A 57,046-nucleotide genomic window follows, 5' to 3' on the forward strand; every position below is an offset into this window, starting at 1 on the left:
CGGTCAGGATCGGCCCGCTCAGCGTCGCCGGATCGCCGGACGGATCGAGCGCCGGTACGACGATGTGCGCGGTCATGATCGACTGGATGCCGGCCCGGATCGCGGCCTGGAACGGCGGCAGGTCGATCCGGGTCCACTCCTCGCGGGTGTGGCCGATCACCGGGATGCCGGTATGGCTGTCGGTCGCGGTGTCGCCGTGGCCGGGGAAGTGCTTCGCGGTCGAGACGACGCGGCCGTCGCGCTGGTAGCCCTTCACCTGCGCGGCGACGAGCTCGGCGACCAGCGTCGGGTCGGAGGAGATCGAGCGGACACCGATCACCGGGTTCAGCGGGTTCACGTTGACGTCGGCGTCCGGCGCGAAGTCGGTGGTGATGCCGATGGCCTTCAGCTCACGTCCGGCGATCGCGCCGGCTGAACGCGCGTACGCCGCCGAGCGGGTCGCGCCGAGCGCCATACCGCCGGGGAACTGGGTCGCCGGCGGTCCGACCCGGACAACCGAGCCGTGCTCCTGGTCGGTGCCGATCTGCAGCGGGATGCCGGTGGCGGCGATCGACGCCTCTTGCAGGCCGTTCGACAGGCGCGCGATCTGCTGCGGGTCTTTCGTCGAGTCGGTCCAGGTGAAGTAGATGATGCCGCCGAGGTTGAACTTGGCGACCACCTCGGCCGGCGTGGCCACGCCGTACAGGCTGGTGTTGCGGGCGTCGGCGGTGCCGGCGGTCGGGCCGTACGCGTAGCAGACGAACAGCTGGCCGACCTTCTGCTCGAGCGTCATCCGGCGCATCATGTCGCGGACCCAGCGGTCCGGGGTGGCATCGGCGCTCGTGGTGGCAGCGACCGTCGATCCGGCGACGGTCGCCGCCGCGAGGCCGAGGGTCTGGCGGCGGGTCAGTTCCATGGGGGTCACCAACTCTGTGCGGGCGGGCAGGGGCGATCGCCAAGGTAATTGAATTACAGACACTCCCCCGCGACGCGAAAGTTACCCACGCGCGCACGGCGGGTCAAGGGTCGGTGACGCACGGCGGTCTCTAGGACCGGCCGTCCCGAGGCGGGAGAACCCTGCGACCGGCGATACGGGCGACTCGTGATGGACGACGATCTCCGTCAGGCAGACGGGTGCCGCGAGAGCCAGCACCGCACCGGACCACGGCACATACGTCACCAAGAGGTGCGGCTCCGACTCCACCACCCCACCTCCCAGCGGCATCGCCCGCCGCAAACCCGCGCCCCGCAACCCACGTCCCAGCGCCTTCCCCACAGCTTCCTTCGCCGTCCACAGTTGAAGGAAGGCGATCAATTCATCAGGTTGCCGATTCGTCCACGCCAGCTCCTCCGCGGTGAACCACCGCCTGGCCAGCGCCTGCACCTCGCGGGGATACGCCTCCTCGAGATCCACGCCGAGCGGCCCGCCGTACGACGCGACCACGGCGACCAGCTGATGGGTGTGGCTGACGCTCACCGCCAACCCCGGGACGAGCGGCTGACCGTCCGGGCTGTGGCTGAGTCGGGGTGCGCGGACGAGCGTGCCCGCCAACTCGAGCAGCAGTGTGTGGGCCGCCGCACGCGGCTCGGCGCCGGCCGGCGCCACCCAGACATGTACCGGAGCTACCACCGAAAGAAGGTAACCCGATGAAGGACGAGACCTCGCCCACCGGACGTCGCCCCGGAGGGCCTTGTCGACAAAGTGACAGAAGCGCACGAGCCGACCAACTGGTCCTCTTGAGCGGTCCAGAACTGGATCTGTAGGGCGGACCGGTAGGTCTCTAGCGTGAGTGTCATGACCACCGCGTGCGAGATCCCCACCGTGCAGGTTGCTGCTGCCGACCGTCTGCTGACCAGCCAGTTCGTGCGGCTGTTGGCGATGGTCTTCGGTTCCGGCCTGAGCATGTATCTGCTCACCTCGGTGGTCCCGCTCTACCTGGCCGCGAACGGGTCCGGCGGCGTCGGCGCGGGGCTGTCGACTGCCGCGATGATGTTCTCCGCGGTGGCCGTGGAGCTGATGGTGCCGCGGATGCTGGCCCGCTGGGGATACCGGGTCGTCCTCGGCCTCGGGCTCGTGCTCCTCGGCGCACCGTCGCTGGTACTGCTGACCTCCGCGGCGCTGCCGGTCGTGCTCGCCGTCTGCATCGTCCGCGGAGCCGGCCTCGCGATCCTGGTCGTCGGAGCAGTCGCGTTGGTCGCCGACCTGACCCCGTCCACCCGTCGCGGCGAGGCGCTCGGCGTGTACGGCGTGGCTGTCGGCGTACCCGCGGTGATCGGCCTCCCGCTCGGCGTCTATCTGACCAACGTGGTCGGCTTCGGCGCACTGTTCGTGCTTGCCGCGATCGCTTCGCTCGCCGGGCTGGTCGTCCTGGTCGGTCTGCCCGCGAACGTGAACGCTTCCGAAGAAGAGCAGCATGTGAAGGTGCTCGGCGGCGTACGGCGTAGCGGTCTGCTGACCCCGACCCTGATCTTCGCCGCGGTGACTGTTGCCGCAGGCATCAGCGTCACCTTCCTGCCGCTGGCCGTTGCCGGAGACAAGCAGTCGCTGGTCGCCACAGCCCTTCTGCTGCAGGCGATCGCGGCACCTGTCTCCCGTTGGCTCGCGGGCCGGTACGGCGACCGCATCGGCCCGGCGAAGCTGCTCGCACCCGCGCTGATCCTCGCCGCGGTCGGTGCCGGATCGCTCGTCTTCCTGCTCAGCGCCGTCGCGATCCTCGTCGGGTCGACCTGCTTCGGCATCGGCTTCGGCGCCGCGCAGAATCTCACCCTGACCCTGATGTACAACCGCGTCGACCGCTCCCGCTACGGGCAGGTCAGCGCCCTGTGGAACCTCGCGTACGACGGCGGTTGGGGTGCCGGCGCGATGATCTTCGGCGCCGTCGTCGGTGGCGTGGGCTTCTCAGTTGCGTTCGCCTTGACCGCAGCAGTCGTCGCGGTTGCCGTCGTACCGGCGCTCAAAGCTTCCGCAGTCTGACCCAGCGGACGGCGTGGTCGGGGCCCTTGCGAAGGACCAACGTGGCGCGGGAGCGGGTGGGAAGGATGTTCTCGCGCAGGTTCGGGCCGTTGATGCCGTCCCAGAGCGACTCGGCCTTCTGGATCGCTTCCTCGCGGCTCAGCTCGCCGTACCGGACGAAGTACGACTCGGGGTTGCGGAACGCCGTCTCCCACAGTTTGAGGAAGCGCGCCACGTACCAGGAGCGGACATCGTCGGCCGCGGCGTCGACGTACACCGAGAAGTCGAAGAAGTCGCTGACCGCGAGGCCGCTCTTCCCGTCCGCGTGCCGAGGCGCCGGCTGCAGGACGTTCAGCCCCTCGAGCAGCAGGATGTCCGGCTGCTCGACAGTCGTCCGTACGCCGGGCATGCGGTCGTAATGCAGGTGCGAGTAGACCGGCGCCTCGACCGCGTCCATACCCGACTTCACCTCGACCACGAAGCGGAGCAAGGCCTTGCGGTCGTACGACTCCGGGAAACCCTTGCGCTGCATCAGGTTCCGGCGCTCGAGCTCGGCGTTCGGCCAGAGGAAGCCGTCCGTGGTGACGAGCGCGACCCGCGGGTGCTCGGGCCAGCGGGCCAGGAGTTCGCGCAGCAGACGGGCGGTCGTGGACTTGCCGACGGCAACCGATCCGCCGATGCCGATCACGAACGGCGTGCGGGTCGCGGCCGGTTTGCCGAGGAAGCTCTCGGTGTCGGCGTGCAATGCGCGGGCGTGCCGGACGTACAGCGACAGGATCCGCGACAGCGGCAGGTACACCTCGCGGACCTCGTCCATGTCGATCTCGTCACCGAGGCCGCGCAGCCGCTCGACCTCGTCCGCCGTCAGCGGGGAGACCGTGGTCTCGGCCAGTTGCGCCCAGGTGGCCCGGTCGAGCTCGGTATAGGGAGTCACCTCCCGCGACGGCTGCAGCATGTGGCCCATTCTTCCCACCGGCACGGATCGCACCCACATCGGGCAGACGTGGCCTTTGTCTCAGCCGCGGCCTAACGTCGAAACTTTCGGTCACCTGTCCGGACGAGTTGATCCCGTTCTTCCATCACGTTGCCTATGGCTACGTTCTGCGCAATGGCAGCACGGTGCTGCAGCACATCCGCTGCAGGCACTTCCAGGGGTGCGTCGAGGTGGAGGCGCCGAGCGGTTCTTGCCGTGGTGCGGGACAACGGCACGGCCCACCGCTAAGCTGGTCCGAAAGTTTCGAGCCAGGGGGCGTGGTGAGCGAGCGACCGACGATTGCGAAGATCGCGGAACAGGCCGGCGTGTCGGTGCCGACCGTCTCCAAGGTGCTGAACGGACGCGCGGATGTGGCCGAGGCGACCCGGGCCCGGATCGAGAGCCTGATCCAGGAGCACGGGTACCGGCGGCGCAGCCCGGGGACGGCGGCCAGCCCGATGATCGACCTGGTGTTCAACCAGCTCGGCGGCGAATGGGCGATGGAGCTGATCCGCGGCGTCGAGGAGGTCGCCCGCGCCGAGGGTGTCGAGCTCGTCCTGTCGGAGTGCGGCGGGGCGCTGCGGCCGCGGCAGCAGTGGATCGAATCGGTGCTGAATCGCCGGCCGCTCGGCGTGATCATGGTGTTCTCGGACCTCGACGCGGACCAGCGCGCGCAGCTGGAGGCGCGGCGGATCCCGTTCGTCGTCGTCGATCCGGTCGGCGACGTGGGGGACGACGTACCGTCGATCGGCTCGGCGAACTGGAACGGCGGCCGGATGGCCACGACCCATCTCCGCACGCTCGGCCACACCCGGATCGCGATGATCGGCGGCCCGATCGAGACGCTCTGCTCGCGGCAACGCGTGGACGGCTACACCGATGCGCTGCGATCGGCCGGACTCGAGGTCGATCCGTCGCTGATCCGGTACGGCGATTTCGAGGTCGGCGGAGCGCACCGCGAGGCGCTCGTCCTGCTGCGTCTGCCCGACCGCCCCACCGCGATCTTCGCCGGCAGCGACATGCAGGCGCTCGGCGTCTACCAGGCCGCCCGCGAGCTCGGCCTGGACGTCCCGCGCGACCTGTCCGTCGTCGGGTACGACGATCTCCCGGTCGCCCAGTTCGTCACGCCCGCGCTCACCACCGTCCACCAACCGCTCCACCAGATGGCCGAGCTCGCAGCCCGCGTGGTCCTCGACCTCTCCCGCGGCCGCACCCCCGCTGCCCTCCGCCTCGATCTCGCTGTAGACATGAGAGTCCGCAACTCGACAGCAGAACCGCGGGGTTAGGCTGGCCCGCATGATCGTCGGCGTGGGTATCGATGTGGTCGACGTGGATCGGTTCATGCGGACGCTGGAGCGGACGCCGAGTTTGCGGGAGCGGGTGTTCACACCGCTCGAGGCGGTGAAGCCGCCGGCCTCGCTGGCGGCTCGGTTCGCGGCCAAGGAGGCGTTGGCCAAGGCGCTCGGCGCTCCCGGCGGCATGCACTGGCACGACGCCGAAGTACAGACCGACGAGACCGGCCGGCCGTGGCTGGAGATCACCGGGACCGTGGCGGCGCAGGCGTCGCGGCTCGGCGTACAGAACCTGCACCTGTCGCTCAGCCACGACGCGGGCATCGCCTCGGCCGTGGTGATCCTGGAGGGCTGACCATGCGCAGCGCGCACACCGTCGAGCAGGTCCGCGCCGCGGAGGCCGACCTGATGGCCCGTGTCCCCGAAGGCACCCTGATGCAGCGCGCCGCCACCGGCCTGGCGGTTGCCATCAGCAACTTCCTCGGCGGCACGTACGGCGCACGCGTCGTACTGCTGATCGGCTCCGGCGACAACGGCGGCGACGCCCTGTACGCCGGTGCGCGGCTCGCACGCCGCGGCGCCCAGGTCACGGCCGTCCTCCTCTCGGACAAAGCACACCGGGCCGGCGCCGAAGCCCTCCGCACAGCCGGCGGCCGCCTCGTCACGTCAACCCCTCTCACCGGCCCGAGCGCCGACCCGTCCGCCACTGCCGACCCGTCCGCCACCACCGCCCCGACCGCCGTTGCTGACCTCATCCGGTCCGCTGACGTCGTTGTGGACGGGATTGTTGGGATAGGCGGTCGACCCGGGCTACGGCCGAAAGCTCTCGCGGTGGTGCAGCTCGCCGAGCGGTTCGGCGTACCGATCGTTGCCGTTGACACCCCATCCGGCGTCGATGTCGACACCGGCGAGACCCCGGAACCGCACGTCAACGCCGCTCTCACCATCACCTTCGGCACCCACAAGATCTGCCACTTCATAGACCCCGCCGCCACCGCCTGCGGCCCGGTCCACCTCATCGACATCGGCCTCGACCTCCCACCTGCTGAGGTCGAGTCCCTGCAGACCTCCGACATCGCTCGGCTCTACCCCGTCCCCCACGGCGAGTCCGACAAGTACTCCCGCGGCGTACTCGGCCTGATGGTCGGCTCCACGCAGTACCCCGGCGCCGCTGTCATCGCCACGTCCGGCGCCCTGGGCGGTCCCGTCGGCATGGTCCGGTACGTCGGTCCCGACGCCGTCGCGGAAGCTGTTCGCGCCGCCCATCCCGAGATCGTCGCAGGCGAAGGCCGCGTGCAGGCCTGGGCGATCGGCTCGGGGCTGGGCGACGAGCTGGACATCCCGCGGATCCGCGAACTGCTCGACGCCGAGGAGCCCGTAGTACTCGACGCCGACGGCCTGAAGGCACTCGACGACTCGGGCGACCACTTCGACGTACTTGCGACCCCCCACGCCGGCGAACTGGCCCGCCTCCTCGACGTGGACCGCGCCACGGTCGAAGCCGAGCGCCTCAAACACGCCCGCCTGGCCGCCGAACGCTACGACGTAACCGTCCTCCTCAAAGGCTCCACCACCGTCATCGCATCCCCCGACGGCCAGGTCCGCGTCAACACCAACGCCACTCCCTGGCTGGCCACGGCCGGTGCCGGTGACGTCCTGGCCGGCCTCTGCGGCTCCCTTCTCGCCGCCGGCTTGACCCCACTCGACGCCGGCAGCGTCGGCGCCTACCTCCACGCCGCCGCCGCCAACCTCGCGTCCTCCTCAGGCCCGATCACCGCAATGTCGGTCGCCGCCGCCCTCCCCGAAGCCACCCGTTATCTTCTGGGCGGCTGATTCGGGGTGCGCTATCGTCCGCAAGCATGTTCAGCGTGCGAGGCAGGACTGGCCATCTGGCGTGGTACCGGACCGACGAGGCGGCGGCTGAGGTTGCCTTTCTGCACGGGTTCTCCGACTCCGCACAGTGCTGGGAGCCGCTGATCGGAGCGATGCCCGGGATCCGGGCGCTGGCGATCGACGCGCGCGGGCACGGCGAGTCCGGGCTTCCGGAGGAACCCGTCAGCTACACCGCACATCGCGACGATGCCGCGCTCGTGCTGTCGAGCCAGCCATCGGCCGGCGCAGTGATCGTGGTCGGACACTCGATGGGCGCGATGGCGGCCGCCTACCTAGCCGCGGCGAGGCCCGACCTCGTCCGCGCGGTCGTCCTGGAAGACCCACCAACCGGACCGCCGTCTGTCCAGCAATCGCCGCGCGGAGAGCGGCAGGAGCGGGCGATGGTTATGCCGGGGTGGCTTGCGGAGGTGCGGGCGCTTGAGGTGCCGGCGCGGATTGCGCGGGGGCGAGCGGCGGATCCGGACTGGCCCGAGGATGAGCTCGAACCCTGGGCCGTGTCGAAGGGGCAAGTCAATCCGGATCTGTTCGAGCTGCCGTATCGCGACCCGCGGCCGCTGACCGACTTGCTCGCCGCGATCACCTGCCCGGTACTGCTGATCCATGGCGACACCGAACGCGGCGGACTCATCTCCACGGAGTACGCGGAGCGCTGCGCCCGAGCCGCAGGCGGCGAGTTCCAGGCAGTACACATCGCCGGCGCAGGCCATTCGGTCCGCCGCGACAAGCGCCCGCAGTACGTCGCCGAACTCACCTCGTTCCTTCGCCAGCACAGCTGAACTGCCTTTGTGAAGCCAATCACAAAGTCGCGGCTGGTCCGGTATTGCTGAAAGGATCGGGGCATGGCCAGCGACCGTGGGCGGCGAGGGGCGGCCGTCCGTGCGTGGCTGGATCGGATGAACGAGACGTGGGTCCCGCCGACCGCGAACGACCTGGCGAGTCCTCTGCGTTTCCTCTACTGGCTGACTCGCTCGCAGGGCCGGCGGATCGCGTTGGGCGCGGTGCTAGGCACCTGTTGGACAGTCGGCTTGACCGTGCCGCCGTGGGTCCTGTCCCGCGCTGTTGACGACGGACTTGTCGCACGCGATCCCTCCGCCCTCGTCGGCTGGGCTCTGCTCCTGCTGGCGGTCAGCGTGCTGAACGCGCTGCTGGGGATCGCGCGGCATCGGACGATGACCAAGATCCGGATGGACGCGTCGTTCCGGTCGGTCCGCGCGACGGTCTGGCACACGAGCCGCCTGGGTGCCTCGTTGGCGAAGCGGGTGAGCGCCGGAGAGGTCGTGACCGTCGGCATCGCCGATGTGTACACGGTCGCGATGGCACTGACCGTCACTGGCCCCGGTGTCGGCGCGGTCATCGCGTACGCCGTCGTCGCGGTCGTCCTGTTCACCATCAACCCCTTGCTGGCTGCCGTGGTCCTCGCCGGCGTACCGCTGCTCGCGCTCGCGGTAGGCCCCTTCTTGCAGCGCATCGAACGCACGGGCGGCGAATACCGCGTACACCAAGGACGCTTGACAGTCCGTCTGGTCGACGTACTTGCGGGACTCCGAGTCCTCAACGGCCTGGGTGGCAAGCAGTTCGTCGCCGAGCGGTATCAAGACCAGTCGCAGCGATTGGTACGACGCGGCTATCGGGTCGCCGGCCCCACCAGTTGGGTCGTCGCATTGTCGACCGGCCTGCCGGCGCTGTTCCTTGCCGCGGTCGTGTGGTTGTCGGCGCGAATGGCTGCGACCGGGGCGATCACGATCGGCGATCTCGTCGCCGTCTACGGGTACGTCGCGGTGCTCGTCGTACCCGTGTCGTTCTTCATCGAGGGTGCCGTAGACATCGCCCGCGCTCGGGTGGCGGGGCAACGCATCATCGACCTGCTCAACCTGCCAGTTGCCAAGCGCAACGACGGCGATCCGACATCGATGGGCACCAGGCCGTTGGCGGACCCGGAGTCGGGAGTGGTCATCAGGCCCGGCGCTCTGACCGCATTGGTCACCGCACGCCCGGCGGAGGCGATTGCCGTGATCGAGCGACTCGGACAGGTGCACACCGATTCCCAAGCAGGTATGGAGATCGACGAGCCCGCACGCGAGGAGTTCAGGCGCCGTTTAGTTGTTGCCGACAACGATGCCGAGGTTTTCGCCGGAACGGTTCGTGATGTCGTTGCCGGGCGCATCGAGCCGGATGACGACCGGATTCGTACGGCACTCCGCGTCGCCGTCGCCGAGGACATTGTCGAGGCGCTCCCCGGTGGTCTGGATGCGACGATCGCCGCCGGCGGAAGCGATCTCTCCGGTGGCCAACGGCAACGGATCCGGCTCGCTCGCGCTGTCTACGCAACGCCGGACGTACTGCTCGCGGTCGAACCGACCTCCGCGGTCGACGCGAACACCGAAGCGGCGATGATCGACCGCATCCGCGAGGTCAGGCGCGATACGACAACGGTCATCACGACGACGTCGCCGCTCGTACTGGACCGCGCTGACGACGTCATCGTCCTGGTCGATGGCAAGGTGTCGTCAGCCGGGACACACGCGGACCTGCTGCGCAGCGATCCCTACTATCGCGGCATTGTGTCGCGGGCCCAGGGTGATGCCCAGTGAGTACGCAGCTGCCGATCGCTGGGCCTGCCGAAGTACGCGCTGCCTTGATCCGAGACTTGGGCGCGGACCGTCGCTCCGTCGTCGGACTTGTCCTGGTGAACGGGCTTGCCGCTGCGGCAGGCCTGGTCGCTCCTTGGCTGCTCGGCCGAATCATCGACACGATCCGCGCCGGCTCCGGTGACGTGCTCAGCGCGGTGGACCGACTCGCGTTCGGTGCGCTGGTGTTCACCGTCGTACAGACAGTGCTGTCGTGGTGGGCGCTCAAGATCGGTTATCGGTTCGGCGAACGTACGGCGGCGCGGGTCCGGGAACGCTTCTTGCAGCGGACCCTGGCGTTGCCTCCGCGAGTAGCGGACCATCTTCCGGCCGGCGACCTGATCGCCCGCGGGAGCACGGATGCGTCCCTCGTCGCGGTGACGCTGCGATCCGCCGTCCCCGAGGTTCTGGTGGCCAGCGTCCACGCTCTGTTCCTCATCGTCGCGGTGCTGGTCCTGGACGTGTGGCTCGGGCTGTGCGGGCTCGTGTGCTTGCTCGGGGTTGGCGCGGCGGTGCGCTGGTACGTGCGACGTGCCCGACCGGTCTACCTGGCGGTTGCCGCAACTGGTGCGGAGATGGCGGATGTCGTCGCCAGTACGGCGAAGGGCGCCCGTACGGTCGAGCTCCTCGGACTGGAACGCCGCCGTACGGAGGCCACCGAAGCGTCCATCACCCAAGCCCGGTCGGCGCGCCTGGCAGCACTGTGGCTGCGGACGGTTCTGTTCCCATGGTCCGAGATCGCGCTGGCGCTGCCGGTGGTCGGAGTCCTCCTGATCGGCGGCGCCCTCTACCTCGATGATCTGGTCAGCCTCGGCGTCGTGGTGACCGCCACGGTGTACCTGCGCCAACTCGTCGGCCCGCTGGACACGCTGATGCTCTGGATCGAACAGCTGCAAGGCGCCGGCGCGTCGTACGCCCGCGTCGAAGGCCTCGCGGACATCCCGCAGGCCGAGCTGACGCCGCACGCCGAGCTGACGCCGCGGGTCGAGAGCGTCGTCGGCGACCGCATCCGCGTCGACAACGCGCACTACAGCTACACGGGCGCCCGCGACGTACTGCACGGAATCGATCTGGTCGTGCAGCCCGGCGAACGCCTGGCCATCGTCGGCACGTCCGGAGCCGGCAAGTCGACCCTCGCACGGCTGCTCGCCGGTCTCGACCGCCCGCACATCGGGTCGGTGACGATCGGCGGTACGCCGGTTGCCGATCTCCCGCCGGACCAGCTGCGCGAGCATGTCGTCCTGATCACCCAGGACCATCACGTCTTCCACGACACCGTCCGCGACAACCTGCTCATCGCAAAGCCCAACGCAACGGACGACGAGCTGTACGCCGCGCTGACCGCCGTCGGCGCCACGTGGTGGAACGACCTGCCACACGGCCTGGACACCGAGCTCGGCGAGGACACCAAGCTCGACGACGCCGGCGCTCAGCAGCTCTCGCTGGCCCGAGTGGTCCTGGCCGATCCCCACACTCTCATCCTCGACGAAGCCACCGCGCTCCTGGACCCCAAAACAGCTCGCCGAACAGAACAGTCGCTGGCCGCCGTACTGCGAGGCCGCACCGTGATCGCCATCGCCCACCGCCTGCAAACCGCCCACGACGCCGACCGAATCGCGGTCATGGAGGCAGGCGAACTAGTAGAACTGGGCACCCACCACCAACTGGTCACCGCCAACGGCACCTACGGCCAACTCTGGCAAACCTGGCACACGGAAAACTGAACCGTCCGTAAATACCCGATCAGGCTGGTCGACGGACGCGGGCGCGCGATTCCTGTTGCGCGGGTGGGTGGGTCGGACGTAGGACTGGTTCTGCTAGTGCCTCCGCCGCCTTTGGAGTGTGCACGTGAAGCGACTTGTGGGGTTTTTGGTTCTTGTCCTGCTTGCGGTGCTGCCGGTTCCGGCGGGTGCCACGGCGCGGCCTTATGTGGCCGATCGTCAGACGAAGATCGACGTGATGGGGGAGTGGGCCCATCCCGATGACGACACGAGCATCATCGGGCCGTGCGGGGTGTGGCATCAGTTGTACGGCGTGAAGTGTGGCGTGATCCAGGTGACCCGCGGTGAGGGTGGCGGGAACGCGGCCGGCAACGAGCTCGGGCCTGATCTCGGTCTGCGCCGGGAGAACGAGGACCGTGTCGCCCACTACCGCTCCGGCACCGTCGACATCTTCAACCTCGACCGGATCGACTTCTTCTACAACCAGAGCGCGCCGCTGACGCAGTACTTCTGGGACGAGCAGGAGACGCTCCGAAGGGTCACCCGCGTGATCCGCGAGACGCAGCCGGAGATCTACATCGGCTTCACGCCGACGCTGGCCGCCGGTCACGGCAACCACCAGCAGGCCGGCCGCCTCATCTGGGAAGGCGTGCTCGCCGCGGCCGACCCGAACATGTTCCCCGAGCAGCTCACGGGTCCGCACGCGCTCAGCACCTGGCAGGTCAAGAAGGTCTTCTCCGGCGGCAGCACAGCGGGCACGGGCGGAACGACGACAGCCGCGAACTGCACCACCGGATTCACCCCGACCGGCCTCGACACCGTCGCGGGCGTGTGGACCGGCTACAACTCGCCGTACACGTGGCCGGCCGGCAACTCGCAGGCGCAGACCGCTGGTACGCCGAAGATCTGGCAGCAGGTGGCCGACGAGGGACGCGCGGCGTATCCGACGCAGAGCCGGGTGATGTACAAGGGCGTCTCGGTCCCGGCGTGCCCGCGGTTCGGCATGACCGAGTCGTTCGTGCCGTTCCAGCCGAACAGCAACGCCGCGGCCGGTCGGGACGATGCGATCCTGTTCGGCGCGAAGAAGCCGGACCCGGGCGGACTCCCGCTCGGAACGCTCGAGTACTTCACCTTCAGCCGCTTCTACAACGTCGCCGGCGAGCCGTTCCAGGCGACCGTCCACCTCAAGGCACCGAGCGGAAAACTTGCCAAGGGCAACGTTGCGTTGACGGTGCCGGCCGGCTGGTCGGTCAGCGGTCCGCAGCAGGTGAAGGAGAAGCCGTCCGCCGACCTGACGTTCACCGTGACCCCGGCCGCCAACGCAACGGTCGACCAGAACGCCAAGATCTCCGCGCTCTACACGACCAAGCACGCGACCGGCTACACCGATAACGTCGTGCGGATCGTCGCCGCCGCCGAGGGACGCTTCCAGCGCTGGGGCAACTGGGCGGAGTACGACCAGTGGCTGCAGAACACTGCCCCGCAGGCCAACCGACTCGGGCGTTCGCAGGCGATCCAGTCGATGGGCATCGGCCAGACGATCGACATACCGGTCGTCGTCCACAACTGGTCCACGCAGCCGCAGGCCGGCGCCGTGTCGCTCGATCTGCCGGCCGACTTCACCATCGACGCGGCGTCCAAGCCGTACTCCGTGCAGCCCGGAGCCGACCAGACAGTCACGTTCAAGCTGACCAACACCGACACCACCCTGCCCGCGAACCAGAACGTCAGCATCCCGATCCACACCTCGACCGGCACCGAGACGCTGACACTCACGCTCGTCCCGACCACTGTCATCCCGCAGGCAACGCCGGTCGTCGACGGCAAGGCCGAGCCGGGCGAGTACCCGGGTCAGACCCTCGACCTCGGCCGCATCTGGCAGGGCGCGGCGACCTGCACCGGCGTCGACGACTGCGGCGTTTCGTCAACAGGACAAGGCAGTACGGCGAAGGTCAGCTGGTCCGACGACGCGCTGTTCTTCTTCATCCACATCCGCGACGACTACCAGTCGTACGCCGTGACACCGGCGGAATGCGTGGGCCACTGGCAGGCCGACTCGGTCGAGATCCTGCTCGACCCGCGCGGCAATGCATCCGAGGCGCTGAAGGACACCGCGAACACCTTCAAGCTCGGCATCTTCCCGTTCACGCAGAGCGGCGGACCGTGCTGGGAACGCGACGCGGACAACCACCAGGGCTACTCGAGCGGCGCCCTCGACACCGGCAACGCGCCGGGAGTCCAGGTCGCGTCGACCGCGCAGTGGGTCGGCAGCAACGAGACGACGGTGCCGCACGCGTACGCCGGCGGCGGGTACGACCTCGAGGTGAAGATCCCGCTCGCGGACCTTCCGGCCGCCGTCGATCCGTCCCGGCTCGGCCTGAACATCACGCCGTACGACAACGACGACACGTCAGCACCTGGTACGACGACGTTGCGGCACATCGATATGAGCACGCGGCTGGGCTGGTCGGCGCTCGGCTCGGTGCAGTCCGATCCGTACCGCTGGGGTCTGGCGACGCTGCCCGGCTACACCCCGCCGTCCGGTCGCCCGACCACCCCGACGCCGCCGAACGTCTCGAACCCGAATCTCAACGGCGCGCTGTCGCCGCAAACGATCGCGCAGTCCGCACGCAACGGAGTACCGATCTCCGGCCGCGTCCCGACCGACGACCTGAAGATCCTGTCCAGCAAGGTCCGTCCCACCGGGGTCGATCTCGTCACGTCTTCAAAGGGCTCGGGCACCGCACGGGCCTTCCTGACCAGCGGGCAACTCGCAGCGATCCCGGTCTGGACAACCTCCTGCACCACTGACCCGCCACCGGACTACGGCTTCACCCCGTGCGCCATCACCGACGGTGCCACCCCACCGTGGTCTCCCAACATGAGCGGCCACCTGGTCAACCAGGCCACGCAAGCAATAACCCGCGGCATCCAGCACTGGACGATCCCGTTGACCGCCGCCCAACGCACCCAGCTGATGAACCAGGGCCACCTCCTCGTCTCCTACGAAACACCGCGGAACGAGGTCCAGGCCTTCGACATTCGTATCGGATAGTCAGCGGACCGCCGTGAAGTCCAGGCCGCCGGCCTCGGAACGCAGTCTGAGTTTCGAGCCGGTGACCTGGTAGGTCATCTCGCCGTGCAATCCCTTCAGCAGTTGGGATTCCAGGGTCGCGGGCTCGCCGGGGCAGGCCCGGCGAGTGGTGTCGAGTTCGCCGAAGGTGAGCTTGCCGGTGGACCGCGCGACCACGCCCTGGAAGTCGTTGCAACCGGTCGAACCGGTCACGCGTTCGCCGTTCAAGGTGATCCACGCCTTCTCGGATCCGGCCAGGTGCGAGGCCGCCTCGCCGGTGATGACCGAGGACAGCGCCCACTTGGTGCCGTCGACGGCGAGGTCGGGCTCGGCGACCTTCCGATCGGTCAAGGAGATCGTCGTACTGCCCGCGGTGACGTCGAGTTTGTTGCCGTCGAGCTTCCACGTCGGCTTCGCGCTGATGATGCCGGCCAGCCACTGGTCCTGGCCGTGCTGCGGGCCGGGGCAGCCCATCGCGGTCGATGCCAGCTCGCCGTCGAGCCTGAGCCTGCCGTCCTCGGTCGAGACCTTCGTCTGCATCGAGTTGCAGCCGGCGTCCGCGACCAGTCGCCCGTCGTCGGTGAACTGCAGCCGGACGCGGGTCTTCGGCGCGAGCTGCTTCGGTTTCCCGTCCTCGGTGACAGCAGTGGACAGGAACGTCTTGCCGACCGGCGAGGCGCCCGCGTCGGTGCCCGTGTTCTGCCCACAGCCCGCCAGCAGAAGCATCGTTGCGGCGAGAGCGATCATCGGCTTTTTCACACCCGGAGGACGTTGCCGCGCACGTTCGCGTTGCGTTAAATCGGGACCCGGTGTTGGCAGCCCTGATCACGGTTCGATAACGTCACCGCCGTACGCGAGAGCGAACAGCACGACAAGGCCGGTCGAACCGGCCCCTCTGGGGATTCAATCGAACAGTTGAGGGCCGCGCTGGAGTTCTGGGGCAACAGTGCGACCCGTCGAGCACACTAAGGAACTCTTCGCATGCCCCCCATCCGAACTGCCCGGAGCCGCGTGATCCTGCCTGCGGTCCTCCTCGCCGTGGCCGGCCTGGTCGCAGTGCCGATCGCCGTCCACGCGTCCAAGGACTCGCCGGTATCGACCGCGAACGCCGCGGACAGCACGGTCACTGCCCTCCCGAACGTCGGACGCGTCGAAACCTGTGTCATCGACGCGTACTCCGGCTGCACTGTCCTGCACGGTTTCACCCAGAAGCCCGTCGCGATCACCGCGACCGCTTCCGGTCCCGCGATGGTGTCGATCGACCCGAGCCGCACCACCGACAAGAGCTACCGGCTGCGCGCCCTGCGGTACGACGGCCAGAAGTACCCGGCCGGCACCAAGCTGACGTACACCGTCCACTACGACTTCGCCGCCGTCGCGTCGCAGCCGACCACGCCGGCGCCGACCAGCACGTCGACGCCGACGCAGCCGCCGGCAACGACCACCCCCACGGCGACGCCGACGCAGACCACCACGACGCCGACCAAGCCCCCGACCACGTCGACCCCTCCGACATCACCTCCGTCGTCCCCGACGAGCAGCACGACGACGCCGACGTCGACCGGTAGCCCGAGCGCGACCTGCACCAACCCGTCGTTCGTGACCACCTCGACGAACAACCAGGGTGACGGCCGGACCTTCGGTGCGTACTACGTCCACAACAACATGTGGAACAACGACAACGGCACCTACACGCTGAGCGCCTGCAACTACAACAACTGGTTCCTCGACGTGACCCAGCCGAAGCCGGGCGACAACGGCGTCCAGGCGTACCCGAACGTGCACAAGGACTACAACAACGTCGCCCTGTCGAAGATCCAGTCGGCCAAGTTCGCGGCGAGCACGCCCGCTGACTGCCCCGCCTGTGTCTACGACGTCGCGTTCGACATCTGGGTCGGTGACGACCTGAACAACGAGCTGATGATCTGGACCGACAACAAGGGCCAGACCCCGGCCGGCGACAAGGTCGGCACCGTGACGTTCGGCGGCTTCAAGTACGACGTCTGGCACGAGAACGGCTACACCGCGTACGTGTCCCAGGTGACGCAGAAGTCCGGCACGATGCCGCTGGCCAGCTTCTTCAACGACATGGCGACCCGGGGCTGGGCGCCGAAGCAGACCACCTGGCAGGTCGACTACGGCGTCGAGGTCGTCTCCACCGGTGGCACCAAGCAGCGCTTCAACTTCACCGACTTCTCCATCCAGGAGAACTGACCCCCAGCTCGCTCTCGCGCACCCCGGCGGCCATCGTGTTCTCACGGTGGCCGCCAATGGGTTGGCTCCCGGCCCTTAGGGTTTCCGATGTGATCGGACTCGTGATTTTCGACAACGACGGTGTGCTGGTGGACTCCGAGCGGCTGGCCAACACGATCTTGGCCGAACTGCTGACCGAGGCGGGGCTGCCGTACACGTTCGAGGAAACCGTGCGGGACTTCATGGGCGGCTCGATGGCCTCGATGCGGCAGAAGACCGAGGCGCAGTTGGGGCACCCGCTGCCGGCGGATCTCGAGGACCGGTACCACCAGCGGCTCTTCGAGGGATTCGCGCAGCTGCAGGCGATCGAGGGCGTCGAGGCCGTGCTCGACCACCTGGACGCCCGCGGCATCACCTACTGCCTGGCCTCGTCCGGCACCCATCAACGGATCCGTACGGCGCTGACCGCGGTCGGGTTCCTGCACCGGTTCGAGGGGCGGATCTTCAGCGCCGAGGACGTCGCGCACGGCAAGCCCGCGCCGGATCTCTTCCTGCACGCGGCCGCTTCGATGGGCGTGAAGCCGGCCGACTGCCTGGTGATCGAGGACAGCCCGCTCGGCGTCGCCGCGGCCGTCGCGGCGGGCATGAAGGTGTTCGGGTACGCCGGCATGACGGACCCGGCGAAACTTTCCGATGCGGACACGGTTTTCCACAACATGGCAGCCCTGCCCGACCTGATCGACGCCGCCTGAGACACTGGAAGGACCATGTCTACTCCTCAGTCACACCCGGTCCGCGCCGAGGCGGTCGTGGACCTGGCTGCGATCCGCCACAACGTGACCACGCTGCGTGCCCGTGCTGAGGGTGCGCAGGTGATGACCGTGGTCAAGGCCGACGGCTACGGGCACGGGATGGTGCAGGTCGCCCGCGCTGCCCGCGAGGCCGGCGCAGGCTGGATCGGCGCCGCAGTACTCGAGGAGGCACTCGCGCTGCGTGAGGCCGGTGACACCGGACCGATCTTCTGCTGGCTGACCACACCTGGCGAGCCGCTGACCGACGCAATCGACGCCGGCATCGACCTGTCCGCGGGTGCGCCGTGGGAGATCGACGAGCTGGCGGCGGGTGTGACAGATCGGCCCGCGCGCGTGCACCTCAAGATCGACACCGGCATGTCGCGCGGTGGCGCCGTACCCGAGGAGTGGCCGGCGTTGATCCGGGCCGCCGTGCGCGAGCAGGCGGCCGGCCGGATCGAGGTCAAGGGGATCTGGTCGCATCTGGCGTCGTCCGACGAGCCCAAGAGCCCGGCGAACGAGTCCCAGCTGGCGACCTTCGTCGAGGCGATCGAGGTCGCGGAGTCGTTCGGCATCGACGCCGAGTTCAAGCACCTGGCCAACTCGGGCGCGACGCTCGCGCTGCCGGAGACGCATTTCAACCTGGTCCGGCCGGGCGTCGCGACGTACGGCCTGTCGCCGTTCGGGCATGCGTTGCCGTCGTCCGAGCTCGGGCTGAAGCCGGCCCTGACGTTGAGGGCGCGGCTCGCGATGGTGAAACGCGTGCCGACCGGTGCGGGTGTCTCGTACGGCCTGACCTGGACCGCGCCGCGGCCGTCGACCCTCGGCCTGATCCCCCTCGGGTACGGCGATGGTCTGCCGCGGCACGCGTCGAACGGAGCCCCGGTGCAAGTGGGCGGCCAACGGCGTACGGTCGTCGGCCGGATCTGCATGGATCAGTGCGTCGTCAACCTCGAGGACGACCAGGCCGCCGCGGGCGACGAGGTAGTGCTGTTCGGTCCAGGTACGTCGGGCGAGCCGACGGCGGACGACTGGGCCGACGCGGCCGGCACCATCAACTACGAGATCGTCACCCGCCTGGGCGCCCGGATCCCGCGCAGGTACGTCGACAGTGCTGAATTCCTTCCCCGCCCCACCGCCCCAGTCGAAAGGTAGATCAGCATGTCCAAAGCGGGACGGACTGCTGGTCTGATCGGGGCCGCGGTCGGAGTGCTGGCAGCGGGAGCTGCCGCCGGAGTCGCGGTCGAGCGCACTGTCATCGGCCGGCGGTCGGGTCAGCGCAAGCAGCTCGAGGCCGAGCCATTCGGGTCACAACGCGGTACGCCGCACATCTTCACCGCTGACGACGGCGTCGAGCTGTACGTCGAGGTGGACGAGCTGAAGCGCTCCCGGCGGCCTGCTCCGCCGCCGAAGCGCAGACTCGGCCTGACCGGGGCGGTGGGGCGGGGAAAGAATGAGCACAGCAAGCTGCCGCTGCCGCCCGAGGACCTGACCGTGATCTTCGCGCACGGTTACGGGCTGAACATGGACGCCTGGCACTTCGAGCGCCGCGACCTGGCCGGGATCGGCACGATGGTGTTCTACGACCAGCGTTCGCACGGCCGGTCCGGGCGGTCGCCGCGGTCGCACGTCAGCATCGAGCAGCTCGGTATGGATCTGTACGGGATCATCGAGCGGTTCGCGCCGACCGGTCCGGTGATCCTGATCGGTCACTCGATGGGCGGCATGACGATCATGGCGCTGGCCGAGCAGCACCCGGAGCTCTTCGGCGACCGGGTGATCGGCGTCGGCCTGTGCTCGACCAGCGCGGGCGGGCTGGACGGCGTACCGATCGTGTTCCCGGGAAAGCTCGGCATGCTCGCGCGGTCCCTCGCGACGCCGACGGTCGCCGCTCTGGCGCGGATCCCCGATGTGGTCGAGCGCAGCCGGAAGGCCGGCTCGGACATCAGCTACCTGCTGACCCGGAAGTACTCGTTCGGCTCCGAGGTGCCGCCGGCGTTCACCGAGTTCGTCAACGAGATGATCGCGGCGACGCCGATCGAGGTGATCGCGGAGTTCTACCCGATCTTCGCGTTGCACGACAAGTTCGACGCCCTCGAGCCGCTGCAGAAGGTCGAGTGCGTGGTGATCAGCGGCGACAAGGACCACCTGACCCCGTTCGCGCATGCCGAGGAGATCGTCCGCCGGGTGCCCGGCGCCGAGCTCGTCGAGGTGAAGAACTGCGGCCACCTGGGCCTGATCGAGCACCACCGTGAATTCACCGCAGCCCTCCTTGGGATGATCGAACGAGCCGAACAATCTTTAGGGGGTGTCTGATGGTTTCACGCCTACTGCGGGGCACTCGGCACGGCACCTCGCCGTGCGGGGGGCGAAGGCCACGATGAACCCCGCATCGAGACCTTCGCCCCCGCACGCCGATGCACCGCACCGAGCACCTCCTCGCTACGGCGCGAAACCATCAGACACCCCCTAGGACCTGTATGACCGACCTGCACGTCGTTGACGCCACAGCCGAACACGTCGACGACATCGTGACCGTGATCCATCACGCCTTCTCCGCTCGGCGGGTGCTCGACCCGCCGTCGACCGCGTTGTCCGAGAACGCGACCACCGTTGCCGCGGCCGTTGCCGAGCACGGCGGATTGCTGGTGCTGAGCGACGGCGCCCCGGTGGGGGCGATGCTGTTCGAGCAGACCGGCGACGTCCTCAACCTGCGCCGCGTCTCCGTCGACCCGCGCTCCCAGGCCCGCGGCGTCGCGTCGGCGATGGTCGGCTGCGCCGAGGAGGTCGCGGTACGGCGTGGGCTCAGCCGGGTGAACCTGATCGCGCGCGTCGAACTGCCGGACACCGTGGAGTTCTGGCGGCGCCGCGGGTACTCCGTGGTCGACCAGCAGGCGCACAACTTGATCTACGCGAAGGCGTTGCCTGTCGAGCTGACGGTTCCGACGGCCGAGGACATGCAGGCGATCGCTGAACAGCTGGCCGGTCAACTCCGCGCAGGCGATCTCCTGGTCCTGTCGGGCGACCTCGGCGCGGGCAAGACGACGTTCACCCAGGGACTCGGCGTCGGGCTGAAGGTCCGGGGAGCTGTGACGTCGCCGACCTTCGTCATCTCGCGGGTGCATCCGTCGTTGTCCGGCGGGCCTGCGTTGGTGCACGTTGACGCCTACCGGCTCGGTGGATTCGCCGAGTTGGACGACCTGGATCTGGACGCGAGCCTGGAGGATGCGGTCACGGTGGTCGAATGGGGCCACGGCATCGCGGAGCCGTTGGCGCAGGACCGCATCGAGATCGTGATCACCCGGGGCGACGACGACACCGACGAGACGCGGGCGTTGCGGATCACGCCGGTAGGTTCGCGCTGGGCGGCGTCCGGCGTACGGGTGTCTGTACTGGAGAAGAACTGACATGTTGCTTGCCTTTGACACCTCGAGCGCCGCAGTCACGGTCGCGCTGGCCACGCCGACGGGCGAGATCGTTGCCTCGTCGACGACCGTGGACGCGCTGCGCCATGGAGAGTTGCTTGCGCCCGCGATCGCGGCGGCGCTGGAATCCGCGGGCGTCACACCGCGCGACCTGACCGGCATTGCCGTAGGCGTCGGTCCGGGGCCGTTCACCGGGTTGCGGGTCGGACTGGTGACTGCACGGACGATGGGTGAGGTGCTCGGCATCGAGGTCTCCGGCGTCTGCAGCCTGGACATCCTCGCGCGGCAGTCGTCGTTGTCGTTGCCTGTCGCGGTCGCGACGGATGCGCGCCGCAAGGAAATCTACTGGGCTCTCTACGACGGCCCGGCCGCGGACGGCAGCCGTCGTCGGCTGGAGGGACCCGCGGTCGACAAACCCGCCGAGGTCGCGCACGTGCTGTCCGGTCTGCCGGTGATCGGTCGCGGAGCGGTGCTGTACGGCGACGTGCTGGGCGCGGCGGATGCCGACGCGGCGGAGTACCCGTCGGCCGACGTGCTTGCGACAGGCGTGGCGACCCGGACGCTCGAGGTTGTCGCTCCGGAGCCGCTGTACCTGCGCCGGCCGGACGTCACGATGTCTGCCGGGCCCAAGAGCGTGCTGTGAGACCTGCGATCAGAGCGGCTCGCGCGGACGATCAACCTGCGCTGGTCGCGTTGGACGAGCTGTGCTTCGGGCCGGAGGCCTGGAGTACGGTCGGCTGGTCGGACGAGTTCGAGCGGGTGTCCGAGGACCGGGTGATCCTGGTCGCGGACGAAGGCGCTGTCGTCGGGTACGTCGTGCTGTTGTTGCCGCCCGTGGTCGAGGACGTGGTCGAGGTACTGCGGATCGCGGTTGCCCCGGACGAGCGGCGGACCGGAATCGGCGGACAGCTGATGACGGCGGCCCTGGAGCGTTGTGCGGGCCGGACGGTTCTACTGGAAGTTGCCTTGAGCAATGAATCGGCGCGGGGCCTGTACGCGGGTTTCGGGTTCGAGGAGATCAGCCGGCGGCGTGGGTACTACGGTGACGGCGAGGATGCGGTGATCATGCGGTGGAGGATCGATGAGTGAGCCCCTGATCCTGGGGATCGAGACGTCGTGCGACGAGACCGGTGTCGGGATCGTGCGCGGGCAGACGCTGCTCGCCGACGCGATCGCGTCGAGTGTCGAGGAGCACGCCCGGTTCGGCGGCGTCGTACCGGAGGTGGCCAGTCGTGCGCATCTCGAGGCGATGGTGCCGACGATCCGGCGTGCGTGCGAGACGGCCGGCATCAAGCCGACCGACGTCGACGCAGTCGCAGTGACCAGCGGCCCTGGGCTCGCCGGCGCTCTGCTGGTCGGTGTCGCCGCCGCCAAGGGTCTGGCGCTGTCGCTCGACAAGCCGCTGTACGGCGTGAACCACCTAGCGGCCCATGTCGCTGTCGACACGTTGGAGCACGGTGACCTGCCGAAAGGCTGTGTCGCGATGCTGGTGTCCGGTGGGCACTCGTCGTTGCTGTCGGTCGAGGACATCACCGACGGGGTCGAGCCGATGGGCAGCACGATCGACGACGCGGCGGGTGAGGCGTTCGACAAGGTCGCGCGGGTGCTCGGGCTGCCGTTCCCCGGTGGCCCGTACATCGACAAGGCGGCGCGCGACGGCGGGGACCGGTTGTACGTGACCTTTCCGCGCGGGCTGACGTCGCAGCGCGATCTCGAGCGGCACCGGTTCGATTTCTCGTTCTCCGGTTTGAAGACCGCGGTCGCGCGCTGGGTCGAGGCGCGGCGGCGGGACGGTGAGGACGTACCGGTGAACCATGTCGCGGCGGCCTTCCAGGAGGCGGTCTGCGACGTCCTGACCCGCAAGGCCATCGACGCGTGCAAGGACCGCGGCTTCGAGCACCTGCTGATCGGCGGCGGCGTCGCGGCGAACTCACGACTCCGCTCGATGGCAGAGGAGCGCGCGTCCGCGGCGGGCATCGCCGTACGGGTGCCGCGGCCGGGGCTGTGCACCGACAATGGCGCGATGGTCGCCGCGCTGGGCTCGGAGCTCGTCCGGGCCGGGAGGGCGCCGTCGCCGCTGGATCTTCCGGCTGACTCGTCGATGCCGATCACGGAGGTGCTGAACAAGTGAAGTGGACCGGGGCGGACGGCTTCGAGGCGGACGACGACGCGGAGCGCATCGACGCCGGCGTGGTGCAAGGCTTCCTGAGTACGTCGTACTGGGCGGCCGGGATCCCGCGCGAGATCGTGGAGAAGGCGATCGCGGGCTCCCTCAACCTCGGCGTGTACGACGCGGACGGAGCGATGGTCGCGTACGCGCGCATGGTGACGGACCGGGCCACCTTCGCGTGGCTGGCTGATGTGTTCGTTCTGGAGTCGCACCGCGGGCACGGTCTGGGACGGTTCGTCGTGTCGACCTTGCTCGACCATCCGGAGCTGAAGGGCCTGCGGCAGGTGCTGTTGGCGACCGCCGACGCGCATGAGCTCTACCGTTCGTACGGCTTCACCGAGACCCCGCCCGGGCGGATGATGTCCATCCGTCAGGACCCGACCGAGCTGTACGCGCAGCCGTGAGGAGTCCGGGTGTCGATCTCGTCCGGCACCCGGCTGGGGCGACCGATCTCGTGCTGCTCGCGCACGGCGGGCAGGAACATTCACAGGCCGACCCGAACCTGTGGCGGCCCGCGCTGCTGCGGATGTGGCCCTTCGCGTCGGTCGCGAGTTCGGTCGCACGGGACGCCGGCGTGGGGTTCCTGAGGTACCGCTACCGGGGCTGGAACGACGGCGGCGATGCTGCTCTCGATCTGCGGTCCGTCCTGGACGAGCTGCCGCCGGTGATCTCGAGGGTGTTGCTGATCGGGCATTCCATGGGTGGGCGTGCGGTGGTCGCCGCCGGCGATCATCCGCGGGTCGCGGGCGTGCTCGCGTTGGCCCCCTGGCTGCCGGGCGGCGAACCGCTCGTCGCGGTTCGGGTGCCTGTCACGTTCGTCCACGGCACCGACGACACGGTCACCGATCCGGCCGGTACGACGGCGTACGCCGAGCGGCTACGAGCCGCGGGGGCGACGGTGACGACGTATTCGCTCGTGGGTGAAGGGCATGCGATGCTGCGGCGCCCGAAGGACTGGAATCGCTTGGTGGCCGACTTCGTCAGGCAGACGCCGACCGAGGGTGGCAGCGAACAGCTGCCGGCGGTCGACGCCCAGGTGGCGTCGGCGATCGGCGGCATTGCGCTGGCGCGGCTCCTGTTGCCGGTGAAGGAACGGTTCCGCGTGGCGCGATAGGTCGCACCCGGCGTGATGGCACCCAGCGTTGTTGCACCCAGTGTGGTTGCAGAGGCCCGGGGGTGACGCGCACCGCTTGCTCCCCAGGCGAACGGTCAGCGGCCAACCGGTTCTCACGTCAGCCTCCCCCACCCAGGTGAATCACTGTTGAACTGGCCGTATTCGTTAGTGGCGGGCCTCCGGGTGAGTGCAGCAGCAGACGCAGCACCTCGCCCGCCGGCTTGTCACCCGGAGACCCGCTCGCGAGATCGATCATATGTTCGAATATGCGTCAGACGCAAGTGCCGTCCGGGAGTTGTTCCGACGACGGCCGCGAACGCCGCGATGAAGCCGCTCGGGTTCGCCCAGCCGCAGGCATGCGCGACGTACGTCGTGTCGTGGCCGTCCGCGAGCAGGACGAGGGCGTGGTAGATCCGCAGCTGCGTGCGCCACTCGTAGTACGTCATGCCGAGTTCGTCGCGGAACAGGCGGCTGAGGGTCCGGGCGCCGGCGCCGGCCCGGCGTCCCAGTTCGGCGAGTGAGGTGTTGTCCGCCGGGTTCTCGCGGAGATGCTGAGCGATCGTGCGCAGGCGGTCGTCGCGCGGTTCCGGTAGTTGCAGCGGTTGTTCGGTCGCTTCGTGAAGCTCGTCGACGAGGACCCGCTGGAGGCGGGCGCGGGCGGCGTCGTCGAGCCGGCGGCTGGTGAGGGCGAGCAGCACCTCGCGGGCGAGTCCGGATGCGAGGAATACGGCGGGGCGATCCGGGATGCGCCGGGCCAGCGCGGCAGGCAGGAACACGATGCGCATGTCGGTCTCGCCGTGCGCGCGGTGCTGGTGCGTGGATCCGGCCGGCGTCCACGCGACACGGTTGGCGGGAACGATCGACGTACCCCGATCGGTGTGCACGGACAGTACGCCGCGTGCGGCGTACACCAGATGGCCTTCTTCGTGCGTTTGCACCGAGCTGGTGCCGCCGGAGGCCCATTCGTGCGCGCCCGCGGACGGAAAGAGTTCCGAACGGAGCGGTTGGCCGTCATCGGGCATAGCTGAGGATTCTATCGGCTGTCGGCCAGTCTGCGGCAGGAGTACGCGACCGCGTCCCGGCCGATCCGGGTGATGATCAGCGTCGCCGACGCGGAGCCCTTCGGCGCAAGCTTCTTCCGTAGCTGGGCCGGGTCGAGGTCCACGCCGCGTTTCTTGATCTCCAGCGTCCCGATGTCCTGGCTGCGAACCCACGAGCGCAGCGCTTTCTCCTTGTAGGGCAGCTCTTCCACCACCTCGTACGCCGAGGCGAGCGGAGTCGCGACGTGCTTCGCTGCAGTGACGTAGGCGATGCGCGGATCCAGCAGCCAGCCGTCGACCGCAGCGGCGACAGCGGTGACCAGACCGGCTCGAACGACTGCACCATCGGGCTCGTAGATGTACTGACCGACCGGACCAACCTCAGCGTCCGGTGCGTCAGTGACGGTCGCCTCGCTCGGCAGCAGAGTCGCCCGTCGCGGGGTGCTGCCGGAGAGCCGGCCGGACCACAGTGCGGCCTCCTTGACCTCACCGGAGTCGCTGATCCACTCCGCCTCAACGCCGGCAGGGATCGCGTCGTGCGGAATGCCGGGCGCCACCTTCACGCAGGCGGTGCGCTGCAGCAGCTCCAGCACGAACGTCCATGGCGGCGCGTAGGCGTTGTGGTCGAACACCCGTCGCCCGTCCGCCCGTCGAGCCGGGTCCGCGAACACCACGTCGTACGGCGTGAGGTCGGTCGACTCGGCTTCACCTACGAGTACCTCACCGGCGAGGTCGAGGGCGGCCAGGTTGGCACGGGCGGTGGCTGCGGTCTCGGGGTCGCGCTCGACACCAGTCACCCGGAGGCCGGCGCGGGCGGCGCTGATGAGGTCGCCGCCGATCCCACAGCCCAGGTCCACCATGCTGGCGCCAGGCATGGTGGCTGCGAGGCGTGCGGCGCGATGGGCGCCGACTGTGGTCCGGGTGGCCTGCTCCAGGCCGTCCGGGGTGAAGTACATGCGCTCAGCGTCCGGACCGAACTTGGCGACCGCCCGGTGCCGCAGTGCGGCCTGCGTGACGGCAGCAGTCACGAGCGTCGCGTCGTACCGGCGTCGGAGCTTCTCGACCAACTGCAGCTCACGACCAGGCTTGTACTCCGCACACGCCGCCGCGAGCACCTCGGCGCCCGGCCCGTCGAGCAACGCCGTCACTGTCACCCGCGCAACTCTAGAGCGGGCTGGAACAGCTCCTGCTCCAGCTTCGCGTTGCCATCGAGTAGAGGCGCCAGTTCATCGCCGAGCGCGTCTTGGGGCCGTAGATGCCGTCGACGACCAGGTGGTGCTTGCGCTGGACCGTCTTGATCGCCGCGCGGGTATTACTGCCGTAGATACCGTCCACGGCCAGCTTGGTGCCGTAGCAGAAGTTCAGGTTGCGCTGGAGAACCTGGATGGCGGTGTCCGGATCGCCGTACCGGTTGGAGCCGCGGTACGGGTCGTCGCCGTACATGAGGTTGCAGGTGGTGCTCGTGCTGGCGTAGATCGACGGCATCGGGACGCCCCAGCTGCGGTTGACCGGGACGAGCCGGGCGGACCGGCACTGCGGCAGAGCGGCAGCCGCCTTGAGCTCGGCCGCGGTGGCGTCGTGGGAGATGTTCTGGTCGGCGGAGGCCTTCGGCGCCGGAGCGGCCGCGGGTGCGGCGGCGGCCGGCGACTCGTGCTTCGACGCGTTGGCGGCAACGGCGCCGATCGCGACCGCGGCGACGGCGGCCAGGAGTGCGATCGTCCGGGGGGACAGCTTGGGCAGTGCCGGCACTCTGAACGCCATGGCTCCTCCTCGCACCCGTTCTGACGCAACGGTCCCACGAACGCCCGGTCCTTGACCACAGTCTGTGTCCGGGCGCCTACCCGGCCACCGATTGCCTCAGGGTGAGAATCCTTTGGCACTCGAGTTGACCGAGTGCTAATCGCGGCCTAGATTCGGTGTTGGCACTCTCTGTGTGAGGGTGCCAGCGGTCCGGCCCTTGACCCCCGCGACGGCAGGGGAGCGCGACCACCATGAACCAGACAAGCAAATCGACCGTGGAGGTCAGCAAGTGTCGGTCACGATCAAGCCGCTCGAGGACCGTGTCCTCGTCGCGCCGCTCGAAGCCGAGCAGACCACGAAGTCCGGCCTGGTGATCCCGGACACCGCCAAGGAGAAGCCGCAGGAGGGCGAGATCCTCGCCGTCGGCCCGGGCCGGATCGACGACAACGGCAACCGCGTCCCGCTGGACGTCAACGTCGGCGACAAGGTCATCTACTCCAAGTACGGCGGCACCGAGGTCAAGTACGACGGCCAGGACTACCTGATCCTGGGCGCCCGCGACATCCTCGCAGTCGTCAGCAAGTGACGGCCGCTCGCTGTTCCTGACTGACACCGCCCTGGTGCCCTCCGGCGCCGGGGCGGAGTCGGTTCGGACCCGACCGGGGCGGTGGGGCGGGTTCGCCGACCGCACAGCGATGGTCTGTGCCTGCAACGATCTAGCGATTTCAGAGAGGGACTGGATTTTTCATGCCGAAGATCCTCGAGTTCGACGAGAACGCCCGGCGCGCGCTGGAGCGCGGCGTCGACAAGCTCGCGAACACGGTGAAGGTGACGCTGGGCCCGAAGGGCCGCTACGTCGTCCTGGACAAGAAGTGGGGCGCCCCGACCATCACCAACGACGGTGTCACCGTCGCCCGTGAGGTCGAGCTGGACGACCCGTTCGAGAACCTTGGTGCGCAGCTGACCAAGGAGGTCGCCACCAAGACCAACGACATCGCCGGTGACGGCACCACCACCGCGACGGTGCTGGCGCAGGCACTGGTGCACGAGGGCCTGCGGGCGGTCGCCGCCGGCGTCAACCCGATGGGCCTCAAGCGCGGTATCGAGGCGGCCGTCGAGGCCGTGTCGGCCAAGCTGATCGAGACCGCGCGACCGGTCGACGACAAGGGCGACATGGCCCACGTTGCCACCATCTCCGCCCGTGACGCCGAGATCGGCGCACTGATCGCGGACGCGTTCGACAAGGTCGGCAAGGACGGTGTGATCACCGTCGAGGAGTCGAACACCTTCGGGACCGAGCTCGAGTTCACCGAGGGCATGCAGTTCGACAAGGGCTACATCTCGCCGTACTTCATCACCGACGCCGAGGCCGGCGAAGCGGTGCTGGAGGACCCGTACATCCTGATCCACCAGGGCAAGATCTCCGCGATCGCGGACCTGCTGCCGCTGCTGGAGAAGGTCGTGCAGTCCGGCAAGACGCTGCTGATCATCGCCGAGGACGTCGAGGCCGAGGCGCTGTCCACCCTGGTGGTGAACAAGATCCGCGGCAACTTCACCTCGGTCGCCGTCAAGGCGCCGGGCTTCGGTGACCGCCGCAAGGCGATGCTGGAGGACCTGGCCGCGCTCACCGGCGCGCAGGTCGTGGCCCCGGAGGTCGGCCTCAAGCTCGACCAGGTCGGTCTGGAGGTGCTCGGTACGGCGCGCCGCATCGTGGTCACCAAGGACAACACGACCGTCGTCGAGGGTGCCGGCAAGGCCGAGGACATCGAGGGCCGGGTCAACCAGATCAAGTCCGAGATCGAGCGCACCGACTCCGACTGGGACCGCGAGAAGCTGCAGGAGCGGCTGGCCAAGCTGGCCGGCGGCGTCTGCGTGATCAAGGTCGGCGCGGCCACCGAGGTCGAGCTGAAGGAGAAGAAGCACCGGATCGAGGACGCGGTCTCCGCGACCCGGGCGGCGATCGAGGAGGGCATCGTCGCCGGTGGCGGCTCCGCTCTCGTCCACGCGGCCGCGGTGCTGGACAACGGCCTGGACCTGGAGGGCGACGAGCTCGCCGGCGTCCGGATCGTCCGCAAGGCGATCGTCGAGCCGCTGCGCTGGATCGCCGAGAACGGTGGCTACGAGGGCTACGTCGTGACCGCCAAGGTCGCCGACCTGGAGCTCGGTAGCGGCTTCAACGCGGCCACCGGCGAGTACGGCGACCTGCTGGCCCAGGGCGTGCTGGACCCGGTCAAGGTGACCCGGTCCGCGCTCGCCAACGCCGGCTCGATCGCCGCACTGCTGCTGACCACCGAGACGCTGGTGGTCGACAAGCCCGAGGAAGAGGAGCCCGCGGCGGCCGGTCACGGTCACGGCCACGGTCACTGATTCCTCGCAGTACACAACGCAGTACCCAGCACCGCCCGGCAGGTCATCTGCCGGGCGGTGCTTTTATGTGGCCTGTGCTGATCCGAGAACGTCGTGACGAAGACCTGCCTGTGTGTGTCGACATCCTCCGAGTTGTCCACGAGCAAGCCGGGTACCCGATCAACTGGCCGGCGGATCCGGCACGCTGGTTGTCACCGGAGAGCGCTCTTGGTTGCTGGGTGGCGGTAGTCGACGATCGCGTCGCCGGGCATGTGGTGCTGACAGCGGTGCGTGATCACGCCGAGGTGGAGCGGCTGTTCGTCGATCCGGGGGCAACAGGCCAGGGGATCGGCCGCGCGCTCCTGCAGCACTGTGTCACCACTGCAGCCGCCCTCGCCCGTGATCTCTCGCTCGAGGTGGTCGACAACCGCGGCGCCGCCGTACACCTCTATCGACGGGCAGGCTGGCTGGAGACCGGCCGTACGCCGATCGACTGGGGCGGCGAGCATGCCTCTGAACTCATCCGCTTCACCGCCCCGTGAGAGGTTCTGACCATGGGTGGTCCACGGGAGCGGTATCGCGCCCAGGTGCGCGACGAGGTCAAGCAGCACGCCTGGGCGCAGATCGCCGAGGCAGGTGTCTCCGCCCTGTCACTGAACGCGATCGCCAAGCAGATGGGCGTCAGCGGTCCGGCTCTCTACCGGTACTTCGCCGGCCGTGACGACCTCATCACCGCGCTGATCCGCGACGCGTACCGCAGCCTGGCCGACACGGTCAGCTCGGCGTACGACGGTGGCGCGGACGTGATCGGGCTCGCCCGGGTGATCCGCACGTGGGCGCTCGCCGACCCGCAGCGGTACCTGCTGATCTACGGGACGCCCGTTCCCGGCTATCACCCACCTGACGACACCACGGCGATCTCCGACGAGATCACGACCGTGCTGGTCGAGGCCATCGGCCGATCGGACCGCGCAGTCTCGTTTCGGACCCGGTTACATGGCGTAGTGTCACTTGAACTGGCAGGGCATTTCGCCGGGATGGACGCAGACCCGGCCGCGCTGCTCGACAGCGAGATCGGTGAACTCGCCAGTAGTGACAGATCGTGATCAAGTGGCCGGTTGTGACCACGAATTGCCACTAGGCAAGAAGAGTTGAGCGCCGTACCATCTTTCAGGCTGAACCGGTCTGAACACGAGGGGGCGAGGGGTGACAGAGGTCCGAGTACCTGACACCCACGACCGGGTCGAGCTTAGGGATCTTGCCGCGCTGGCCGGCGACGGGGACCGAACAGCTCTCAACGACCTGCTCACCAGAGTGCGCGCTGTGGCGCACCGATACGTACGGTCCCGTCTGTGGACCTATCCCGGCGGCGCCGACATGGTCGACGACGTCGCACAAGAGGTTTGTGTCGCGGTCTTCGGCGCGCTGAGCCGGTACCGCGACGAGGGGCGGCCTTTCGAGGCTTTCGTCTACGGCATCGCGGCCCGCAAGGTCGCCGATGCCCAGCGTGCGTTCGCGGTCGCCGACGTCTCGACGCCGGATCTGCCGGACGGCGCGGACGAGTCACCGACGCCGGAGGAGCGCGCGGTCCGGCAATCAGAGGTCCAGCACATCATGGGGCTGCTGGACAAGTTGCCGGAGAAGCTGCGGGAGATTCTGCGGCTCCGGGTGGTAGCGGGGATGTCAGCCGAGGAGACCGGCCGGGCACTGGGGATGACACCGGGGGCGGTGAGGGTCGCACAGCATCGGGCGTTGAACACGCTCAGGGGGTTTGTGGGGCATGAAGCACAGCTGGAACGAGGAAGAGCAGGGGAGGAGCATCATGGCTGACCGTTTTGATCTGGACGCGATCGAGGCCGATGACGCGCTGCTCGATCTGCTCGCCGCCGGTGGGGAGTCCGCCCGTGCGGCGGGCGAGCACGACGCGGCCGTTCAGCTTCTGGCCGGTCTACGGCTGGCGGTTGAGGTCGAGGACGAGCTCCCGGTGGAGACCATCGACGATCCGGAGAGCTTCCTGGCGCGTTGCGCCGCGCTCAACCCGATCACCGACCCGTTCGCCCGCAAGATGGCGACGCGCGGTCTGGCGCTCGGGGTGGCGGCGGTCGCCGCATTGTCGGTCTCCGGGGTGGCGGCAGCCGTGAACGGCGACCCGCTGTCGCCGTACGAGAAGGTCATCGAGAAGATGGTCGACGCGGTCCGTCCGCAGACCAGCTTCCCGAAGGAAGACCTCGACGGTCTGCCGGTGATGGACAAGACCAAGATCGTCAAGGTGGGCAAGGACTACAAGAAGGCCCAGGCCGAGCGCTCCACGCAGGCAGCCGGCAAGGACGGCTCGCTCGTCGCCCTCGATCCGAACTCCTTCGAGATCAAGACGACGCCGTCGGCGGTGGTGTCGGAGAAGCCGATGGCGACCCTGGACAAGCCGACGATCCCGCCCCCGACGTCGACGAAGACGGACGATCCGGACAACGTCAACAAGCCGACGGACACGAAGACGGATCCGCCGACCGACACCACCGGTGGCGACGGCACGGACGGCACGACGACCACGCCGACTCCGCCTCCCACGACGCCGACGGACACGCCGACCAGTACGCCGACCGACCCGCCGTCGACGCCGACCGACACCGCGACGACGACGCCGCCGGCGAACGACACCGGTCCGGGCGACAACACGGCGGCCGGCGACCCGACAGGTGCGCCGACCAGCACGCCGACCGGAGACACCGGCCAGACCGATGGCACTGATGGCTCCGGGACGCAGGGGACCGGTTCGAGCGACACCGGTGGCTCGGACACGTCCACGCCGGGCGGCGACGAGAAGCCGAGCGGCGAGGTCACCCAGGTTCCGGACGCCACGGATCCGGCCGGACTTGTCGGGGACATCCTGAGCTCGGTCCTGCCGACGCCGACCGGCGAGCCGGTCACGATCGAGAGCGCGCAGCAGTTCTTCGGCGAGTCGCAGGTGGTAGACAAGCCGCCGACGGTGACGAAGAAGACCGCGTCGGCCAAGAAGGCGGCGGGAAAGCACGCGAGCGGGACGGTGGCCACGGGTTCGGTCCGCAAGGCCTACCCGAAGGGCAAGCACTCGACCGGTCAGTACCCCGAGGGCAAGCACGCGGCGATCGAGCGTACCCACGGGTCCACCGCCGACGCGGACGTCCTGGCGATCCTGCAGGTCGTCAACGCGCCGATCAACAAGTAGCCGACCACCCGCTCCGCCCGCCGCGCAGCCGCGGCGGGCGGAGTGCTGTGGACGGCCGATTCGGGGGTCGGCGGGCGCGCGGATAGGATGGGGTCCCGTTCTCGCCGTGTAAAGGTGCTCGTTTTCCCCATGGACATCACACCCGCTGGAGTTCCCGACAAGTTCGCCGTCCTCGGCCTCACCTTCGACGACGTCTTGCTGCAGCCGAACGAGTCCGACGTCATCCCGTCCGAGGCGGTCACCCGGTCCCGGGTGAGCCGCAACGTCTGGGTGAACATCCCGCTGGTGTCGAGCGCGATGGACACCGTCACCGAGGCCCGGATGGCGATCGCGATGGCCCGCCAGGGCGGTCTCGGCGTCCTCCACCGCAATCTCTCGATCGAGGACCAGTCCCAGCAGGTCGACCTGGTCAAGCGCTCCGAGTCCGGCATGATCGCCCAACCGATCACGATCGGTCCGGACGCCAGCATCGGCGAGGCCGACGCGCTCTGCGGGCAGTACCGGATCTCCGGTGTCCCCGTCGTCGACGACGCCGGGGTGCTGGTCGGCATCGTGACGAACCGCGACATGCGCTTCGAGAACGATCTGTCCCGCCCAGTGCGCGAGGTGATGACCAAGCAGCCGCTGATCACCGGCAAGCAGGGCATCTCGGCCGACGACGCGATGGCGCTGCTCAGCAAGCACAAGGTCGAGAAGCTGCCGCTGGTCGACGACGCCGGCAAGCTGACCGGCCTGATCACGCTCAAGGACTTCGTCAAGCGGGACAAGTTCCCGCTGTCCACCAAGGACGCCAGCGGCCGGCTGATGGTCGGCGCCGCGATCGGCTTCTTCGGCGAGGCGTACAAGCGGGCCATGTCGCTGGTCGAGGCCGGTGTGGACGTGCTTGTCGTCGACACCGCGCACGGTCACTCCCAGGCGCAGCTCGAGATCATCCGCAAGCTCAAGGCCGACCCGGCGACCCGCGGCGTGGACATCGTCGGCGGCAACGTCGGCACCCGCGAGGGCGCCCAGGCGCTGGTCGACGCCGGCGCCGACGGTGTGAAGGTCGGCGTCGGCCCGGGCTCCATCTGTACGACGCGGGTCGTGTCCGGCGTCGGCGTGCCGCAGGTCACCGCGATCTACGAGGCGTCGCTGGCCTGCAAGCCGGCCGGGGTCCCGGTCATCGGCGACGGCGGCCTGCAGTACTCCGGTGACATCGCCAAGGCGCTCGTCGCCGGTGCGGACACGGTCATGCTGGGCTCGCTGCTGGCCGGCTGCGAGGAGTCGCCGGGCGACCTGGTGTTCATCAACGGCAAGCAGTTCAAGGCGTACCGCGGGATGGGTTCGCTCGGCGCGATGCAGTCCGGCGGACTGCGCAAGTCGTACTCGAAGGACCGCTACTTCCAGCACGACGGCGGCTCCGACGAGAAGCTGATCGCCGAGGGCGTCGAGGGCCAGGTGCCGTACCGGGGCCCGCTGTCAGCGGTCGCGCACCAGCTGATCGGCGGCCTGCGCCAGTCGATGTGGTACACCGGCGCCCGCACCGTCCCGGAGCTCCAGGACAAGGGCCGCTTCGTCCGCATCACCTCCGCCGGCCTCCAGGAGTCCCACCCGCACGACATCCAGATGACGGTCGAGGCCCCGAACTACTCCGGCCGCTGACACCGCCTGCAACCCGTTAGGACACCAGATGACCGAGATCGAGATCGGCCGCGCCAAGCGTGGGCGGCAGGCGTACGCGTTCGACGACATCGCGATCGTGCCGTCGCGCCGGACGCGGGACCCCGAGGAGGTCTCGGTCGCCTGGCAGATCGACGCGTACCGGTTCGAGCTGCCGATCCTGGCCGCGCCGATGGACTCGGTCATGTCGCCGGCCACCGCGATCGCGATCGGCAAGGCCGGCGGCCTCGGCGTACTGAACCTCGAAGGTCTCTGGACGCGGTACGAGGACCCGACCAGCCTGCTCGAGGAGATCACGAGCCTCGATCAGAAGCAGGCCACGCACCGGCTGCAGGAGATCTACGCGGCGCCGATCAAGCCCGAGCTGCTCTCCCAGCGGGTGCAGGAAATCCGCGACTCCGGCGTGACCGTGGCCGGTGCGTTGTCGCCGCAGCGGACCAAGCAGTTCGCCAAGCACGTCGTGGACGCGGGCGTCGACCTGTTCGTCATCCGCGGTACGACGGTGTCCGCCGAGCACGTGTCCGGGCAGGCGGAGCCGCTCAACCTCAAGCAGTTCATCTACGACCTCGACGTGCCGGTGATCGTCGGCGGTTGCGCCACGCACCAGGCTGCGTTGCACCTGATGCGGACCGGTGCGGCCGGCGTGCTCGTCGGGTTCGGCGGTGGCGCGGCGCACACGACGCGCAAGGTGCTCGGCGTTGCGGTGCCGATGGCGTCGGCGGTCGCTGACGTGGCGGCGGCGCGGCGGGACTACATGGACGAGTCCGGCGGGCGGTACGTGCATGTCATCGCGGACGGCTCGGTCGGGCGGTCCGGCGACGTGGCGAAGGCGATCGCCTGCGGTGCGGACGCGGTGATGGTCGGTTCGCCGCTGGCGCGGGCCAGCGATGCCCCGGGTGGCGGATACCACTGGGGCGCCGAAGCCTGGCACCAGGACCTCCCGCGCGGTGAGCGGGTCGAGGTCGGCGTCACCGGCACGATGGAGCAGATCCTGTTCGGCCCGTCGTGGGTGCCGGACGGCACGATGAACCTGGTCGGCGCCCTCAAGCGCGCGATGGCGACCACCGGCTACACGGAGCTCAAGGAGTTCCAGCGGGTCGAGGTCGTCGTAGGTTGAGGACCGGCGTACTGCTCCTGCACGGTTCGAGTGGTACGCCGGACGTCCAGCGCGCCCGCCTGCTCGAGGCGGAGGGGTACGACGTACTCGCCCCGCGGTGGACCGTCACGCACGAGGTGCCGCTGGAGTCGTTCCCTCTGGATGAATTGGCGGCCCGCAACGACCGGCTGGTCGTGATGGGCAGCTCGTGGGGTGCCGAGGCTGCACTGCTGCTGGGCGCGCTCGACGAGCGGGTGGACATGGTGGTCGCGTTCGCCCCGAGCGCCTACGTCTGGGGCCGGGTCCTCGAGGACGGAACGCAACGGTCGGCGTGGACCTGGCAGGGTGAGCCGTTGCCGTTCGTCCCGTTCGACCAGGATTGGAAGGCAGAGGACGATCCGCCGAGCTTCACCGGTCTGTACCGCCGAAGTCTGCTCAGTGCGGCGGAAGAGGCACGGATCCCGGTCGAGCGCATCGGCGACGTACTGCTGATCGCCGGCGGCGATGACAAGGTGTGGCCGGCGGTGGAGTTCGCGGAGGAGATAGTCCGTCGGCGCGGTGAGCGTCCGACCCGTCTCCTGATCGGGCCGGAGGCGGGTCATCGGCCGGTACTGCCCGGTGAGGAGCCGAAGTCGGCCGGTCAGCGGATGGCGCGCGGCGGCACCGAGGCGGCCGATCGCGAGCTCGGCGCGCGAGCCTGGGACGAGATCCGCAATCTGCTCGCAGGGTGAGCGAAATGCTACGAGTCCCCACAGCTTGGAGGGTTCTGGAAGGATTGCGGCATGGGACTTTTCAGCCGACGGAGCAGCCAGGACACGGACAATGTTGCCCTCGCCGCAGCGCGGGGCCGATTGTCTCCCGATGACGTGGATCAGGTGCGCTTCCTGATCACGACGAAGAAGGCGGTGCACGCGGTCAAGCTGATCCACGATCGCACCGGACTGGACCTCAAACAGTCCAAGGAGCTGGTCGACGACATCCGCCTCGGCCGCTACGTGCCGCCGACCACCGGCACGCCGCTCGTCCGGCGCCCGGGGACGAACCTGGCCGAACGCACCCGCGCCCTCAAGGCCGCGGGTGAGCTGCACCAGGCCACCGCCCTGGTTGTCTCCGAAACCGGCATGACCGACGAAGAGGCCGGCCTGTTCGTCGGCGCCCTCCGCGCCGACGCCCAGGACTAACCCTTCACGTACGACAGCTTCTCGGCGATCTTCCCGTCGCGCAGCCGCAGTACGTCGACCCCGCGGATGTGCCCACGATCGCCGGAAGCATCCCGCCACGAGTACCGCCACCGCACGACGGCCCGCTCACCGAGCACCACCGTCTCCTCGGTCTCGAAGTGCGGATCGTCGGTGTCGGCGAACAACCGCGCCCACTCCGCCCGTACTGCGTCAGCGCCTTCCAGGCGGGTGCCGTCCGGGGCCGGCGAGGTGGACTCGAACACGATGTCGTCGGCGACCAGCGACATCGCCTTGTCCAGATCTCCCGCGTCGAACGCGCTCCCGAACCGTTCGATCACCTCGAACGCCGGGGTCCACCGCGGATCACGGCCGAAGGCTGCCAGCAGTTCGTCGGCCGGAGCCGTGAAGCCTTCCAGGTGCGCACCGACCACGCCCGCCGACCGGTAGATCTGCTCGCGCTCGGCGAACCACGGCGTGATCTCGTCGACCAGGTCCGCGTCGAGACGCGGGCGAGCGCCGATCGCCACCGCCAGGTCCCAGCCGTGGATCAGGTGATCGGCGGCGAGTTGGTGCAGATACTCCTGCGGATCCTCGTCGCCGTACGACAGGTGCACCTTGTCGATCGGCAGCCCTGCGGCAACCTCGGCCTCCCGGGCCGCGGACGACGCCGCGCCGGCCGGATCCTTCCCTAGCAGGTCGCCGTCCAACGAGTCCCCGACGTCGGCGATCGTCCTGCCCTCCATCAGCGGTACCGCCCAGCGCTCCTCGCCGACCACGTGGTTCACCAGTGCCCGGACGTCCCAGTCCGAGCACGGCGTCGGCTCCGTCCACTGGTTGTCCGCGACGTCCGCGACCAGCTCCGCGAAATTCCTGACCGTGCGGTTGTGCAGCTCTACGACATCCATCACCCGCACCCCCTCCCAAGCGTCAGCGTCCGCCTGCGCGGGGGCCGGGTCAATTACCCCAGGGTTACCTAGCGGCCGAGCTGGAGTTGCTGGGCGGCCTCATGGGCGTGGTGGGACGCAGTCAGGTCGCCGGCGGCCGCGAGCAGGTCGCCGTGGTGCCGGTAGCAGGAACCGGCGAGATCCTTCATGGTCGCGTTGTCGTCGGTGAACGGGATCAGCGCGGTCGCGACCTCCGCGCACCAGCCGCCCAGGTCGAGCGCCATCTCGGTCCGGCCAGCCTGGTAGTACGCCTCCGAGATGTCGAGCAGGAGCTGCGCCCAGATCGGCACGTACGTGCTGGTCTCGTACCGCATCCGGTGCGACTCACGCTCCGACGAGATCGCGAACAGGTAGTGCGCCTCCAGCCCCAGCGTCAATCCGGCTTCGGCGTCCTGCATCAGCAACGGCCGAACCAGCTCGGCCAATTCGGTCGCACGGACGGCGGCGGACTCCGGGTCGGTCCGGCCCGACACCGTCGCCAGCGTCATCCCGGGCGCGGGCTCACTCAACGCAAGCAGCCGGTGGTACTGCTCGAACGGCCCGAGCTTGATCTCCGCGTTCTCCAGCGCCGCGACCAGCGTCAGCGGCAGCCCACGGTCCAGCTCCTCGACCACCCGAACGGCTGTCTCGCCGTCGGTGTCGTACGCCGTACGCAGGCACGCCTCGCCCTCGAGCCGGCCGACGATGCCGAGGTGCTTGCCCTTCCTGACCAGGGCGGCGACCAGCGTGCGCATGTCGGTCGCCGAGTCCGAGTCGGCGAGCGTGTCGGCCGTCGTCAGCCCGATCTCGTCCGCCTCGAGCGCGAGGTCCAGCCGCCCTTCTGCCGCGTGAACGTCGGCCGACACCGCGGTCGCCGTACACAGGTAGCGCGCGTACGACAGGGACTGCGGGCTCTCGTTGATCTGGTCCGCGAGCTGCAGGAACAACTGGGTCGCCGCGTCCGCCGAGGCAACCGCCAGCGCCGGGTCGCCGTACCGTCGCAGGATCAGGGCGTTCATGGCGAGCACCCGGGCGAAGTCCGGCTGGTGCTTGAGCCCGTCCGCACCGCCGACCAGCTGGCCGTAGGCGATCACCGCGCCGTCCATCTCCAGTACGGCGGTGGCGCCGTGACCGCGATGCGCCTGCGTCATCGCGCGCCGGGCGCGGATGTCGGCGAGGAAGCTGGTGGCATCGAGTACTCCGGCATCCTGCAGCTCGGTGTAGCCGAGTTGGGCCTCGTGCAGCGCGGCCAGCGCCTCTTCGTGCCGGCCCGATGCGTTCAGTGAGCCGGCCAGCTCGTACTGGGTCGCGGCCATCAGGTGCTTGGCCTCGTAGTGGTTCGGAGACCCTTCGGCCCGCTCCCTGGCCAGCTCGATGACCCGCTGCTGGTACGGCCCGGCCTCGTCGGCGCGCCCCTCCTCGATCAGCACCTGGGCTGTCTGCAGCGCCTCGCCGAGCTCGTCCTCAGGAGGCGTCCAGAGCCCCCCGCTGTCCACCATCTTGACGTTCCACCCCTTCGCAGGTTCCAGAGGGTGAGCTTAATGGGGATCTGATACTGACACTGTCGATTACTGGCAGGTAGCCTAGGCAGATGAGCGAGCAGACGTCGATTCCCGCGGATCCGGAGCTCGATCCGACCGCGTCGTACGCGACCGACCAATCGGTCATCCGCCGGTTGTCGGGGCTGCTGCGGGCGACGGCGGGCACCAGGACGTCGTACGCGCCGGCGACCGGGCAGCCGATCGCGGACCTGCCGGTGTCGAGCGAGAACGACGTGGTTGCGGCGGTCCGGCTGGCCCGCAAGACGCAGCAGACCTGGCGACGGGTGCCGCTCGCCGAGCGTGCCGCGATCCTGCTGCGGTACCACGACCTGGTCCTCGACCACCGGCACGAGCTGGTCGACCTGATCATCCGCGAGTCCGGCAAGGCGCGGAAGCAGGCCTTCGAGGAGCTCGCACACGTAGCGCTGACGGCGAGATACTACGGCCGCAAGGCGCAGGAACTGCTCGAGCCGCAGCGCAAGCTCGGCATCTTCCCGGTGCTCACCCGGGCCGAGGAGCGGTTCGTGCCGAAGGGTGTCGTCGGCATCATCTCGCCGTGGAACTACCCGCTGACGATGGCGATCAGCGACGGTCTGCCCGCGATCCTGGCCGGCAACACGGTCGTGCACAAACCCGACAGCCAGACCCCGCTGACAGCGCTCCGCGGGATCGAGCTGCTGTACGAGGCCGGTCTGCCGCGGGAGGCCTGGCTCGCGGTGAACGGCGACGGCCCGACCGTCGGCGGCGCCCTGATCCAGCACGCGGACTACATCTGCTTCACCGGCTCGACCAAGACCGGCCGGCTGGTCGCGAAGCAGTGCGGTGAGCGGCTGATCGGCTGCAGCCTCGAGCTGGGCGGCAAGAACCCGATGCTCGTACTGCGTGACGCCGACATCCACCGTGCCGCCGAGGGCGCCGTACGGGCCTGCTTCGCGAACGCGGGTCAGCTGTGCGTCTCGATGGAGCGGCTGTACGTCGCCGACCAGGTGTACGACGCGTTCGTGACGGCCTTCGTCGACCGGGTGAAGAAGCTCCGCCTGTCGGCCGGCAGCGGCTGGGACGTGGACATGGGCTCGCTGATCTCGAAGGCGCAGCTCGAGACGGTCACCCGGCACGTCGAGGACGCGCGGTCCAACGGCGCGACCGTCCTGGCCGGCGGGAAGCCGCGACCGGACATCGGCCCGCTGTTCTACGAGCCGACCGTGCTGTCCGGCGTCACCCCGGCGATGGAGTGCTTCGACAACGAGACCTTCGGGCCGGTCGTGTCGATCTACCGGTTCTCCGACGAGTCCGAGGCGATCCAGCGCGCGAACGAGGGTGAGTACGGCCTGAACGCGAGCGTCTGGACCCGCGACGGCCGGCGTGGTCGTGCGGTCGCCGCACAGCTGATGGCCGGCACGGTCAACGTCAACGAGGGGTACGGCGCGACCTTCGGCTCGATCGACACGCCGATGGGCGGCATGCGGTCGTCCGGCCTCGGTCGCCGCCAGGGCGTCGAGGGCATCCGCCGGTACGTCGAACCACAGGCGATCGCCACGCAACGGCTGATGCCGATCGCGGCGTCGCACGGGCTGTCCGACGAGAAGTTCGCCGAGCTGATGACGGGCGCGCTGCGGATTCTCAAGAAGATCGGCCGCCCGTGAGTTTCGACTACGACGTACTGATCGTCGGGTCCGGATTCGGTGGGTCGGTCAGCGCGTTGCGGCTGACCGAGAAGGGCTACCGGGTCGCCGTACTCGAAGCCGGTGCGCGGTTCGAGGACACGGCGTTCGCGAAGAACTCCTGGGACACCAAGCGGTTTCTGTTCGCGCCGAAGTTCGGGATGTACGGCATCCAGCGGATCAGCGCGCTGCGTGACGTCATCATCCTGTCCGGCGCCGGTGTCGGCGGCGGCAGCCTCGTCTACGCGAACACGCTCTACGAACCGCTGCCCGCGTTCTACGCCGACCGCCAGTGGGCGCACATCACCGACTGGAAGTCCGAGCTCGCGCCGTACTACGACCAGGCGAAGCGGATGCTCGGCGTCACGACGTACCCGGGCTTCACACCGGCGGACAAGGTGATGAAGCAGGTCGCCGATGACCTGGGCGTGGGGGACACGTTCCACCCGACGCCGGTCGGGGTCTTCTTCGGCGAGGCCGGTGTCGAGGTCGACGACCCATACTTCGGCGGCGCTGGCCCGCGTCGTACCGGCTGCATCGACTGCGGCGAGTGCATGACCGGGTGCCGCCACAACGCGAAGAACACGCTGACGAAGAACTACCTGTACCTGGCCGAGAAGTCCGGCGCGGAGGTCTACTCGCTGACCACCGTGACCTCGGTCGAGCCGCTCCCCGGCGGCGGGTACGCCGTGGACACCCGCCGTACGTCGAACAGGAAGCTCACCCGTCGCTTCACCGCGCAGCAAGTGATCTTCGCCGCCTCGGCCCTCGGCACGGCGAAGCTCCTGCACCGGCTCCGCGACGAGGGCAGGCTACCCCGCCTGTCCGGTCGGCTCGGCGTACTGACCCGGACCAACTCGGAGTCGCTGCTCGGCGCGATCTCGAAGGACCGCGACGTCGACTACAGCCGCGGGGTCGCGATCACGTCGTCGTTCCACCCGGACGACATCACCCACATCGAGCCGGTCCGGTACGGCAAGGGCAGCAACGTGATGTCGCTGCTGCAGACCGTGCTGACCGACGGCGACGGCGACAAGCCGCGCTGGCGGACCTGGCTGCGGGAGCTCGGTGTCCAGCGGAAGAACATCCGCAAGTTGTACGACCTCAAGCACTGGTCCGAGCGGACCGTGATCGCGCTGGTGATGCAGACCGCGGACAACTCGATCACGACGTACGGCAAGCGGGACCGGCTCGGCCGCTGGCGGCTGACGTCCAAGCAGGGGCACGGCGCCCCGAACCCGTCCTGGATCCCGGTCGCGAACCAGGTGGTCCGGCGGATGGCGAAGCTGATGAACGGTACGCCGGGCGGCACGATCGGCGAGCCGTTCAACGTGCCGATGACCGCGCACTTCATCGGCGGCTGCGCGATCGGCGACTCGGCCGAGACCGGCGTGGTCGATCCCTACCACCGGGTCTACGGGTACGACGGCCTGCACATCGTCGACGGCTCGACGATCTCCGCGAACCTCGGCGTCAACCCGTCGCTGACGATCACCGCCCAGGCCGAGCGCGCGCTGTCGTTCTGGCCGAACAAGGGCGAGGACGACCCGCGGCCGGCGATCGGGTCGGCGTACCAGCGGGTGCAACCGGTGAAGCCTGCCCACCCCGTTGTCCCTGCCGACGCCCCCGGCGCTCTCCGCCTCCCGATCTACCCCAAGCAGTCTGTGACGGAGCCGTAACAAGACCGCAACCGACCGCCCGGACTCGGGGCCGTGAACACCCTCCGGTGGCGTTGGACAGGAAATACCTTGTGCATGGCCCCGACAAGTTGTGCGACCCCCCGCCAATTGGCGGGAGCAATTGCTGGGATAAATGAAAAAGCCTCAGCAGTAGGTTTGCTGAGGCTGGTGAATGTGCTGAGAAAGGGAGCAGGTCCCTCGGGAACGTTTCCGCCCAAATCGTTTCCCGAGGGACCCACTCAAGCCGGGGTGAGGCGCCCGGCGCTTTGGGATCGGATCGCCAACCATGGCTGGCGACCCGAGCTCTTGGTTACTACCTTACATCCGATTCCCACCGCTTCGAGGCCTTGTGACCACTCTGCGTGCTGATCGTAATGATCAGCTTTTGTTGCTCCTGGTAACCGGGTGGCGGTCTTCCTTGCGGTAACCGCCTTCGTACACATCAACGAGCCCATCTACGGGGGGTTACGAGGTTCCGCAGAAATATCCGGATTCTTTTGCGGGAAGTGCGGAGAGTGGCCGTGAGGCACTTCGGCCGGAGATGTTGCACGTGACGCCCGCCGCAGAACCGGCGTACCCGTCTGACCTACTCTGAGCCGACCGTTCTGATGAGGCAGGAGAAGGCATGAGCGACATCCTGGACGTGGCACGTGAGCAGGTTCTGGGGCAGGGCATCGGGCTGAGCCAGGAGCAATTGGTCGAGGTCCTCAGCACTCCCGACGACCAGCTGCCCGAACTGCTCGCGCTCGCGCACGACGTCCGGGTGAAGTGGTGCGGCGAGGAGGTCGAGGTCGAGGGGATCATCTCGCTCAAGACCGGCGGCTGCCCCGAGGACTGTCACTTCTGCTCCCAGTCCGGTCAGTTCACCTCGCCGGTGCGCTCGGTCTGGCTGAACATCCCCGAGCTGGTCGAGGCCGCCAAGGAGACCGCGAAGACCGGCGCCACCGAGTTCTGCATCGTCGCCGCGGTGCGCGGACCGGACCAGCGGCTGATGAGCCAGGTGAAGGCCGGCATTGAGGCGATCAACGCCGAGGTCGACATCAACATCGCCTGCTCACTCGGCATGCTCACTCAGGAGCAGGTCGACGAGCTGAAGTCGTGGGGCGTGCACCGGTACAACCACAACCTCGAGTCGGCCCGGTCGTACTTCGGTGACGTCGTCACCACGCACTCGTTCGAGGAGCGCTGGGAGACCTGCCTGATGGTGCGCGACTCCGGGATGGAGTTGTGCTGCGGTGGCCTGGTCGGGATGGGCGAGACGCTCGAGCAGCGCGCCGAGCTGGCCGCGCAGCTGGCCGAGCTCGACCCGCACGAGGTCCCGCTGAACTTCCTCAACCCGCGACCGGGCACACCGTTCGGCGACCTCGAGGTCATGGACGGCAAGGACGCCCTGCGGACCATCGCCGCGTTCCGGCTGGCCATGCCGCGCACCGTTCTCCGGTACGCCGGCGGCCGCGAGCTGACGCTCGGCGACCTGGGCACGCGGGACGGACTGCTCGGCGGGATCAACGCCGTGATCGTCGGCAACTACCTGACCACCCTGGGCCGCCCGGCGACCGCCGACCTCGACCTGCTCGCCGAGCTGAAGATGCCGGTGAAAGAGCTGCAGAAGACGCTGTGACCGAGATCTACTGCGGCCGATGCGGCCGCTCTGTGGAGGATGGCACGCACGACGACTGTCGTCGGGCGTTGGCGCTGGAGCCGCCGAGGTACTGCGCGGAGTGCCGCCGCCGGATGGTCGTCCAGGTCCACCCGATGGGTTGGTCGGCCCGCTGCTCTGTCCACGGTGAACTCACGTCAGACAGGCCCTAAGCTGGTCTGCATGCCTGCTGCCGCACCTCGCCTCCTGGTCGCGCTCTACGGGCCGACCTCGGCGGGCAAGACCGCGGTGTCGGTCGATCTGTGCCTGCGAATCCAGGACGAGCTCGGGCTCGCGACGATGGTCGTCTCCGCGGACTCGCGGCAGGTGTACCGGTACATGGACATCGGCACCAGCAAGACGACGCCGGAAGAGATGCGCGGCATCCCGCACACGATGATCGACGTCACCGAGCCGGTGCGGAAGCTCGAGCTGGAGACGTTCGTCTCGCAGGCGCGCGGGCACATGGAGCAGACCTGGGCGGCCGGCGGTGTGCCGGTGATCGTCGGGGGTACGAGCGTCTACGTCCGCTCGCTGCTGGAGGGCTGGGAGGTCGACGCCGTCGCCGAGGCGCGGAACGCGATCCGCCGCGACTTCCCGCGCAGCATGGCCGAGGACGCGTACGCCGTACTCAGCCGGCTCGACCCGAAGGGCGCCGCCAAGATCCACGAGAACAACTACGACGCGATCGTGAACGCACTGGCACGGGCCATGGGCAACGATCCGGAGCGGGCCGTCGCGCCGGCGACCCGGCAGGTCGTGTTCTCGGTCGACCGGTCGGCGAGCGAGATCGATCAGCGGGTCGCCGCGACGTACGACCATCAGATCGAGCGCGGGCTCCGCGACGAGGTCCTCGGTTTGGACGAGCGGTACGACGTCCTTACGCAGTACCGCCGGCTGGGTCAGAAGTCGCCGAACCAGGTCGTCCACACCCACGGGTACACCGAGTGGTTCGACGTCGCGCTCGACCGGGGCAAGGCGCTCGACAACCTGAACGCGGACGACCAGGCAGAGGTCCGCAAACGGGTGGTCGAGCGAATCCAGACCCACACCCGACGCCAGCGCGCAGCCATTCCCAAACTCACCGGCGTCCGCCCGGCCCGCAACGCCAACGACGCCTTCAACGCAGTGAAGTCAGCCCTCGAAGCCGGCCCGGTCGATCGCACCCCGAGCCGCAAGCCCAGCAACTCCGGCGGCAAGCCCGGCAACTCCAGCAACTCCAGCAAGACAGGCAACTCGGGCGGCAAGTCCGGCAGCGCCGGGAAGTCCGGCAGCTCGGGCAAGTCCGGCAGCTCGGGCGGCAAGCGGGCCGGCGGCCGCTCGGGTCGCGGCGCCCAGCCTGGCCGACCCAACTCGAACCGCGGCTCCCGCCGCCGCTGACCCGACGCGACAGCAAGCCGGGGCAGACCACACGCGGTCGCCCCGGTTGCCTTGGTCGCGCACCGGCCGTCCGTCGTGGACGGTCGCCGGCGTCAGCCTCTTACTTGCCCTTGCCCTTCTTCTGCTCGGCCTTCTTCGCGGCGGCTGCAGCGCGGCCGCGCTGGGTGTTCGGGTTGGTGGAGCGAGCCTGGTCGGCCTGCTTCCGCGATGCACCCCGCTCGTGCCTGTTGCGGTTGCTCTCGCGCTGGTTGTTGTCGTGTTCCTGGTCCTTGCCTTTTTTGCTGAAGGGCATATCCGGTTTCCTTCTGTCGAAGCCGCGAGCCGCGGCGCATGATCGGTCGGGTTCCAGCAGACGGCCCGAACCGCGGGCCGGGTTCCAAGGCGGGGCAGGCTAGCCGCGGCCCTGTCCCTCTCGCCGGGGCGGACGGGCCGGGGTCCGGATCGGCAGATCGCGAGGGGTCGTTGCCTTCCCGCCCTGCTCGGTCTTGCCGCCCTGGGGCTTGTCCTTGTTCGTGTCCTTGGCGCCGTACGGCACGTGTTGCTCCTCTCGATGCGAGCCGCGGGATGCCGCTCGTGATCGGTCATGTCTCCAGCAGACGTCGGGTGTCGCCGGCCGGTTCCCCGCTGGTTCGAAGCATCGGAAGATTAACCACGACCGGGGTTCACTCTGCGTTCACAGCGGTGGTGGCCGAAGGGGCGATTGACCTGGCTCGTCGGCTATCGTTTGGGCGTGGTTAACGTCGCCGCCGTCAACGTGCTGACCGAGCTCGGTACGGCGCGATGGTCGGCGCCGGAGGCCATGGCCTACGAGATCGCCCAGGAGGGTGTCCGGCAGGCGATCGGCTTCTACGCCCGGCCGATCACGGCCGAGGAAGCGGCTGCCGATCCCGATGTCGCGGTGAGCCGCCGGACGGCGCAGCAGGCCTGGGCGGCGCGTGGACAGGAGCTCACCCCGCTCGACATCCGGGCGATCAAGCGGATCCGCAAAGAGGCCGACGACCTCCTCATCATCGATGACGAAGACGACGATGACGAGGATGCTGATGACGGCGAGGAAGCTGACGACGACGGTGACGACGACGACCTCGCCGAGGGTGACGAGGACGAGGACGACGGGACACTGGAGTAGTCGTGACGAGTCTGTGGGGGACCGGGTCGGCGGCGGCTGACCGGGAGTTGCTGGATGCCGCGGAGAGCGCGCGGATCTTCCGCGAGCTGATCGTGCCCGACCAGCTCGCCGGGAGCCGGCAGGAGCAGCCGGTCGTGGTGCTCGTCGGAGGTCAGCCGGGCGACGGCAAAGCCACGATCACCGCGCTGGTTGCCGCTCTCCTGCGCCACCGCGGTCGTCCGGTCGTCCTCAACCCGGCCGCCTACGAGCCGTACCACCCACGCTTCTACCAGCCGATCACCGACGAACCGCCGACACCGAGCGCGGACGTCGAAGCCGACGGCCGGCGTTGGTACGCGATGGCCGAAGCGCACGTGATCGAGCAGCGGTACGACGTGATCGTCGAGACCGAGCTCGTCGACCCGGACGCCTTCGCCGACTCGGCCCGGCGTTTCAAGGCGGCCGGTTTCCAGGTCGAGGTCGCGATCCTGGCAGTACCCGAGGCACTCAGCCGCCTCGGCGTTCTCGAGCGTCACCTACGCGCGCTGGAGGCCTACGGCTTCGCCCGGCTCGCGCCGCAAAGCGTTCACGACGAGGGGTACGCCGGCGTGCTGCGTGCCGCCGAATTGATCGACGCAGGTGACTGGGCGGACCGGATCGCCGTACTGCGTCCTGACGGGCAGCTGTTGTACGGCAACCAGCGCACCGCTGACGGGCAGTGGCAGCGACCGGTACGGACCGCCGAGGCGATCACCTACGAGCGGGATCGTCCGTGGACCGTGGTGGAGTCGCGGAACTTCCTGGAGGCCGCGTCGCAGGTCGCCCGGATCGGACTGGCGGCGCCGGTGCAGTGGATCCGTGATGAGTCGGTCGACGGCGGGAAGACAGTGACTGCGATGGCGCGGTCGCGGTTGCATCCGGATGCGGTGACGTTGCATATCGCAACGGCCGGGACCCAGTAGTAGGAGATGTCGCCCACATCCTGACCACCCGTGACGTCGTCGTCGGCGGGCAGCGATTACCGTGGTGGGTCCTCAGGATGGAGGCGGGAGACGGTGTCACAGTCGGTCAATGTGCTGCTACAGCAGGATTCGGAGCTGCTCTGGCATCCGTACTCTTCGCTGACCGCGCCGTCGCCCGTGCGGCTGGTCCGCGGCGCGTCCGGCGTACGGCTGCAGCTCGACGACGGAGCCGGCGGGACCGTCGAGGCGATCGACGCGATGGCGTCCTGGTGGTGCATGATCCACGGCTACCGGAACCCGGTGCTGGATGCCGCGGTGAAGAATCAGGTCGATGACTTCAGCCACGTGATGTTCGGCGGGCTGACGCACGAGCCGGCGATCCGGCTGGCCGAGCGGCTGGTGGAGATCACGCCCGCATCCCTGCAGCACGTCTTCTTCTGCGACTCGGGCTCGGTTTCGGTCGAGGTCGCGATCAAGCTCGCGCTGCAGTACCAAGTTGCCCGCGGCAACAATGGCCGGACCCGGATGCTGACCGTTCGCGGCGGCTACCACGGCGACACCTTCGCTCCCATGAGCGTCTGCGACCCGGTCAACGGCATGCATTCGCTCTTCACCGGCGCCCTGAAGGAGCAGGTCTTCGGGCCTCAACCCCCGGCCGACTTCGACCGCTCTGCCGACGACCCTGAACTACAGGCCTGGGCCGCCGCGATCAGCGACCTCGCCGAGCAACATTCCGACGAGATCGCAGCCATCATCGTCGAGCCCATCCTCCAAGGCGCCGGTGGCATGTATCCGTACAGCCCTGCCTGCCTGCGAGTACTCCGCGAGCTCGCGGACCGCCACGGCTTCCTCCTCATCCTCGACGAGATCGCCACCGGCTTCGGCCGCACCGGCACCCTCTTCGCCTCCGAACACGCCGACGTCGAGCCCGACATCCTCTGCGTAGGCAAGGCCCTGACCGGCGGCTACCTCACTCTCGCGGCCATGCTCTGTACGACGGACGTCGCGCGAACGGTCTCCGACGGCCCGGGTGGCGCGTTGATGCACGGGCCGACCTTCATGGCGAATCCACTGGCCTGCGCGGTCGCCCTGGCCTCGATCGATCTCCTGCTGTCCCAGGACTGGGCTGCTCGCGTCGGCGCGATCTCCGCGGGGCTGTCGGCCGGCCTGGCCGGGGCGCGGGAGTTGCCTGCGGTGAAGGACGTGCGCGTGCTGGGCGCAGTCGGTGTCGTACAACTCGGCGGGCCGGTCGATCTGCCGCGGATGACCGAGGCGGCGTTGCGGCGCGGAGTGTGGGTGCGGCCGTTCCGCGACCTCGTCTACACGATGCCGCCGTATGTGTGCACCGACGAGGAGATCGCGACCATCGCGGCGGGGATCACCGGCGCGATCGAGGAGGCCGGCTGATGCTCGAGGACTGGCTCGCCCCGAAGTCGGCCGCGCTGGAAGCGCGGGGTCTCACCCGCCGGCTGCGTGCGCGTGCCGCGGACGACGACCTGATCGACCTTGCAGGCAACGACTATCTCGGTCTCGCGCGCGATCCGCGCGTGATCGAGGCCGCAGCCGAGGCTCTGCACACGTGGGGGACCGGCTCAACCGCTTCCCGCCTCGTCACGGGTACAACGGCTCTGCACGAGGAGCTCGAGACGGCGCTGGCTGCCTACGTGGGCCAGGAGTCCGCACTCGTGTTCTCGTCCGGCTACCTCGCCAACCTCGGCGTGGTCACCGCTCTCGGCGGCCCGGGGACCTTGCTGGTCTCCGACGAGCACATCCATGCCTCGCTGGTGGACGCGTGTCGCTTGTCCCGCTCCCGCGTCGAGGTCGCCCCGCACAACGACGTGGAAGCCGTCGAGAAGGTCCTTGCCGAGCGCAACGAACCGCACGCAGTGGTGATGACCGAGTCCGTGTTCAGCGTCCTCAGCGATGCAGCGCCGCTGACAGAACTGGCGGCCGTCGCTGAGGCTCATCAGGCGCTGCTGCTGGTGGATGAGGCCCACGGTCTCGGGGTGACCAGCGGTGGCCGGGGCTCGGTGCATGCTGCGGGGCTGGCCGGTCTGGACCATGTCGCCGTCACGATGACCCTGTCCAAGTCGATGGCTTCGCAGGGCGGTGTCGTCCTCGGTCCGGCGTTGTTGCGCGAGCACCTCGTCAATCGCTCGCGGCCGTTCATCTACGACACCGGCCTCAATCCGGCCGCCTGTGCCGCGGCCCTCGCCGCACTCCGCGTCCTCGAGGCCGAACCGGATCGCCCCGGTCGCATCCACGCCGCCACGGGTCGGCTGGCCACAGTCTTCGACGTACCGCTCCCTGCCGGACCGGTGGTCTCGATCCCCATGCCCGGCCCGCAGCAAGCGGTCCAGGCAGCGGATGTGTGCCGTCTCAACGGCGTACGCGTAGGGAGCTTCCGGCCGCCTTCGGTTCCCGACGGGATCTCTCGTCTCCGCCTGACCGCCCACGCCGGTCTGTCCAGCCATGACCTCGACCGTGCGTGCGATGTGATCGTCGAGGCGATCGGGCAGGTCTCATGATCATCCTCGTCACCGGCACCGACACCGAGGTCGGCAAGACCATCACCACCGCCGCCCTGGCGGTCCGGGCGGCCGCGTCGGGCTCGCTTGCGGTCGTCAAGCCGGCGCAGACCGGGGTCGGGCCGGATGAGCCGGGGGATCTCGACGATATTCATCGGCTGACTGGGCTGACCAAACTGCACGAGGGTGTCCGCCTGCGCGATCCGTTGGCGCCGACCACGGCCGCGCGGCGGGAGGGCGTGACGTTGCCTCCGGTTGCCGTGCACGCCAAGGCGATCGACGAGCTCGCCCGCACGAACGACACTGTGCTGGTGGAGGGTGCGGGTGGGATCCTGGTCGGGCTGGATGCCGAGGGCAACAACCTTGCGGACCTTGGCGGGCACCTGACGACACCGTTCGGTTTCGTTGTCGTGGCGCGAGCCGGTCTCGGGACGCTGAACCATGCCGGACTGACCGTCGAGGCGTTGCGGTCACGGGGACTGCCGATCGAAGGACTGGTGATCGGGTCGTTGCCGGCGGAGCCGGACCTCGCCGAGGAGTGCAACCTGGTCGACCTCCCCGCGGTGACCGGAGTGCCGGTGATCGGCCGGATTCCTGCCGGTGCGGGATCCCTTGACCAGGAATCGTTCAAGGCCGCCGCCCCGAGTTGGTTCGGATGAGCGGTTGCCCGGCCCGGTACGACGCGGCGCTGGGGTACTGGGTTGTCGACGATCCGGCGTTGGCGCGTGAGGTGTTGCTGGATCCGGAGACGTTCCGGCCGGACAACGCCGTACTCGCGCATACTCCGCTGTCGGTGAAGGCGTTGCGGGTGCTGTCGGGGGTTGGGTTCGCGCTGCCGCCGACGCTGGCCAACAACGCGGGGGAGTCCCATCGGCCGATCCGGGCCGCTGTTGCGCGGTTCTTCAGCCCTGCTCGGGTTGCCGCTGTCGAGCCTCTTGCCCGTGAGCTGACCTCGGTTCGGGTCGCGGGCGCAGCGGCTCGGCTCATGGACGGTGAGGAGGTCGACCTCGTCCAGGCGATCGCCGCCGAACCGCCGGCCCTCGTGCTGCTCCAGCTGCTCGGTCTCGCGGACGTCGACGTACCGTCGTTGAAGGCTTGGAGCCTGGACTCGCTCGAACTGTTCTGGGGCCGGCCCGACGAAGACCGTCAGCTGGAGCTGGCTCACAGCGCGGCCGAGTTCTACGCGTGGTTGCGGACGCGTACGGCGGCTGCCCGGCTCCAGCCTGCCGACGACCTGTTCGGCGCGCTGGTCGCCCTGGGTCTGACCGACGAGGAGGTCTGTGCCGTCGGCTACTTCCTCCTGATCGCCGGCCAGGAAACCACCACCCAACTCATCTCCACCACCTTCCACCACTCCCTCACCCACCCCTCCACCCCGCCACCCGAGCTCAGCAGGCGCTCCGCGCCGGCTGAGGCGGTCGCGCGCTCCGCGCCGGATGAGGCCTCCGGGCGCTCCGCGCCGGCTGAGGCGGTCGCGCGCTCCGCGCCGGATGAGGCCTCCGGGCGCTCCGCGCCGGGTGAGGTGGGGGGCCGCTCCACGCCGGCCGAGGCGATCGGGCGCTCTGCGCCGGGTCGGGCGGAGCGCATCGTTGAAGCGACGCTTCGGGAGACGTCTTCTGTTCCTACCTGGAGGCGGGTTACCTCGCGGCCGGCGACGGTTGGTGACGTGGCGCTGCCTGCGGGGGTGCCTGTGCTGCTCGGGTTGTCCGGGCACGGTGGGCCGGCCGATCTTGCGTTCGGCGTGGGCATCCACCGGTGCCTCGGCGCGGGGCTCGCGCGGCTGGAGGCTCGGGTTGCGTTGGAATGTGCTCAGGACCTGCTGGCCGGTGTGCGGTTGACCGAGGAGCCGCCGATGATCGAGCTGCTCTCGTTCCGGGCGCCGAAGCGTCTCCTGGTTGTAACGGACGGTAACACCCGCGACAACTGACGCGACTAGCGTCCGACTCGTGAGCTCAACCTCCCGATGCCGAGTCCGGCTGTGGTTCGGTCCGCACCAGATCTCCGACTACATCGGCGACCAGGCCGCCGCCGCCCGCTACGAGGCAGCGATGCGACGCCGCTTCCCGGGCCTGGAGATCACCACCGACCCACTGCCGGTGACTGCCCGACCGGCGGATTACAGCCCTGCTGACCTGCACCGATAGGCTTTGCAGGTGGCCCAGGAATCTGCACAGCATGAGTTGGTCTTGGTTGTCGACTTCGGAGCGCAGTATGCGCAGCTGATCGCGCGCCGTGTGCGCGAGGCGAAGGTGTACTCCGAGATCGTGCCGCACTCGATGCCGATCGAGGAGATGCTGGCGCGCGAGCCGAAGGCGATCATCCTGTCCGGCGGTCCGCAATCGGTGTACGCCGAGGGCGCGCCGCGGGTCGAGACCGCGCTCTTCGAGGCCGGCGTACCGGCGTTCGGAATCTGCTACGGGTTCCAGGCGATGGCGCAGACGCTCGGCGGCGACGTCCGACGTACCGGACTGCGTGAGTTCGGCCGGACGCCGGTCACCGTCAGCGAGCCGGGGACGCTCCTCGCGAACATCCCCGAGGACCTGAACGTGTGGATGTCGCACGGCGACGCAGTGCACGCGCCGCCCGCCGGATTCGCCGTACTGGCAGCATCCGAGGGTGCGCCGGTCGCGGCGTTCGAGGACCTGGACCGGCGGTTGGCCGGCGTGCAGTGGCACCCGGAGGTCCTGCACTCGCAGGCCGGGCAGGCTGTGCTGGAGCACTTCCTCTACCAGATCGCCGGCTGCAAGGGTGACTGGACGACGACCAACGTCGTCGACGAGCAGGTCGAGTTGATCCGCCGGCAGGTCGGCGACAAGCAGGTGCTGTGTGCGCTGTCCGGCGGCGTCGACTCCGCGGTCGCGGCGGCCCTGGTCCACAAGGCGATCGGCGACCAGCTGACCTGTGTGTACGTCGACCACGGTCTGCAGCGGGCCGGTGAGTCCGAGCAGATCGAGAAGGACTTCGTCGCCGCGATCGGGATCCGGCTCGAGGCGATCGACGCCGAGGAGCAGTTCCTGACCGCACTCGCCGGGGTGACCGATCCGGAGCAGAAGCGGAAGATCGTCGGCCGCGAGTTCATCCGGACGTTCGAGGCGACGGCGCGCAAGGTGGACGCCGAGCGGCACATCGAGTTCCTGGTCCAGGGCACGCTGTATCCGGACGTCGTCGAGTCCGGCGGCGGCACCGGCGCGGCGAACATCAAGTCGCACCACAACGTCGGCGGTCTGCCCGACGATCTGCAGTTCAGCCTGATCGAGCCGCTGCGGACGCTGTTCAAGGACGAGGTCCGCGAGCTCGGCCTGGCGCTCGGCCTGCCGGAGACGATGGTCTACCGGCACCCGTTCCCGGGTCCGGGCCTGAGCATCCGGATCATCGGCGAGGTCACCCGCGAGCGGCTCGACATCCTCCGCGCGGCCGATCTGATCGCCCGCACCGAGCTGACCGCGGCCGGGCTCGACCGCGACATCTGGCAGTTCCCGGTGGTCCTGCTGGCCGACGTACGCTCGGTCGGCGTTCAGGGTGACGGCCGCACGTACGGACACCCCGTCGTCCTGCGCCCCGTCACCAGCGAGGACGCGATGACCGCCGACTGGTCCCGCTTGCCGTACGACGTGATCGAGCGCATCTCGACCCGCATCACCAACGAGGTCGACGAGATCAACCGCGTCACCCTCGACGTCACCAGCAAGCCGCCGGGCACCATCGAGTGGGAGTAACCGGTCACACGGGGTGATCTCCCTTGATCTATAGGGTTTTCATCGCCTCGATGCCGTCGAGGAGGCGGTCCAGGCCGTAGCGGTACGAGTCGGCGGGAGTTGAGTCGTACCCCTTCGCATGCCAGATCGCGGTCATCGCGGGATGCCGGTCGACATCGAAGTACGTCTCCCACAGGTCGTTCCGCTCGAACCACCAGGCGTCGTTGGTCTGCCCCGTGGTGCGCTCGACCAGCCGGCTCTCGGCCTCGAGGTGGGCGGCGGAGTCGACGTACGTCGTGATGGCGAGGGCAGCCGTGTTCGTCTCGGTCGCGGTCAGGCCGAGACCGAGCACCGCGGACAGTAGGTATTCGCGGCCGGCCAGCATGCCCGGCCCGACCGGCGGACGGATCGTCGAGACCTGCGAGAGCCAGAGGTGTTGCTGGAACATCGCGCGGGTCTGCTGCGAGTAGATCTCGACCTGCGCGCGCCAGTCGTCGGGGCGCGGCGCACCCGGGCCGGGGAGCTCGCGTTCGACGAGCACCTGGTCGACCATCAGGTCAAGCAGCTCGTCCTTGGACGGCACGTACGTGTACAGCGTCATCGTGCCGACGCCGAGCTCCTTGGCGAGCCCACCCATCGAGGCTGCCGCGAGTCCTTGCTCGTCGGCCAGCCGGATGCCTGTCTGCACGACGTCGTCCACGTTGAGCGATGGTCGCCTGCCCGCGCCACGCTGCCTGGCCGGCTCGTTCGCTGTTGGTTCGGCTGCGGGGCGGCGGTGGTTGCGCCACAGCAACGCCAGCGTCTTGTCCGGCTGCCCCTGACCGCTTCGCCGCTCGCTCACGCCGACAACGATAGGCGGTCGCTTGAATTCTCGTATACCCTACGAGAATTGTCGTGAGGGAGGAGCGGTATGACGATCTTGGTGACAGGGGCGACCGGCAGTGTCGGCCGGCTGCTCGTGGACGAGTTGGTGTCGGCGGGCGCGGCGGTGCGGGCGCTGACCAACAATCCGGCTCGCGCGGCGCTGCCGGACGAGGTGGAGGTCGCCCGCGGGTATCTCGGCAGGCCGTCGACGCTGCCGGCCGCGCTGGCCGGCATCGACACGGTCTACCTCGCGCCGCTTCCGGCGTACGTCGACGACTTTGTCCGCTGCGCGAAGGAGGCCGGTGTGCGGCGAGTTGTCGTCCTCTCGGGCGAGCCGGCCGACTATGAGGCGCAGGGGGATCCGTCGGCGTGGCACTACTACCGGATCGAGCGCGCGATCGAGGCGGGCGGCTTCGACTGGACCTTCCTGCGTCCGGGGCAGTTCATGAACAACACGCTCGGTTGGGCGCCGTCGATCAAGGCCGAGAGCGTCGTGCGAGCGCCGTACGCCGGGGCCGTGCAGACGCCGATCGACCTCGCGGACATCGCCGCGGTCGCGCGCGTGGTGCTGCTGTCGGAGCGCTTCTCCGGCCAGAAGATCATGATGAGCGGGCCGGAGGCGCTCACGCCGCCGGAGGAAGTCGAGCAGATCGCGGAGGCGATCGGGCGCGAGGTGCGCTTTATCGAGCAGACGCCGCAGGAGTACCTCGACGAGCTTGCGCCGGCGATCGGGCTGGAGACCGCGCAGTGGTTGCTCGATGGCTTCCGGATGATGGCGGAGTATCCGATGAAGCCGGAGCCGGCGGTGCCCGAGCTCCTCGGCAGACCCGCTGTGACCTACCGCGAGTGGGCGGTCGCCAACGCCGCCGCCTTCCGCTGACATGCCATCTCCCGGGCTCCGCGAGCCCGGGAGATGGGTCGGTCAGCGCTCCGGGTCGAACCCGAACTTGCGGACATCCTGCGCGCAGCGGCACGCGACCGCGATCTTCGCGGCCCACTCCAGGGCGGCCTCACGGGTGGGTACGTCGACGATGGTGAGGCCGCCGATGAGTTCCTTGCCGCCCGGCCCCGGGCCGTCGGCGACAGTCCCATCGGTCGCCACGACGCCCCACTCCACGTCGCCGTCGTCGTAGCTCAGGCCGCCGCCGTAGACGTACACGCCGGCGCGTTTGGTCTCCTGAATCACCGCGTGGGCAGCCCTGCCGACGTCGGGAAAGTCCTCCGCGGGGATGTGGTCCATCGCACCCTTCTCGAACGAGATCAGGTACTGGGTCATGTCTCGGTGCTCCTTGTCCGGGGCGGCCACCCCGCCCTCTCTCGCTCTTGCAACGAACGCCGCCCGCCGGATCCGACAAGCGCCTGGACACGATATTGGACATCCAGGGGAACATGTGTTCGACTATTGGGCATGCGATGGGCGGGTCAGCAGTTGGATGCCGAGACCCCAGGCACGTTGCCGGGGCTCGGGTTGATCGCGGGTCTGGTCCGGTCGGTCACGACGCCGGAGTTCCAAGGCATCACGTTCCATGAGGTAGTCGCACGGTCGGCACTGAACTCGGTGCCCGGGACGGGATTACCGTTCAACTGGACGGTCAATCCGTATCGCGGTTGCACGCACGCCTGTCGGTATTGCTTCGCCCGACCGACCCATAAGTACCTGGAGCTCGACAGCGGCCAGGACTTCGACCGCCAGATCGTGGTGAAGACCAACGTCGCCGACGTACTCCGGCGGGAACTGGCGCGCCCGTCCTGGAATCATGAACAAGTTGCCCTGGGCACCAATACCGATCCGTACCAACGCGCCGAGGGCCGCTACCGGCTGATGCCCGGCATCATCGAGGCTCTCGCCGGCTCCGGCACACCACTGTCGGTCCTGACGAAGGGCACCTTGCTTCGCAGGGATCTGGATCTGCTGTCGGCCGCTGCTTCCGAGGTGCGAGTCGGTATCGGGATCTCGTTGGCTCTAGGTGACGAGGAACTCCGGCGCCGCCTCGAGCCCGGTGTCCCTTCGGTCCGCGGTCGCCTGGACCTGATCCGGGCAATCCGCGACGCCGGCCTCCCGTGCGGGGTGATGGTCGCCCCCGTTCTCCCGTGGCTCACCGACTCCGCCGACCAGCTGGACGACCTCTTCGGCCAACTCTCCGAAGCCGGCGCCACTGGCGTCACCACTCTCATCCTCCACCTGCGCCCGGGCGTCAAAGACTGGTTCATGGCCTGGCTGGCCCGCGACCACCCCGACCTCGTCTCCCGGTACGAATCCCTCTACGCCCACGGCTCCTATGCCGGCCCCAGCTACCGCAAAGCCTTCGAAGACAAGGCCCGCCCCCTCCTCGACAAACACGGCTTCGGCCGAGGCTCCTCCCACCGCTCCAAACCCCTCAACGGCATGCACCCCACGCCCGCAACCGGAGTAGTCAACGGCCACGGCACCACCTCCGGCTGGGGCGAGGCCCCAAGCGACGCGTTGCTGCCGGAATCTGAGTCGACGAGCAGCAGGCAGGCAGAATCAGCGAGCAGGGCTGGGGCAGGATCGGCGAGCGAGGGTGGGGCAGACCTGAGCGATGCATCAGTGTCCGACCCGGCGACGGATCGTTT

56 protein-coding genes and 1 pseudogene (2 of these 57 only partly in view) are annotated in these 57,046 nt (G+C 68.9%); 44 read left to right on the forward strand and 13 right to left on the reverse strand.

The window, feature by feature from the left end:
• Both EV653_RS28795 and EV653_RS28800 read right to left on the reverse strand, forming a co-directional pair.
• Positions 1 to 895, reverse strand: partial view of a glycoside hydrolase family 3 N-terminal domain-containing protein gene (locus tag EV653_RS28795; protein ID WP_134107259.1) — the 5' end (the start) only. It extends 1,655 nt beyond the left edge of the window; 895 of the gene's 2,550 nt are visible here — the first part of the coding sequence; its start codon is at positions 893 to 895; its stop codon lies beyond the left edge, outside the window.
• A gap of 81 nt (positions 896 to 976) precedes the next feature.
• Positions 977 to 1,609, reverse strand: a complete 633-nt coding sequence (locus EV653_RS28800) for a 4'-phosphopantetheinyl transferase family protein (RefSeq protein ID WP_166679610.1) — start codon at positions 1,607 to 1,609, stop codon at positions 977 to 979.
• 165 nt (positions 1,610 to 1,774) lie between these two features.
• Between EV653_RS28800 and EV653_RS28805 the strand changes: the two genes are divergently transcribed.
• Positions 1,775 to 2,953 carry an MFS transporter gene (locus tag EV653_RS28805; RefSeq protein ID WP_134107261.1) on the forward strand — a complete coding sequence of 393 codons (1,179 nt, stop codon included), beginning with the start codon at positions 1,775 to 1,777 and terminating at the stop codon, positions 2,951 to 2,953.
• On the opposite strand, the gene coaA is transcribed toward EV653_RS28805, so the two are convergent.
• The gene (gene coaA, locus EV653_RS28810; protein WP_134107263.1) at positions 2,934 to 3,887 is read right to left on the reverse strand and encodes a type I pantothenate kinase; all 954 of its coding nucleotides are present in this window, start codon (positions 3,885 to 3,887) and stop codon (positions 2,934 to 2,936) included. The genes EV653_RS28805 and coaA overlap by 20 nt on opposite strands.
• 26 nt (positions 3,888 to 3,913) lie before the next feature.
• Here coaA and EV653_RS42765 point away from each other — a divergent pair.
• The 8 genes and pseudogenes from EV653_RS42765 to EV653_RS28845 all read left to right on the forward strand — a co-directional run.
• A pseudogene (locus EV653_RS42765) lies at positions 3,914 to 4,093 on the forward strand (hypothetical protein); the annotation flags it as partial.
• Between the two features lie 93 nt (positions 4,094 to 4,186).
• Complete coding sequence (locus EV653_RS28815; RefSeq protein ID WP_238160470.1) at positions 4,187 to 5,191, forward strand: LacI family DNA-binding transcriptional regulator; 1,005 nt, start codon at positions 4,187 to 4,189, stop codon at positions 5,189 to 5,191.
• A 10-nt stretch (positions 5,192 to 5,201) separates the two neighbouring features.
• Complete coding sequence (locus EV653_RS28820; protein WP_134107267.1) at positions 5,202 to 5,552, forward strand: holo-ACP synthase; 351 nt, start codon at positions 5,202 to 5,204, stop codon at positions 5,550 to 5,552.
• 2 nt (positions 5,553 to 5,554) lie between these two features.
• Entirely contained in the window at positions 5,555 to 7,030 is a 1,476-nt protein-coding gene (locus EV653_RS28825; RefSeq protein WP_134107269.1) for an NAD(P)H-hydrate dehydratase, read from the forward strand.
• A 35-nt stretch (positions 7,031 to 7,065) separates the two neighbouring features.
• Positions 7,066 to 7,866 (forward strand): alpha/beta fold hydrolase, encoded by an 801-nt coding sequence (locus EV653_RS28830; protein ID WP_238160477.1) that lies wholly within the window; start codon positions 7,066 to 7,068, stop codon positions 7,864 to 7,866.
• Positions 7,867 to 7,929: 63 nt separating this feature from the next.
• The gene (locus tag EV653_RS28835; RefSeq protein ID WP_134107273.1) at positions 7,930 to 9,681 is read left to right on the forward strand and encodes an ABC transporter transmembrane domain-containing protein; all 1,752 of its coding nucleotides are present in this window, start codon (positions 7,930 to 7,932) and stop codon (positions 9,679 to 9,681) included.
• Positions 9,678 to 11,441: an ABC transporter ATP-binding protein gene (locus tag EV653_RS28840; protein ID WP_134107275.1), complete on the forward strand. Its 1,764-nt coding sequence runs from the start codon at positions 9,678 to 9,680 to the stop codon at positions 11,439 to 11,441. Before EV653_RS28835 ends, EV653_RS28840 begins: the two co-directional genes overlap by 4 nt.
• Positions 11,442 to 11,565: 124 nt before the next feature.
• The gene (locus EV653_RS28845; RefSeq protein ID WP_134107277.1) at positions 11,566 to 14,493 is read left to right on the forward strand and encodes a sugar-binding protein; all 2,928 of its coding nucleotides are present in this window, start codon (positions 11,566 to 11,568) and stop codon (positions 14,491 to 14,493) included.
• Here EV653_RS28845 and EV653_RS28850 read toward each other — a convergent pair whose 3' ends face one another.
• Positions 14,494 to 15,258 (reverse strand): META domain-containing protein, encoded by a 765-nt coding sequence (locus tag EV653_RS28850; RefSeq protein WP_134107279.1) that lies wholly within the window; start codon positions 15,256 to 15,258, stop codon positions 14,494 to 14,496.
• A 234-nt stretch (positions 15,259 to 15,492) separates the two neighbouring features.
• On the opposite strand from EV653_RS28850, the gene EV653_RS28855 reads away from it, so the two are divergent.
• The 10 genes from EV653_RS28855 to EV653_RS28900 all read left to right on the forward strand — a co-directional run bounded on the left by EV653_RS28855 (position 15,493) and on the right by EV653_RS28900 (position 24,204).
• Positions 15,493 to 16,725 carry a GH12 family glycosyl hydrolase domain-containing protein gene (locus tag EV653_RS28855; RefSeq protein ID WP_134107281.1) on the forward strand — a complete coding sequence of 411 codons (1,233 nt, stop codon included), beginning with the start codon at positions 15,493 to 15,495 and terminating at the stop codon, positions 16,723 to 16,725.
• 89 nt (positions 16,726 to 16,814) lie between these two features.
• The gene (locus tag EV653_RS28860) at positions 16,815 to 17,456 is read left to right on the forward strand and encodes an HAD family hydrolase (RefSeq protein WP_238160502.1); all 642 of its coding nucleotides are present in this window, start codon (positions 16,815 to 16,817) and stop codon (positions 17,454 to 17,456) included.
• A 15-nt stretch (positions 17,457 to 17,471) separates the two neighbouring features.
• Positions 17,472 to 18,650, forward strand: a complete 1,179-nt coding sequence (gene alr, locus EV653_RS28865) for an alanine racemase (RefSeq protein ID WP_134107285.1) — start codon at positions 17,472 to 17,474, stop codon at positions 18,648 to 18,650.
• 6 nt (positions 18,651 to 18,656) lie between these two features.
• Entirely contained in the window at positions 18,657 to 19,811 is a 1,155-nt protein-coding gene (locus EV653_RS28870) for an alpha/beta fold hydrolase (RefSeq protein WP_134107287.1), read from the forward strand.
• Positions 19,812 to 19,975: 164 nt separating this feature from the next.
• Positions 19,976 to 20,902 carry a tRNA (adenosine(37)-N6)-threonylcarbamoyltransferase complex ATPase subunit type 1 TsaE gene (gene tsaE, locus EV653_RS28875; protein ID WP_134107289.1) on the forward strand — a complete coding sequence of 309 codons (927 nt, stop codon included), beginning with the start codon at positions 19,976 to 19,978 and terminating at the stop codon, positions 20,900 to 20,902.
• A 1-nt stretch (position 20,903) separates the two neighbouring features.
• Positions 20,904 to 21,563 (forward strand): tRNA (adenosine(37)-N6)-threonylcarbamoyltransferase complex dimerization subunit type 1 TsaB, encoded by a 660-nt coding sequence (gene tsaB, locus EV653_RS28880; RefSeq protein ID WP_134107291.1) that lies wholly within the window; start codon positions 20,904 to 20,906, stop codon positions 21,561 to 21,563.
• Complete coding sequence (locus EV653_RS28885) at positions 21,560 to 22,009, forward strand: GNAT family N-acetyltransferase (protein ID WP_134107293.1); 450 nt, start codon at positions 21,560 to 21,562, stop codon at positions 22,007 to 22,009. Before tsaB ends, EV653_RS28885 begins: the two co-directional genes overlap by 4 nt.
• On the forward strand, positions 22,002 to 23,051 hold the full coding sequence (tsaD, locus tag EV653_RS28890; RefSeq protein ID WP_134107295.1) for a tRNA (adenosine(37)-N6)-threonylcarbamoyltransferase complex transferase subunit TsaD: 1,050 nt from the start codon (positions 22,002 to 22,004) through the stop codon (positions 23,049 to 23,051). Before EV653_RS28885 ends, tsaD begins: the two co-directional genes overlap by 8 nt.
• The gene (locus EV653_RS28895; RefSeq protein ID WP_134107297.1) at positions 23,048 to 23,494 is read left to right on the forward strand and encodes a GNAT family N-acetyltransferase; all 447 of its coding nucleotides are present in this window, start codon (positions 23,048 to 23,050) and stop codon (positions 23,492 to 23,494) included. Before tsaD ends, EV653_RS28895 begins: the two co-directional genes overlap by 4 nt.
• Positions 23,491 to 24,204 (forward strand): alpha/beta hydrolase family protein, encoded by a 714-nt coding sequence (locus EV653_RS28900; protein ID WP_134107299.1) that lies wholly within the window; start codon positions 23,491 to 23,493, stop codon positions 24,202 to 24,204. The genes EV653_RS28895 and EV653_RS28900 overlap by 4 nt, the downstream gene beginning before the upstream one ends.
• Before the next feature lie 224 nt (positions 24,205 to 24,428).
• Here the strand turns inward: EV653_RS28900 and EV653_RS28905 are convergent, their stop codons facing one another.
• Genes EV653_RS28905 through EV653_RS28915 form a run of 3 tightly spaced genes read right to left on the reverse strand, consistent with a single transcriptional unit; the run spans position 24,429 to position 27,005 of the window.
• Positions 24,429 to 25,226: an AraC family transcriptional regulator gene (locus EV653_RS28905; protein ID WP_134107301.1), complete on the reverse strand. Its 798-nt coding sequence runs from the start codon at positions 25,224 to 25,226 to the stop codon at positions 24,429 to 24,431.
• Positions 25,227 to 25,237: 11 nt separating this feature from the next.
• Entirely contained in the window at positions 25,238 to 26,398 is a 1,161-nt protein-coding gene (locus EV653_RS28910; protein ID WP_134107303.1) for a class I SAM-dependent methyltransferase, read from the reverse strand.
• Positions 26,399 to 26,408: 10 nt separating this feature from the next.
• Positions 26,409 to 27,005 carry a peptidoglycan-binding domain-containing protein gene (locus tag EV653_RS28915; RefSeq protein WP_134107305.1) on the reverse strand — a complete coding sequence of 199 codons (597 nt, stop codon included), beginning with the start codon at positions 27,003 to 27,005 and terminating at the stop codon, positions 26,409 to 26,411.
• Between the two features lie 268 nt (positions 27,006 to 27,273).
• Here EV653_RS28915 and groES point away from each other — a divergent pair, with 268 nt between their 5' ends.
• From groES to EV653_RS28965, 10 genes are all read left to right on the forward strand, one after another.
• The gene (gene groES / locus EV653_RS28920; protein ID WP_134107307.1) at positions 27,274 to 27,570 is read left to right on the forward strand and encodes a co-chaperone GroES; all 297 of its coding nucleotides are present in this window, start codon (positions 27,274 to 27,276) and stop codon (positions 27,568 to 27,570) included.
• A 161-nt stretch (positions 27,571 to 27,731) separates the two neighbouring features.
• Positions 27,732 to 29,351, forward strand: a complete 1,620-nt coding sequence (groL, locus tag EV653_RS28925) for a chaperonin GroEL (RefSeq protein WP_134107309.1) — start codon at positions 27,732 to 27,734, stop codon at positions 29,349 to 29,351.
• Between the two features lie 65 nt (positions 29,352 to 29,416).
• Positions 29,417 to 29,872: a GNAT family N-acetyltransferase gene (locus tag EV653_RS28930; protein WP_370358805.1), complete on the forward strand. Its 456-nt coding sequence runs from the start codon at positions 29,417 to 29,419 to the stop codon at positions 29,870 to 29,872.
• 12 nt (positions 29,873 to 29,884) lie between these two features.
• Positions 29,885 to 30,436, forward strand: coding sequence for a TetR/AcrR family transcriptional regulator (locus tag EV653_RS28935; protein ID WP_134107311.1), 552 nt, complete (start codon positions 29,885 to 29,887; stop codon positions 30,434 to 30,436).
• A 100-nt stretch (positions 30,437 to 30,536) separates the two neighbouring features.
• Positions 30,537 to 31,160, forward strand: a complete 624-nt coding sequence (gene shbA / locus EV653_RS28940) for an RNA polymerase sigma factor ShbA (protein ID WP_134107313.1) — start codon at positions 30,537 to 30,539, stop codon at positions 31,158 to 31,160.
• Entirely contained in the window at positions 31,153 to 32,535 is a 1,383-nt protein-coding gene (locus EV653_RS28945; protein WP_134107315.1) for a hypothetical protein, read from the forward strand. The genes shbA and EV653_RS28945 overlap by 8 nt, the downstream gene beginning before the upstream one ends.
• Before the next feature lie 129 nt (positions 32,536 to 32,664).
• On the forward strand, positions 32,665 to 34,176 hold the full coding sequence (guaB, locus tag EV653_RS28950) for an IMP dehydrogenase (RefSeq protein ID WP_134107319.1): 1,512 nt from the start codon (positions 32,665 to 32,667) through the stop codon (positions 34,174 to 34,176).
• 28 nt (positions 34,177 to 34,204) lie between these two features.
• Positions 34,205 to 35,311, forward strand: coding sequence for a GuaB3 family IMP dehydrogenase-related protein (locus tag EV653_RS28955; protein ID WP_134107321.1), 1,107 nt, complete (start codon positions 34,205 to 34,207; stop codon positions 35,309 to 35,311).
• Entirely contained in the window at positions 35,308 to 36,021 is a 714-nt protein-coding gene (locus EV653_RS28960; RefSeq protein WP_134107323.1) for an alpha/beta fold hydrolase, read from the forward strand. Before EV653_RS28955 ends, EV653_RS28960 begins: the two co-directional genes overlap by 4 nt.
• A gap of 51 nt (positions 36,022 to 36,072) precedes the next feature.
• The gene (locus tag EV653_RS28965; RefSeq protein ID WP_134107325.1) at positions 36,073 to 36,471 is read left to right on the forward strand and encodes a hypothetical protein; all 399 of its coding nucleotides are present in this window, start codon (positions 36,073 to 36,075) and stop codon (positions 36,469 to 36,471) included.
• Here the strand turns inward: EV653_RS28965 and EV653_RS28970 are convergent.
• On the reverse strand, positions 36,468 to 37,376 hold the full coding sequence (locus EV653_RS28970; protein ID WP_134107327.1) for a TIGR03086 family metal-binding protein: 909 nt from the start codon (positions 37,374 to 37,376) through the stop codon (positions 36,468 to 36,470). The genes EV653_RS28965 and EV653_RS28970 overlap by 4 nt on opposite strands.
• Before the next feature lie 68 nt (positions 37,377 to 37,444).
• On the reverse strand, positions 37,445 to 38,893 hold the full coding sequence (locus EV653_RS28975; RefSeq protein WP_134107329.1) for a hypothetical protein: 1,449 nt from the start codon (positions 38,891 to 38,893) through the stop codon (positions 37,445 to 37,447).
• A 92-nt stretch (positions 38,894 to 38,985) separates the two neighbouring features.
• On the opposite strand from EV653_RS28975, the gene EV653_RS28980 reads away from it, so the two are divergent.
• From EV653_RS28980 to EV653_RS29000, 5 genes are all read left to right on the forward strand, one after another.
• Positions 38,986 to 40,578: a succinic semialdehyde dehydrogenase gene (locus EV653_RS28980; protein ID WP_134107331.1), complete on the forward strand. Its 1,593-nt coding sequence runs from the start codon at positions 38,986 to 38,988 to the stop codon at positions 40,576 to 40,578.
• A complete protein-coding gene (locus EV653_RS28985; RefSeq protein ID WP_134107333.1) occupies positions 40,575 to 42,275 on the forward strand; it encodes a GMC oxidoreductase in 1,701 nt (566 codons plus the stop codon). Before EV653_RS28980 ends, EV653_RS28985 begins: the two co-directional genes overlap by 4 nt.
• Before the next feature lie 625 nt (positions 42,276 to 42,900).
• Positions 42,901 to 43,896, forward strand: coding sequence for a biotin synthase BioB (gene bioB / locus EV653_RS28990; protein WP_134107335.1), 996 nt, complete (start codon positions 42,901 to 42,903; stop codon positions 43,894 to 43,896).
• A complete protein-coding gene (gene bsaP, locus EV653_RS42870) occupies positions 43,893 to 44,087 on the forward strand; it encodes a biotin synthase auxiliary protein BsaP (RefSeq protein WP_134107337.1) in 195 nt (64 codons plus the stop codon). Before bioB ends, bsaP begins: the two co-directional genes overlap by 4 nt.
• A 10-nt stretch (positions 44,088 to 44,097) precedes the next feature.
• Positions 44,098 to 45,294: a tRNA (adenosine(37)-N6)-dimethylallyltransferase gene (locus EV653_RS29000; RefSeq protein WP_134107339.1), complete on the forward strand. Its 1,197-nt coding sequence runs from the start codon at positions 44,098 to 44,100 to the stop codon at positions 45,292 to 45,294.
• Between the two features lie 100 nt (positions 45,295 to 45,394).
• On the opposite strand, the gene EV653_RS29005 is transcribed toward EV653_RS29000, so the two are convergent.
• Positions 45,395 to 45,586, reverse strand: coding sequence for a hypothetical protein (locus EV653_RS29005; RefSeq protein WP_134107341.1), 192 nt, complete (start codon positions 45,584 to 45,586; stop codon positions 45,395 to 45,397).
• Between the two features lie 99 nt (positions 45,587 to 45,685).
• Entirely contained in the window at positions 45,686 to 45,829 is a 144-nt protein-coding gene (locus tag EV653_RS41380) for a hypothetical protein (RefSeq protein WP_166679611.1), read from the reverse strand.
• A 195-nt stretch (positions 45,830 to 46,024) separates the two neighbouring features.
• On the opposite strand from EV653_RS41380, the gene EV653_RS29010 reads away from it, so the two are divergent.
• From EV653_RS29010 to guaA, 8 genes are all read left to right on the forward strand, one after another.
• The gene (locus EV653_RS29010) at positions 46,025 to 46,423 is read left to right on the forward strand and encodes a hypothetical protein (protein WP_134107343.1); all 399 of its coding nucleotides are present in this window, start codon (positions 46,025 to 46,027) and stop codon (positions 46,421 to 46,423) included.
• 2 nt (positions 46,424 to 46,425) lie between these two features.
• Positions 46,426 to 47,364 carry a zeta toxin family protein gene (locus tag EV653_RS29015; RefSeq protein WP_134107345.1) on the forward strand — a complete coding sequence of 313 codons (939 nt, stop codon included), beginning with the start codon at positions 46,426 to 46,428 and terminating at the stop codon, positions 47,362 to 47,364.
• 135 nt (positions 47,365 to 47,499) lie between these two features.
• Positions 47,500 to 48,771, forward strand: a complete 1,272-nt coding sequence (gene bioA / locus EV653_RS29020) for an adenosylmethionine--8-amino-7-oxononanoate transaminase (protein WP_441294983.1) — start codon at positions 47,500 to 47,502, stop codon at positions 48,769 to 48,771.
• Positions 48,771 to 49,892 (forward strand): 8-amino-7-oxononanoate synthase, encoded by a 1,122-nt coding sequence (locus EV653_RS29025; RefSeq protein WP_134107349.1) that lies wholly within the window; start codon positions 48,771 to 48,773, stop codon positions 49,890 to 49,892. The genes bioA and EV653_RS29025 overlap by 1 nt, the downstream gene beginning before the upstream one ends.
• A complete protein-coding gene (gene bioD / locus EV653_RS29030) occupies positions 49,889 to 50,551 on the forward strand; it encodes a dethiobiotin synthase (RefSeq protein WP_134107351.1) in 663 nt (220 codons plus the stop codon). Before EV653_RS29025 ends, bioD begins: the two co-directional genes overlap by 4 nt.
• Positions 50,548 to 51,819, forward strand: a complete 1,272-nt coding sequence (locus EV653_RS29035) for a cytochrome P450 (protein WP_134107353.1) — start codon at positions 50,548 to 50,550, stop codon at positions 51,817 to 51,819. Before bioD ends, EV653_RS29035 begins: the two co-directional genes overlap by 4 nt.
• 19 nt (positions 51,820 to 51,838) lie before the next feature.
• On the forward strand, positions 51,839 to 52,036 hold the full coding sequence (locus EV653_RS29040; protein WP_134107355.1) for a hypothetical protein: 198 nt from the start codon (positions 51,839 to 51,841) through the stop codon (positions 52,034 to 52,036).
• A 9-nt stretch (positions 52,037 to 52,045) separates the two neighbouring features.
• Complete coding sequence (gene guaA / locus EV653_RS29045; RefSeq protein WP_202871884.1) at positions 52,046 to 53,608, forward strand: glutamine-hydrolyzing GMP synthase; 1,563 nt, start codon at positions 52,046 to 52,048, stop codon at positions 53,606 to 53,608.
• A 28-nt stretch (positions 53,609 to 53,636) separates the two neighbouring features.
• Here the strand turns inward: guaA and EV653_RS29050 are convergent, their stop codons facing one another.
• On the reverse strand, positions 53,637 to 54,428 hold the full coding sequence (locus EV653_RS29050) for a TetR/AcrR family transcriptional regulator (protein ID WP_134107357.1): 792 nt from the start codon (positions 54,426 to 54,428) through the stop codon (positions 53,637 to 53,639).
• Positions 54,429 to 54,497: 69 nt separating this feature from the next.
• Between EV653_RS29050 and EV653_RS29055 the strand changes: the two genes are divergently transcribed.
• The gene (locus EV653_RS29055; RefSeq protein ID WP_134107359.1) at positions 54,498 to 55,331 is read left to right on the forward strand and encodes an NmrA family NAD(P)-binding protein; all 834 of its coding nucleotides are present in this window, start codon (positions 54,498 to 54,500) and stop codon (positions 55,329 to 55,331) included.
• Between the two features lie 42 nt (positions 55,332 to 55,373).
• Here the strand turns inward: EV653_RS29055 and EV653_RS29060 are convergent, their stop codons facing one another.
• Positions 55,374 to 55,727 carry a YciI family protein gene (locus tag EV653_RS29060; RefSeq protein WP_134107361.1) on the reverse strand — a complete coding sequence of 118 codons (354 nt, stop codon included), beginning with the start codon at positions 55,725 to 55,727 and terminating at the stop codon, positions 55,374 to 55,376.
• A gap of 132 nt (positions 55,728 to 55,859) precedes the next feature.
• Here EV653_RS29060 and EV653_RS29065 point away from each other — a divergent pair, with 132 nt between their 5' ends.
• Positions 55,860 to 57,046 carry the 5' portion of an Rv2578c family radical SAM protein gene (locus EV653_RS29065; RefSeq protein ID WP_134107363.1) on the forward strand. Its footprint extends 61 nt past the window's final position, so 1,187 of the gene's 1,248 nt are visible here — the first part of the coding sequence; the start codon lies at positions 55,860 to 55,862; its stop codon lies off the right edge, out of view.

Source organism: Kribbella pratensis (genome assembly GCF_004365355.1).
GTDB lineage: Bacteria > Actinomycetota > Actinomycetes > Propionibacteriales > Kribbellaceae > Kribbella.

Bases quoted from the DNA above. Each gene is read 5' to 3' on its own strand.
- EV653_RS28805 (WP_134107261.1), top strand. From the start codon at position 1,775: ATGACCACCGCGTGCGAGATCCCCACCGTGCAGGTTGCTGCTGCCGAC.
- coaA (WP_134107263.1), bottom strand. From the start codon at position 3,887: ATGCTGCAGCCGTCGCGGGAGGTGACTCCCTATACCGAGCTCGACCGG.
- EV653_RS28820 (WP_134107267.1), top strand. From the start codon at position 5,202: ATGATCGTCGGCGTGGGTATCGATGTGGTCGACGTGGATCGGTTCATG.
- EV653_RS28825 (WP_134107269.1), top strand. From the start codon at position 5,555: ATGCGCAGCGCGCACACCGTCGAGCAGGTCCGCGCCGCGGAGGCCGAC.
- EV653_RS28835 (WP_134107273.1), top strand. From the start codon at position 7,930: ATGGCCAGCGACCGTGGGCGGCGAGGGGCGGCCGTCCGTGCGTGGCTG.
- EV653_RS28850 (WP_134107279.1), bottom strand. From the start codon at position 15,258: ATGATCGCTCTCGCCGCAACGATGCTTCTGCTGGCGGGCTGTGGGCAG.
- EV653_RS28855 (WP_134107281.1), top strand. From the start codon at position 15,493: ATGCCCCCCATCCGAACTGCCCGGAGCCGCGTGATCCTGCCTGCGGTC.
- alr (WP_134107285.1), top strand. From the start codon at position 17,472: ATGTCTACTCCTCAGTCACACCCGGTCCGCGCCGAGGCGGTCGTGGAC.
- EV653_RS28870 (WP_134107287.1), top strand. From the start codon at position 18,657: ATGTCCAAAGCGGGACGGACTGCTGGTCTGATCGGGGCCGCGGTCGGA.
- tsaE (WP_134107289.1), top strand. From the start codon at position 19,976: ATGACCGACCTGCACGTCGTTGACGCCACAGCCGAACACGTCGACGAC.
- tsaB (WP_134107291.1), top strand. From the start codon at position 20,904: ATGTTGCTTGCCTTTGACACCTCGAGCGCCGCAGTCACGGTCGCGCTG.
- tsaD (WP_134107295.1), top strand. From the start codon at position 22,002: ATGAGTGAGCCCCTGATCCTGGGGATCGAGACGTCGTGCGACGAGACC.
- EV653_RS28905 (WP_134107301.1), bottom strand. From the start codon at position 25,226: ATGCCCGATGACGGCCAACCGCTCCGTTCGGAACTCTTTCCGTCCGCG.
- EV653_RS28915 (WP_134107305.1), bottom strand. From the start codon at position 27,005: ATGGCGTTCAGAGTGCCGGCACTGCCCAAGCTGTCCCCCCGGACGATC.
- groL (WP_134107309.1), top strand. From the start codon at position 27,732: ATGCCGAAGATCCTCGAGTTCGACGAGAACGCCCGGCGCGCGCTGGAG.
- EV653_RS28930 (WP_370358805.1), top strand. From the start codon at position 29,417: ATGTGGCCTGTGCTGATCCGAGAACGTCGTGACGAAGACCTGCCTGTG.
- EV653_RS28935 (WP_134107311.1), top strand. From the start codon at position 29,885: ATGGGTGGTCCACGGGAGCGGTATCGCGCCCAGGTGCGCGACGAGGTC.
- EV653_RS28945 (WP_134107315.1), top strand. From the start codon at position 31,153: ATGGCTGACCGTTTTGATCTGGACGCGATCGAGGCCGATGACGCGCTG.
- guaB (WP_134107319.1), top strand. From the start codon at position 32,665: ATGGACATCACACCCGCTGGAGTTCCCGACAAGTTCGCCGTCCTCGGC.
- EV653_RS28955 (WP_134107321.1), top strand. From the start codon at position 34,205: ATGACCGAGATCGAGATCGGCCGCGCCAAGCGTGGGCGGCAGGCGTAC.
- EV653_RS28965 (WP_134107325.1), top strand. From the start codon at position 36,073: ATGGGACTTTTCAGCCGACGGAGCAGCCAGGACACGGACAATGTTGCC.
- EV653_RS28970 (WP_134107327.1), bottom strand. From the start codon at position 37,376: ATGGATGTCGTAGAGCTGCACAACCGCACGGTCAGGAATTTCGCGGAG.
- EV653_RS28975 (WP_134107329.1), bottom strand. From the start codon at position 38,893: ATGGTGGACAGCGGGGGGCTCTGGACGCCTCCTGAGGACGAGCTCGGC.
- EV653_RS28980 (WP_134107331.1), top strand. From the start codon at position 38,986: ATGAGCGAGCAGACGTCGATTCCCGCGGATCCGGAGCTCGATCCGACC.
- bioB (WP_134107335.1), top strand. From the start codon at position 42,901: ATGAGCGACATCCTGGACGTGGCACGTGAGCAGGTTCTGGGGCAGGGC.
- EV653_RS29000 (WP_134107339.1), top strand. From the start codon at position 44,098: ATGCCTGCTGCCGCACCTCGCCTCCTGGTCGCGCTCTACGGGCCGACC.
- EV653_RS29005 (WP_134107341.1), bottom strand. From the start codon at position 45,586: ATGCCCTTCAGCAAAAAAGGCAAGGACCAGGAACACGACAACAACCAG.
- EV653_RS29025 (WP_134107349.1), top strand. From the start codon at position 48,771: ATGCTCGAGGACTGGCTCGCCCCGAAGTCGGCCGCGCTGGAAGCGCGG.
- bioD (WP_134107351.1), top strand. From the start codon at position 49,889: ATGATCATCCTCGTCACCGGCACCGACACCGAGGTCGGCAAGACCATC.
- EV653_RS29035 (WP_134107353.1), top strand. From the start codon at position 50,548: ATGAGCGGTTGCCCGGCCCGGTACGACGCGGCGCTGGGGTACTGGGTT.
- EV653_RS29055 (WP_134107359.1), top strand. From the start codon at position 54,498: ATGACGATCTTGGTGACAGGGGCGACCGGCAGTGTCGGCCGGCTGCTC.
- EV653_RS29060 (WP_134107361.1), bottom strand. From the start codon at position 55,727: ATGACCCAGTACCTGATCTCGTTCGAGAAGGGTGCGATGGACCACATC.